At 41.1% G+C, this 57,671-nt stretch carries 53 protein-coding genes and 1 tRNA gene (1 of these 54 only partly in view); 21 read left to right on the forward strand and 33 right to left on the reverse strand.

The annotated features are described in order from the left end of the window. The 3 genes in view from B9T36_RS15885 to B9T36_RS15895 are tightly spaced (at most 40 nt apart) and all read right to left on the reverse strand, a layout consistent with a single transcriptional unit that may run on beyond the window. A protein-coding gene (locus tag B9T36_RS15885) for a glycosyltransferase family 25 protein (RefSeq protein WP_086210491.1) crosses the window boundary here: on the reverse strand, positions 1 to 411 show its 5' portion. 348 nt of this gene lie to the left of the window's left edge; only the first 411 of its 759 coding nucleotides appear in the window; its start codon is at positions 409 to 411; the stop codon falls past the left edge of the window. A 9-nt stretch (positions 412 to 420) separates the two neighbouring features. After that, a complete protein-coding gene (locus tag B9T36_RS15890) occupies positions 421 to 1,392 on the reverse strand; it encodes a stealth family protein (RefSeq protein ID WP_086210435.1) in 972 nt (323 codons plus the stop codon). 40 nt (positions 1,393 to 1,432) lie between these two features. After that, entirely contained in the window at positions 1,433 to 2,206 is a 774-nt protein-coding gene (locus tag B9T36_RS15895) for a glycosyltransferase (RefSeq protein WP_086210436.1), read from the reverse strand. A gap of 183 nt (positions 2,207 to 2,389) precedes the next feature. On the opposite strand from B9T36_RS15895, the gene B9T36_RS15900 reads away from it, so the two are divergent. Beyond that, the gene (locus B9T36_RS15900) at positions 2,390 to 3,559 is read left to right on the forward strand and encodes a nucleotide sugar dehydrogenase (RefSeq protein ID WP_086210437.1); all 1,170 of its coding nucleotides are present in this window, start codon (positions 2,390 to 2,392) and stop codon (positions 3,557 to 3,559) included. Then, positions 3,556 to 4,578: an NAD-dependent epimerase gene (locus tag B9T36_RS15905; RefSeq protein WP_086210438.1), complete on the forward strand. Its 1,023-nt coding sequence runs from the start codon at positions 3,556 to 3,558 to the stop codon at positions 4,576 to 4,578. The genes B9T36_RS15900 and B9T36_RS15905 overlap by 4 nt, the downstream gene beginning before the upstream one ends. A 230-nt stretch (positions 4,579 to 4,808) precedes the next feature. Here the strand turns inward: B9T36_RS15905 and B9T36_RS15910 are convergent, their stop codons facing one another. The 5 genes from B9T36_RS15910 to B9T36_RS15930 all read right to left on the reverse strand — a co-directional run bounded on the left by B9T36_RS15910 (position 4,809) and on the right by B9T36_RS15930 (position 11,305). Then, entirely contained in the window at positions 4,809 to 5,684 is an 876-nt protein-coding gene (locus tag B9T36_RS15910; protein WP_086210439.1) for an ATP-grasp fold amidoligase family protein, read from the reverse strand. 198 nt (positions 5,685 to 5,882) lie between these two features. Further along, the gene (locus B9T36_RS15915) at positions 5,883 to 6,809 is read right to left on the reverse strand and encodes a branched-chain amino acid transaminase (RefSeq protein WP_086210440.1); all 927 of its coding nucleotides are present in this window, start codon (positions 6,807 to 6,809) and stop codon (positions 5,883 to 5,885) included. Positions 6,810 to 6,842: 33 nt separating this feature from the next. After that, positions 6,843 to 9,587, reverse strand: coding sequence for a bifunctional [glutamate--ammonia ligase]-adenylyl-L-tyrosine phosphorylase/[glutamate--ammonia-ligase] adenylyltransferase (gene glnE / locus B9T36_RS15920; RefSeq protein ID WP_086210441.1), 2,745 nt, complete (start codon positions 9,585 to 9,587; stop codon positions 6,843 to 6,845). A gap of 82 nt (positions 9,588 to 9,669) precedes the next feature. Then, positions 9,670 to 10,938, reverse strand: a complete 1,269-nt coding sequence (locus tag B9T36_RS15925) for a sensor histidine kinase (RefSeq protein WP_086210442.1) — start codon at positions 10,936 to 10,938, stop codon at positions 9,670 to 9,672. A 280-nt stretch (positions 10,939 to 11,218) separates the two neighbouring features. Further along, a tRNA-Leu gene (locus B9T36_RS15930) sits at positions 11,219 to 11,305 on the reverse strand. Positions 11,306 to 11,488: 183 nt separating this feature from the next. Here B9T36_RS15930 and queA point away from each other — a divergent pair. The 7 genes from queA to secF all read left to right on the forward strand — a co-directional run bounded on the left by queA (position 11,489) and on the right by secF (position 18,968). Then, positions 11,489 to 12,529 carry a tRNA preQ1(34) S-adenosylmethionine ribosyltransferase-isomerase QueA gene (queA, locus tag B9T36_RS15935; RefSeq protein WP_086210443.1) on the forward strand — a complete coding sequence of 347 codons (1,041 nt, stop codon included), beginning with the start codon at positions 11,489 to 11,491 and terminating at the stop codon, positions 12,527 to 12,529. An 8-nt stretch (positions 12,530 to 12,537) separates the two neighbouring features. Then, positions 12,538 to 13,566, forward strand: coding sequence for a hypothetical protein (locus B9T36_RS15940; RefSeq protein ID WP_086210444.1), 1,029 nt, complete (start codon positions 12,538 to 12,540; stop codon positions 13,564 to 13,566). 25 nt (positions 13,567 to 13,591) lie between these two features. Beyond that, positions 13,592 to 14,161: a LemA family protein gene (locus tag B9T36_RS15945; protein ID WP_086210445.1), complete on the forward strand. Its 570-nt coding sequence runs from the start codon at positions 13,592 to 13,594 to the stop codon at positions 14,159 to 14,161. Positions 14,162 to 14,463: 302 nt separating this feature from the next. After that, a complete protein-coding gene (gene tgt / locus B9T36_RS15950; RefSeq protein ID WP_086210446.1) occupies positions 14,464 to 15,594 on the forward strand; it encodes a tRNA guanosine(34) transglycosylase Tgt in 1,131 nt (376 codons plus the stop codon). A gap of 104 nt (positions 15,595 to 15,698) precedes the next feature. Continuing rightward, positions 15,699 to 16,028 (forward strand): preprotein translocase subunit YajC, encoded by a 330-nt coding sequence (gene yajC / locus B9T36_RS15955; RefSeq protein WP_004697692.1) that lies wholly within the window; start codon positions 15,699 to 15,701, stop codon positions 16,026 to 16,028. Between the two features lie 55 nt (positions 16,029 to 16,083). Further along, positions 16,084 to 17,985: a protein translocase subunit SecD gene (gene secD, locus B9T36_RS15960; RefSeq protein WP_086210447.1), complete on the forward strand. Its 1,902-nt coding sequence runs from the start codon at positions 16,084 to 16,086 to the stop codon at positions 17,983 to 17,985. An 11-nt stretch (positions 17,986 to 17,996) separates the two neighbouring features. Further along, entirely contained in the window at positions 17,997 to 18,968 is a 972-nt protein-coding gene (secF, locus tag B9T36_RS15965) for a protein translocase subunit SecF (RefSeq protein ID WP_086210448.1), read from the forward strand. Positions 18,969 to 18,999: 31 nt separating this feature from the next. Here the strand turns inward: secF and B9T36_RS15970 are convergent, their stop codons facing one another. The 20 genes from B9T36_RS15970 to B9T36_RS16065 all read right to left on the reverse strand — a co-directional run bounded on the left by B9T36_RS15970 (position 19,000) and on the right by B9T36_RS16065 (position 40,040). Continuing rightward, complete coding sequence (locus tag B9T36_RS15970; protein WP_171264491.1) at positions 19,000 to 19,674, reverse strand: 4'-phosphopantetheinyl transferase family protein; 675 nt, start codon at positions 19,672 to 19,674, stop codon at positions 19,000 to 19,002. A gap of 90 nt (positions 19,675 to 19,764) precedes the next feature. Further along, positions 19,765 to 21,174: a ribosome biogenesis GTPase Der gene (gene der / locus B9T36_RS15975; protein WP_086210449.1), complete on the reverse strand. Its 1,410-nt coding sequence runs from the start codon at positions 21,172 to 21,174 to the stop codon at positions 19,765 to 19,767. Between the two features lie 168 nt (positions 21,175 to 21,342). Beyond that, positions 21,343 to 22,488 (reverse strand): outer membrane protein assembly factor BamB, encoded by a 1,146-nt coding sequence (bamB, locus tag B9T36_RS15980; RefSeq protein ID WP_086210450.1) that lies wholly within the window; start codon positions 22,486 to 22,488, stop codon positions 21,343 to 21,345. Further along, positions 22,488 to 23,183: a YfgM family protein gene (locus B9T36_RS15985; protein ID WP_086210451.1), complete on the reverse strand. Its 696-nt coding sequence runs from the start codon at positions 23,181 to 23,183 to the stop codon at positions 22,488 to 22,490. Before B9T36_RS15985 ends, bamB begins: the two co-directional genes overlap by 1 nt. A 27-nt stretch (positions 23,184 to 23,210) precedes the next feature. Beyond that, positions 23,211 to 24,506 carry a histidine--tRNA ligase gene (gene hisS / locus B9T36_RS15990; protein WP_086210452.1) on the reverse strand — a complete coding sequence of 432 codons (1,296 nt, stop codon included), beginning with the start codon at positions 24,504 to 24,506 and terminating at the stop codon, positions 23,211 to 23,213. Positions 24,507 to 24,509: 3 nt separating this feature from the next. Further along, on the reverse strand, positions 24,510 to 25,631 hold the full coding sequence (gene ispG / locus B9T36_RS15995; protein ID WP_086210453.1) for a flavodoxin-dependent (E)-4-hydroxy-3-methylbut-2-enyl-diphosphate synthase: 1,122 nt from the start codon (positions 25,629 to 25,631) through the stop codon (positions 24,510 to 24,512). Positions 25,632 to 25,649: 18 nt separating this feature from the next. Continuing rightward, on the reverse strand, positions 25,650 to 26,426 hold the full coding sequence (locus B9T36_RS16000; RefSeq protein ID WP_086210454.1) for a helix-turn-helix domain-containing protein: 777 nt from the start codon (positions 26,424 to 26,426) through the stop codon (positions 25,650 to 25,652). Continuing rightward, positions 26,417 to 27,217, reverse strand: a complete 801-nt coding sequence (pilW, locus tag B9T36_RS16005; RefSeq protein WP_086210455.1) for a type IV pilus biogenesis/stability protein PilW — start codon at positions 27,215 to 27,217, stop codon at positions 26,417 to 26,419. Before pilW ends, B9T36_RS16000 begins: the two co-directional genes overlap by 10 nt. A gap of 16 nt (positions 27,218 to 27,233) precedes the next feature. After that, positions 27,234 to 28,469: a 23S rRNA (adenine(2503)-C(2))-methyltransferase RlmN gene (gene rlmN, locus B9T36_RS16010; RefSeq protein WP_004697671.1), complete on the reverse strand. Its 1,236-nt coding sequence runs from the start codon at positions 28,467 to 28,469 to the stop codon at positions 27,234 to 27,236. Positions 28,470 to 28,591: 122 nt separating this feature from the next. After that, positions 28,592 to 29,023 (reverse strand): nucleoside-diphosphate kinase, encoded by a 432-nt coding sequence (gene ndk / locus B9T36_RS16015; protein ID WP_004983508.1) that lies wholly within the window; start codon positions 29,021 to 29,023, stop codon positions 28,592 to 28,594. Between the two features lie 110 nt (positions 29,024 to 29,133). Continuing rightward, positions 29,134 to 29,334: a Fe-S cluster assembly protein IscX gene (gene iscX, locus B9T36_RS16020; RefSeq protein WP_086210456.1), complete on the reverse strand. Its 201-nt coding sequence runs from the start codon at positions 29,332 to 29,334 to the stop codon at positions 29,134 to 29,136. 90 nt (positions 29,335 to 29,424) lie between these two features. Next, the gene (locus tag B9T36_RS16025) at positions 29,425 to 29,976 is read right to left on the reverse strand and encodes a phosphatase PAP2 family protein (protein ID WP_086210457.1); all 552 of its coding nucleotides are present in this window, start codon (positions 29,974 to 29,976) and stop codon (positions 29,425 to 29,427) included. Between the two features lie 169 nt (positions 29,977 to 30,145). Then, a complete protein-coding gene (locus B9T36_RS16030) occupies positions 30,146 to 31,438 on the reverse strand; it encodes a glycosyltransferase family 4 protein (RefSeq protein ID WP_086210458.1) in 1,293 nt (430 codons plus the stop codon). A 148-nt stretch (positions 31,439 to 31,586) separates the two neighbouring features. Beyond that, positions 31,587 to 32,003 (reverse strand): hypothetical protein, encoded by a 417-nt coding sequence (locus B9T36_RS16035; protein ID WP_086210459.1) that lies wholly within the window; start codon positions 32,001 to 32,003, stop codon positions 31,587 to 31,589. 16 nt (positions 32,004 to 32,019) lie between these two features. Next, positions 32,020 to 34,323 (reverse strand): fimbria/pilus outer membrane usher protein, encoded by a 2,304-nt coding sequence (locus B9T36_RS16040; RefSeq protein ID WP_086210460.1) that lies wholly within the window; start codon positions 34,321 to 34,323, stop codon positions 32,020 to 32,022. An 18-nt stretch (positions 34,324 to 34,341) separates the two neighbouring features. Next, positions 34,342 to 35,046: a molecular chaperone gene (locus B9T36_RS16045; RefSeq protein WP_086210461.1), complete on the reverse strand. Its 705-nt coding sequence runs from the start codon at positions 35,044 to 35,046 to the stop codon at positions 34,342 to 34,344. Between the two features lie 72 nt (positions 35,047 to 35,118). Then, positions 35,119 to 35,643 (reverse strand): hypothetical protein, encoded by a 525-nt coding sequence (locus B9T36_RS16050; protein WP_086210462.1) that lies wholly within the window; start codon positions 35,641 to 35,643, stop codon positions 35,119 to 35,121. 1,061 nt (positions 35,644 to 36,704) lie between these two features. Continuing rightward, entirely contained in the window at positions 36,705 to 37,721 is a 1,017-nt protein-coding gene (gene ilvC / locus B9T36_RS16055) for a ketol-acid reductoisomerase (protein ID WP_086210463.1), read from the reverse strand. A 103-nt stretch (positions 37,722 to 37,824) separates the two neighbouring features. Then, entirely contained in the window at positions 37,825 to 38,316 is a 492-nt protein-coding gene (gene ilvN, locus B9T36_RS16060) for an acetolactate synthase small subunit (RefSeq protein ID WP_004697653.1), read from the reverse strand. Beyond that, complete coding sequence (locus tag B9T36_RS16065; protein ID WP_086210464.1) at positions 38,313 to 40,040, reverse strand: acetolactate synthase 3 large subunit; 1,728 nt, start codon at positions 40,038 to 40,040, stop codon at positions 38,313 to 38,315. The genes ilvN and B9T36_RS16065 overlap by 4 nt, the downstream gene beginning before the upstream one ends. Positions 40,041 to 40,831: 791 nt before the next feature. Here B9T36_RS16065 and B9T36_RS16070 point away from each other — a divergent pair. From B9T36_RS16070 to B9T36_RS16100, 7 genes are all read left to right on the forward strand, one after another. Then, a complete protein-coding gene (locus B9T36_RS16070; protein WP_086210493.1) occupies positions 40,832 to 41,176 on the forward strand; it encodes a DUF4124 domain-containing protein in 345 nt (114 codons plus the stop codon). Positions 41,177 to 41,314: 138 nt separating this feature from the next. Then, positions 41,315 to 43,951 carry a leucine--tRNA ligase gene (gene leuS / locus B9T36_RS16075; RefSeq protein WP_086210465.1) on the forward strand — a complete coding sequence of 879 codons (2,637 nt, stop codon included), beginning with the start codon at positions 41,315 to 41,317 and terminating at the stop codon, positions 43,949 to 43,951. 217 nt (positions 43,952 to 44,168) lie between these two features. Continuing rightward, entirely contained in the window at positions 44,169 to 44,678 is a 510-nt protein-coding gene (gene lptE, locus B9T36_RS16080) for an LPS assembly lipoprotein LptE (RefSeq protein ID WP_086210466.1), read from the forward strand. A 9-nt stretch (positions 44,679 to 44,687) separates the two neighbouring features. Beyond that, on the forward strand, positions 44,688 to 45,677 hold the full coding sequence (holA, locus tag B9T36_RS16085; protein ID WP_086210467.1) for a DNA polymerase III subunit delta: 990 nt from the start codon (positions 44,688 to 44,690) through the stop codon (positions 45,675 to 45,677). Positions 45,678 to 45,792: 115 nt separating this feature from the next. Further along, positions 45,793 to 47,130: a MacA family efflux pump subunit gene (locus B9T36_RS16090; protein WP_086210468.1), complete on the forward strand. Its 1,338-nt coding sequence runs from the start codon at positions 45,793 to 45,795 to the stop codon at positions 47,128 to 47,130. A gap of 2 nt (positions 47,131 to 47,132) precedes the next feature. Then, positions 47,133 to 49,124, forward strand: coding sequence for a MacB family efflux pump subunit (locus tag B9T36_RS16095; protein WP_086210469.1), 1,992 nt, complete (start codon positions 47,133 to 47,135; stop codon positions 49,122 to 49,124). Between the two features lie 9 nt (positions 49,125 to 49,133). After that, the gene (locus B9T36_RS16100) at positions 49,134 to 50,543 is read left to right on the forward strand and encodes an efflux transporter outer membrane subunit (protein ID WP_086210470.1); all 1,410 of its coding nucleotides are present in this window, start codon (positions 49,134 to 49,136) and stop codon (positions 50,541 to 50,543) included. 24 nt (positions 50,544 to 50,567) lie between these two features. On the opposite strand, the gene B9T36_RS16105 is transcribed toward B9T36_RS16100, so the two are convergent. Beyond that, on the reverse strand, positions 50,568 to 50,984 hold the full coding sequence (locus B9T36_RS16105; RefSeq protein ID WP_005291683.1) for a hypothetical protein: 417 nt from the start codon (positions 50,982 to 50,984) through the stop codon (positions 50,568 to 50,570). A gap of 354 nt (positions 50,985 to 51,338) precedes the next feature. On the opposite strand from B9T36_RS16105, the gene B9T36_RS16110 reads away from it, so the two are divergent. Then, on the forward strand, positions 51,339 to 52,217 hold the full coding sequence (locus B9T36_RS16110; RefSeq protein ID WP_171264492.1) for a hypothetical protein: 879 nt from the start codon (positions 51,339 to 51,341) through the stop codon (positions 52,215 to 52,217). A 151-nt stretch (positions 52,218 to 52,368) separates the two neighbouring features. On the opposite strand, the gene B9T36_RS16115 is transcribed toward B9T36_RS16110, so the two are convergent. From B9T36_RS16115 to orn, 3 genes are all read right to left on the reverse strand, one after another. Beyond that, on the reverse strand, positions 52,369 to 53,172 hold the full coding sequence (locus tag B9T36_RS16115; RefSeq protein WP_086210472.1) for an enoyl-ACP reductase FabI: 804 nt from the start codon (positions 53,170 to 53,172) through the stop codon (positions 52,369 to 52,371). Positions 53,173 to 53,316: 144 nt separating this feature from the next. Next, positions 53,317 to 54,051 (reverse strand): Bax inhibitor-1/YccA family membrane protein, encoded by a 735-nt coding sequence (locus B9T36_RS16120; RefSeq protein WP_010327547.1) that lies wholly within the window; start codon positions 54,049 to 54,051, stop codon positions 53,317 to 53,319. A gap of 158 nt (positions 54,052 to 54,209) precedes the next feature. Then, positions 54,210 to 54,764 (reverse strand): oligoribonuclease, encoded by a 555-nt coding sequence (gene orn, locus B9T36_RS16125; protein ID WP_004697635.1) that lies wholly within the window; start codon positions 54,762 to 54,764, stop codon positions 54,210 to 54,212. Positions 54,765 to 54,888: 124 nt separating this feature from the next. On the opposite strand from orn, the gene rsgA reads away from it, so the two are divergent. The 4 genes from rsgA (at position 54,889) to secB (ending at position 57,203) form a co-directional block, all read left to right on the forward strand. Continuing rightward, the gene (gene rsgA / locus B9T36_RS16130) at positions 54,889 to 55,947 is read left to right on the forward strand and encodes a ribosome small subunit-dependent GTPase A (RefSeq protein ID WP_086210473.1); all 1,059 of its coding nucleotides are present in this window, start codon (positions 54,889 to 54,891) and stop codon (positions 55,945 to 55,947) included. Positions 55,948 to 56,044: 97 nt separating this feature from the next. Next, complete coding sequence (locus B9T36_RS16135; protein WP_086210474.1) at positions 56,045 to 56,452, forward strand: rhodanese-like domain-containing protein; 408 nt, start codon at positions 56,045 to 56,047, stop codon at positions 56,450 to 56,452. A gap of 19 nt (positions 56,453 to 56,471) precedes the next feature. Then, a complete protein-coding gene (gene grxC / locus B9T36_RS16140; protein WP_004697632.1) occupies positions 56,472 to 56,726 on the forward strand; it encodes a glutaredoxin 3 in 255 nt (84 codons plus the stop codon). A 27-nt stretch (positions 56,727 to 56,753) separates the two neighbouring features. Further along, entirely contained in the window at positions 56,754 to 57,203 is a 450-nt protein-coding gene (gene secB / locus B9T36_RS16145; RefSeq protein ID WP_086210475.1) for a protein-export chaperone SecB, read from the forward strand. 60 nt (positions 57,204 to 57,263) lie between these two features. Here the strand turns inward: secB and B9T36_RS16150 are convergent, their stop codons facing one another. Then, on the reverse strand, positions 57,264 to 57,653 hold the full coding sequence (locus B9T36_RS16150; RefSeq protein ID WP_086210476.1) for a cytochrome b562: 390 nt from the start codon (positions 57,651 to 57,653) through the stop codon (positions 57,264 to 57,266). Positions 57,654 to 57,671: the final 18 nt, after the last annotated feature.

A 57,671-nucleotide genomic window follows, 5' to 3' on the forward strand; every position in this document is an offset into this window, starting at 1 on the left:
AACATCTTTGCTTAGTTTTTTCTTTTTGGCCGCAATATTGATCAAATACCAATCTAATTCTTTATGCTGATTTAGATAGGTAAGTACGCCATCAAGCTTGTCTTTAAACTCTTGATTAATCTTCATATCATCTTCAAGCACAACTAAATAATCAGCATCTGTCGTTAGAAACTTCTCCGCACAACCGTAGTGACTCAAATAACACCCCAACTCTGAATTCATCAAACTACGACCCAGTGCTTGATTCGCACCATGATCATCATAGTTTGTAAACTCAGTGAGTGCTTTGCCTCGACCATCGACCGCAGAAAAGCGCTCAAAAGGCCAATTGACTTGATCCAACTGCTGTGTTGCTCGCTCAAGTCGTTCCTGACTGCCGTCCAAATTAATTAAATAAGTAACAACTTTCATCATGAACCTTTAAACCAAAACGGAATGGGGTAAATAGCCTGCTAATTTTTCATGCATTGCATCACTGATCTGCTTTGCAGCATCGCTACTCAGCTGATCCAAACTTTGAATACAACCATATTTAATTTCGGGATTTTGAAGCGCTTGTATAAAACTATTCAAACTGTCCTGATTTTTAAGATACGCCAGTTCAAGATCAGGCTTCAACTCCGCCTGCTGTTTTTGAATCTTAATATGGTTCATCAGTGAAATTGGATTTAGCTGTTCTACACTTCGAAATTTAAACTTGATCTGTGTTTCTAAACGCTGCGGATGCGCAAGCAAATAGTCCTTTAATGCATCACGATCTACAATATGAGGATAATGATGAATTTCAAAGAACTTATTAAAGCCTAAAATATCCGCACCAAGCATCTGCGCAATCATATGCTTAGGCTGTATAGGTTGACCCAATTGACGACTCATAAACTGGCGATATTTCAGCTTGGCTTTAAGCGCAAAGCTACTTTGCCAGTGACCATAGACCACCAAATGATCATCTTTTAAGAAGTCTTCAATTTTTGCTGGCGAATTAAAAAAGAAATCATCATTCAGGTAGATAAAATAATCCGACAACCCCTCAATATTCCAAAGCATCGTTTCAATAGAACGTGTATTGAATGTGGGCAAGTGCTGTTCAAAACCTTTGAAAATTTCGCGGTGATCGACCACCCGAATTTTATCCTTAGCACATAGGCCCTGCGCGACAAACTCATCAATAAATTCAGGACGTTGATTGTCCGCTACAACATAAATATGACGACAAAAAGGAACATATTTTAAAATTGAAGCAATGTTGTAATAAATTTCATTATTGCTGGCGAAACGCGTATCACTGATCGCATCAGAGGCATCTTCACCCGTCAAATATTTATGGCGCTTTTTTTTCAGTTCAATGTCATTACCATCTACCCAGGCAATCACAACATCAATATTTTGCATTCGCTTGATCACTTCAAAACATGAGTCTACTTAGTGGCAATTATTGCCACGCATCCTTAATCCACTGCGATGGCAATACATAGCGATACCATTTCCCACCGCCACCATGAATCGCGTCAGGTGGATTGATCTCACCATGGAAAATAATGATTTTAACGCCTTCAGGTTTCACAGGCGGCTTGAAATACGCCAAAGGAATCTTTTGTAGGCAGTGATATTTATAGCTCTTACACCAACTATCTGGCCAGTAAGACAACTTTTTCTCTTGATCGACATACCATGACAAATAGGCTTGCTCATTACGAAACTTCTGACGAATTTCATCAAAATGTTCACGGAAATAAGGCATTAATCCCGGGAAAGCGCCCAATTTAAAACGGTAAACCGAGCTATTACCTGTAATACGCCACGGGCGTTTCCAATCATGAATAATCAGAAAATCCCCTGGGTGGGTAAAGAAACTGTCAATATTGTCAACAATCACCACATCCAAATCTAGAAATAATGCATTCCCCTTTAAACCATACAAATCTGGTTCAAATGTAGACAGCTTATTCCACCCTCGTTCAGGACTCCCCGGTGGTAATGCCAATGGTGGAATCGGAAAACATTCAACTGCAGGGTCAATTCCTTCAGAACGATCTGTTAGGCAGACCATTTTGAAATCAACCGTGGTATGACGTTTCACCATATTATATAAACGATTGACGTACTCGGCCCCATATTTGGTGCCCCATTTCATGCACAACACAACATTTTGTTCTGCTTGGGTATCAGCCTGTTTTAACAGCGCATCGTTCACGTTTTCCTGCATGTTCTATCATCCACCAGCATTCTGTTTCATATCATAACATCTCTGACAAGAAGTTAGTGTATGGCTTTTTCAAAGCCTTCATAATACTCAAAATAGTTTGTGCTATGATACGAAGTCGCTTTTTACAAATCAGAAATGGTTTGAATCCAAGCTCCCATATGAAGAATATAGAATCAGGTTGATATGAAAATAGCAGTTGCAGGCACCGGTTACGTCGGCCTTTCTAATGCCATGATCTTCTCACAACATCATGAAGTTATTGCACTGGATATCATCGACACAAAAGTCGACATGTTGAATAAAAAAATATCTCCGATTCAGGACGCAGATATATCGACATTTTTAAGCGAGAAACCGCTTAATTTTCGTGCTACAACTGACAAATATGAGGCTTATCGAGGCGCTGATTTTGTCATTATTGCGACACCTACCGACTACGACACAAAAACCAACTATTTCAATACTCAAAGTGTCGAAAGCGTAATCCAAGATGTAGTTGGAATTAATCCTCAAGCAACCATGGTTATTAAATCCACGGTGCCCGTAGGATTTACTCAGAAAGTAAAAGCACAATACAACACCGAGAACATTATTTTTTCTCCAGAGTTTTTACGTGAAGGTAAGGCTTTACATGACAATCTTTATCCTTCACGTATTATTGTCGGTGAAAAATCAGAACGTGCTCAATTGTTTGCAGACATGTTGATTGAAGGTGCCATTAAAAAAGATAGTCCAGTATTATTTACAGACTCTACAGAAGCTGAAGCAATTAAATTATTTGCCAACACTTACCTTGCAATGCGCGTCGCTTATTTTAATGAACTCGATACCTATGCGCAGTCCTTCGGTCTGGATACCCGTCAAATTATTGAAGGCGTATGTTTAGATCAACGTATTGGCAACCATTACAATAACCCATCCTTTGGCTATGGTGGCTATTGTCTACCTAAGGACACCAAGCAACTTCTTGCCAATTACAATCAAGTGCCAAGCAACCTAATTCAAGCGATTGTCGATTCCAACAGTACACGTAAAGACTTTATTGCAGATTCCATTATTGCCAAAAACCCAAACACTGTTGGCATCTACCGTTTAGTGATGAAAAGTGGCTCAGATAACTTTAGGGCTTCAGCTATCCAAGGCATTATGAAACGCATTAAAGCCAAAGGGATTAATGTGATTGTCTATGAACCAACTTTAAATGAAGAAGAATTCTTTAAATCAAAAGTAGTCAATAATTTAGATCAATTTAAGCAGCAAAGTGATGTCATCATTGCCAATCGCAAGTCTCAGGACTTAAGTGATGTTGAAGATAAAATTTATACTCGTGATATTTTTGGAGGTGATGAATGAAAGTTTTAGTCACAGGTGCAGCAGGTTTTATTGGTTTTCATGTTGCTAAAAAGTTGCTTGAACGTGGTGATAGCGTTGTCGGCTTTGACAACATGAATGATTATTATGATCCTACGCTCAAACAAGCACGTGTTGATTTATTAAATCAAACAGCCACCCAAAATGCAGGACAATTCGAGTTCATTCTAGCCAATCTTGCCGATAAAATAGCAGTTGATCAATGCTTTCAACAGCATCAGTTTGATCGCGTCATTCACTTGGCCGCACAAGCAGGCGTGCGCTACTCACTTGAAAACCCAATGAGTTATGTCGAAAGCAATATTATTGGCTTTACCAATATTATTGAAGCATGTCGTTATGCGAAAACACCACATCTCACTTATGCCAGCACAAGTAGCGTCTACGGTGCCAATACCACCATGCCATTTAGTGAAAAACATGGGGTCAACCATCCGGTGCAATTTTACGCTGCCACCAAACGTGCGAATGAGTTAATGGCTCATAGTTATAGTCATTTATTCCAACTGCCAACCACTAGCTTACGCTTCTTTACGGTCTATGGCCCGTGGGGTCGCCCAGACATGGCTTTATTCAAATTCACTAAAAATATCATTGAAAACAAGCCAATTCCTGTGTTCAATCATGGTAACCATACCCGTGATTTTACGTTTATTGCAGATATTGTCGAAGGTGTGATTCGCTCAAGCGATCAAATTGCACAAGCCAATCCAAACTGGGATAGCAACCATCCAGATCCATCGACCAGCAATGCGCCTTTCCGTATCTTTAATATCGGCAATAATAATCCTGTTAAATTGATTGAATATATTCATGCAATTGAAAAAGCATTAGATAAAGAAGCCATTTTGGACTTATTACCTTTACAAGCAGGTGATGTACCCGACACTTTTGCTTACAGTACAGCCTTGGAACAAAGTGTAGGCTATAAGCCTTCAGTTTCAGTTGAAGACGGCGTCCAACAGTTTGTACAGTGGTATCGAAATTTCTACCAAGTTTAAAGACGAATGTGGTCATTAAACTGTACAAAATAAAACCCCTAATTTTTTTATGATTAGGGGTTCTATTTTCCATGATATTTAAATCGACAATCTTAGATATAATCAATTTTAATTGTCAGGCTTTTTAATCATTAAAGAGCATCTGCACAGTATTCAAATAATATCCTATTTCAGAATATCGAATAATCAAATCTTTTTTAAATTAATCCAATAATACTCTGTAGGCCACATTAAGAGCGCCATAAGGCTCCCAGTTTGATATCCCACTCAGCAGGAGAAATAACCATACGCCCTGCGTTTGGTGTTAATGTAATTTCGCTAAACAGTATTGCATCTTGCGACAATAAAAAATCTATTCGGCTATAGCCATATTCCAAACAAAGTTTTTCAGATAACTCCATCATCTTCTTCATCCTGCAAGGCTCAATAACTGGTTGCGGTGTATTTTCTTTCAAGTCAACGGTGAACGGCTGTAATGACCAAGAGGTATCATAAATATTTGAATATTCAGTACCATCATGCCCACGAACATCAACCTCAACATACATCGGTTGCCCTTCAAAACAGTGAACTCGGCAGGTCGTAATAGTCGCAAGTGTTTCAGCATCACGATATAAATCAACATAATGCTCCGCCAAAATAAGCGGCGAAATATTTTTATAGTGCCACTCGCGTTTGCGGTAGTACATATTCATCTTTAAACTATTTTTGAGCTTAATTTCTGTCCGATTAAAATCAAATGAATCTTTATCATGACAAATCGTAGCACTTCCACTATCGTGCGTGCATTTTAAAACAAACCTGTTTGGAAATTGATCAAAATTAATATCATTAAAATCACAATATGTCCCAATCAATGGAACCATATATTCTTCACCAATTCGATCTATCACCAGCTCTCTGACAGCGAATTTATCTGCTAATTTAGTGTGTAGTGCGCTTCTTTCAAAAATCATTCGCGCAGTCACTTTCTCATTAAAACTTTCTGGTTGATTAAAATTTGGAGTATATCCCAATTTATTAATAAACCTTTTTGTTAGATATTTTTCATCCGAAACAAACATCGTTCTAATTACTTTTGCTTGATATATAAGATTGTTAATCATTGGTTAAATTTTAAATACATCTCATTTTTACCAAATAATAACAAATTTATTCAATTGTGTATGCTTTGTGAATATTATATTTTTTCAGAAACTAATAGATAATGTTGTATTGATCATTTTAAAATCAAAATTAGTCAATAAAAATAAAATAGAGAAAATAAAAAAGGGCTCCGAAGAGCCCTTTTCACATCAAATTACTTATTTTACATAAGTCAACCAATGTGCATATTTCGGATCTTTACCTTTAACCGCATTAAAGAATGTGGTTTGAATTTGTTCAGTAATTGGGCCACGCGTACCTGAACCGATTTCACGGTCATCATATTCACGAATTGGCGTCACTTCAGCAGCCGTTCCTGTAAAGAATGCTTCATCTGCAATATAGAACTCATCACGGGTAATACGACGCTCAACCACGTCATATCCTAAATCTTTTGCAATGGTAATAATGGTTTGACGTGTAATACCATCCAGTGCACCACCTGCGATGTCTGGCGTATGTAATACACCATCTTTGACCAAGAATACGTTTTCACCAGAACCTTGACATACATAACCTTGTGGGTCGAGCAACATTGCTTCGTCATAACCAGAATGTGCCACTTCTTGGTGAGCCAAAATCGACAAAGTGTAATTACCTGACGCTTTTGCTTTACACATCGTCACGTTTGGATGGTGGTGAGTAAACGATGAAGTTTTCACACGAATACCTTTCGCCATCGCTTCATCACCGAGGTAGGCACCCCAACTCCATGCAGCAACAACAGCATGAATAGTATTATCTGTAGCAGCAATACCCAGCTTTTCCGAACCAATAAAGATAATTGGACGCAAGTAACAAGATGCTAATTTATTTTCACGAACCACATCAATTTGAGCTTGCTCTAGTGCTGCTTGATCAAATGGAACTTTCATTTGATAAATTTTTGCAGAGTTCAATAAACGCTTAGTGTGTTCTTTTAAACGGAAAATAGCCGTGCCATTCGGTGTTTCATAGGCACGGACACCTTCAAACACACCCATGCTGTAATGCAAGGTATGTGTTAAGACGTGAGTTTTCGCTTCACGCCAGTCAACCAATTGTCCATCTTGCCAAATAAAACCATCACGATCAGCCAAATTCATGACACACACTCCAAATTTATATACACAGTCATGTTACCCAATGCTCACAATTGAGCTTGGATCAATTAATCTTTGCCATAATTTGCAAACGATCACTCGGGTATCGCGCCAGTCCGCAGCATTTACTTGCATGGATTGATTCGCAAGGGCTAAGCGGTGGCTCTCGGCTCGTTCACTGAGATAAGCTTGAATCAATGCGGTCGCATCGTCGCTGGATAAGCAACTGGCTTTTGCGGCGTCTTCAAGGATTCGTACATTGTCGGAATAATGGGCAAGATCTGGATGAGACCCACTCCACGCCAACACAGCATACTGTGCCATAAATTCGATATCGACGATACCACCTGCGTCTTGTTTTAAATGAAAAATTCCATCTTTTTGTTGTTCTTTAGAAGAACCCAAATGGTCTTTCATTTTCTGACGCATGTTCAACACTTCTGCACGTACATTTTCTTCATCACGCGGTTGCGTCAAAATTTGGCAACGCAGTGCTTCAAACTTATCACGTAGGCTGGCCTCACCTGCAATCGAACGAGCACGCACCAATGCTTGATGCTCCCACATCCATGCACTTTTCAATTGATATTGCTCAAAAGCCTTTAAACTCGTCACCAATACCCCAGCTTCCCCTGATGGACGTAAGCGGGTATCAATTTCATAAACCCGACCATCAAGCGTTTGAGTCGTCATTAGTGACATAAATTTCTGAGCTACCCGCATGGCAAATTCAAATCCACTGATGGCCTTTAACCCATCAGTATCAGCCTGCTCATCCATATAATGAATAAAGACCAAATCTAAGTCTGAGCCATAACCCAGTTCGATCCCGCCAACTTTACCGTAGCCCACGACTGCAAATGCCAAATGATCAATCGAACAACGTTGACCGTCCGTATCAAGCGGATAACCATGTTTCTTTGCGGTGATTTGGTAAGCCAAATTCAAAGTTGTACTGACCGAAACCTCTGCAATATCCGTCAAAGCATCAGATACTTTCATCAATGGGCTTTCTGCCAAGACATCGCTAGCCGCGACTGCCAACACATTGGATTTTTTGAATAGGCGCAGTACACGCATCAAGTCTTCAACATCATCCAGCTCAATGCGGAGTAACTGTTGACGTAGCGAATCTTCCAAATCTTGACGGCGAGGCAGCTCAAAATCCATTGACAAAAATTCATCCAACAAGACTGGATAGTGAGTTAATTCTTCACAAATCCATGGGCTCACTGTTGCCATTTTGACTAAGCGTTGTAAAGCCCCTTTGCTCTCAATCAACATGACCAAATATACGGTGCGTCGCATCACTGACTCCACCAAGGGCATGAGACGTAGCAATGCGGCTTGTGGTTTATCTGACTGTAAAATCGCTTCAATCAAATGTGGCCAAAACATCTTTAAACGTTGTACCGCTTTGGCAGGCAGCTTTTTCAACGCATGACCATGCCAAAACTCGTGTATAAGATTTTTCGCCCCCTCATCCAAGACTTCATTTAAACGCGTCTCAAGTTGACTAAAACTTTCCACAAAAGGGTCATGTTCTTTTTCTTTAATTAAATGCTCAAACTGGTAAATGACTTTGGCGCGCTTTTGGTTTAAATACTCAATAAATGTATCCCAACTTGCGAAGCCCAAAGTATCAATCATACGCTGACGCAGTTCAGGTTCTGTTGGTAAAGACTGGGTTTGTTGATCATTCAAGGCTTGAATCGCATGCTCTACACGGCGCAAAAACAAATAAGCATCTTCTAGCTCATTGACTGCTTGCCCATCCAGTAGACCCACTTCACCCAAATGATGCAAGCTGACTAAACATTGACGGTCTTGTAACTCTAATTTTGCCCCGCCATAAATTAATTGGAACACTTGTACAATAAATTCGACTTCACGAATACCGCCCGCACCTAACTTAATATCGTCTTCAATATTACGGCGTAGCACCTCACGCTCAATCATGGCTTTCATTTCGCGCATGGCTTCAAAAGCAGTGTAATCGACATACTTACGGAATACGAAAGGACGAGTCATGCCCAATAACGCATTCCCCTCTTTTCCACCCGTAACAATTCGCGCCTTGATCCACGCATAGCGCTCCCACTCGCGCCCATGCTGACTTAAATATTTTTCCAGAGCGGCATGACTAATCGCCAGTGCTGAACCGTCACCCCAAGGACGCAAACGCATATCTACACGGAAAACAAAACCATCCGCAGTGATATGGTCCAGCAAATAAATCAGCTTCTGTCCCCACAAAATACAAAACTGTTGTACATCAATACACTTGCGCCCATCTGTTTCACCCTGCTCGTCAAAGGCAAAAATCAGATCAATATCACTGGACAAATTCAGCTCTTGTGCACCGAGTTTCCCCATCGCAACCACGATTAAATCTTGAAGTTTATGGTTATAGCCTACAGGTTGCCCATATTTAGCAATCAAGGGTACTAATGCAAATTCTTTAGCAACGCATATCGCCGCATCAGCAAAATCAGAGAGCTCGCGCGTCAAGGTCATCACATCAATCAACTGATTGGCATCTTGCCAAATCCAACGAAACATGAGGCGTGCCCGTAAAACACGGAGTGCGCGCATCCATGTATTTTCATCACTTATATCTTGTAAAGTCTGCTGAACTACAGCAAAAATTTGTTCGGTCGTCAGTGGCTGAGAAAACTGATCAATAGCATAATCTTTTTCGATATCAATATGATGTATAGATAGGACTTGTTCAGCATATTGACTTGCGCGCAATGTCTTTTGCAATTGCTCAGCATTCATGATCGACCCTTTCACATTATTTTGGTTATTTATAACAGCAGATCATGATATTAAGCGAATTATTTTTATAAAGAAAACATGATTATTCAATAAATTCTTGTTGGGGCGAAACCAAAGACAAAGCTTGGTGTGCGCTGTTTGAGCGCGGTAAGCTGACGATGAAGGTTGACCCAACGCCCTCTTTAGACGTTACAGAAATTTCGCCTTTATTTAAGTCAACGAAACGTTTGCAGAGTACTAATCCTAGACCCGTACCTTTTTCCCCCGCTGTACCTTTAAAGCTAATCGTCAACTTCGGTTCAAATAATGATTCAATTTGCCCATGCGTCATGCCTAAACCTGTGTCTTGAATATAAATATCAATAAAGTCATCGCGCTGTTTGGCATCAATCGTTACCACACCATTGCCATGCATATGGGTGAATTTGAGTGCATTTGAGACCAAGTTCTGAATGACAGAAGTCACCATATTGATATCGGCAAAAATTCTTAAATCATCAGGGACACGGTCGATCAGTTGAATATTTTTATTGACCGCTAGACCATTTAGTACATCAAAGACAATTTGTGAAGACTGTTTAAGTTTATAATGAATCGGATGGTAGAAAGAACGCCCTCCCTCCGCCATAGCCCAATTCAGCAAGCTTTCTAACAAGCTATAAGTCGATTGGGCAGTATCATGTAAATAGTCTGCAATACTTTGTATACCCAACTCATCCAAACTCTCACGCTCATCTGCCAAAACTTCTGAGAAACCGATTAAACCATGAAATGGTGCCCTTAAATCATGTGCAATAATTTGAAAGAATTTGGTTTTACTTACATTCATTGCAACTTGCTGCTCATATAACTCCTTAAGTTCTGCATTTTCCATACGCAAATACAGAATATTAAGAAAACTCATTGCAAGCTCTTTCACACTGTCAATCGCATCTCGATCAAAAGCATCCTGTTGCTCATCAAACAAAATCAACTGACCAATCGACTTTGCATCCTCTTTTAAGTCTATTGCGACCATTCGATGATGCACAAAGCCCAAATCGGAGAGAGATTGCGACATTTTTTTATAATTTGGATGTTGTACATCTATAAAGAAATGGTCATCAAAATAAACTGAAAAATTGCTTTCAGCGGGTCGATGAACAGCGTTAAAGGAATTTTGAGCAACATACCAAATATAAGGCTCATCTATAAATGTTAAAATCGCTGTTCTTGCTCGCAAAATTTTTCTTGCAAACTTAAGGAAGCTTTGAATTTTGTTATCTTGAGTATTTACACCCAATAATAAAGATAAGTGACAAGCACTCAATTGTTCTGTATCAGACCCGATTTCCAGTAAATGAATACTCATTTCTGCCTCATCTTTTGTGATTTTATCGGCACAAACCCATTATTTATTCTATGTATTAGCAAACTTTCACTATTAAAACAATATAAAAATACAACAATACGATGATGGCATTTAACAAAAAAATCAACTATGGCGAGACTTTATCTTTGGATTTATTTTACTATTTGAAAAAACATGATTTATCTGTACTTTTATAACTTCAAGTCATCAACAGCCTCAGCCATAAATTTCCGGCAATAAAAAACCCCAAGACTGAATATGCTTGGGGTTTTTAATATCTTGGTCCCGAGGGTCGGACTCGAACCGACACGTCATCTCTGACAGCGGATTTTGAGTCCGCCGCGTCTACCAATTTCACCACCTCGGGAAGGTGTTGATGCGTATATTAAACTTTTTGAAAAACTTGTCAACGTAAGTTGATGACAATTGTCTATTTTTAAGTCACATGTGCTTTTTTAGCTTTATATTTGTGCAATATCAGCGTTCATGTCCAAAAAAGCATATACTAGCGCCAATTTTATATCCTCTATTTTGACGCTGCTTTTCCATCATGCAACTTTCTGATTTTAATTTTGACCTCCCCGATGAACTCATTGCTCGTTATCCTTTAAACACGCGCAGTGCTTCTCGTCTTTTACACCTCGATGCACAAGGTCGATACCACGACCACCAATTTACCGATATTCTCGAATTACTCAATGAAGGCGATTTATTGGTGCTCAATGACACCAAAGTGATGAAAGCACGTCTCAAAGGTAAGCGTGCTAGTGGTGGTGCAGTCGAAGTTCTGGTCGAACGCATGCAAGATGCATTTATTGCACACTGTCACATAAAAGCCAGCAACACACCCAAAGCGGGAGCTGAACTTTTTATTGGCCCAGATGCTGTTAAAGTCACGGTGCTAGGTCGTCATGAAAATTTATTTATTGTGAAGTTTTCGCAGCCAATTCTCAATGTTTTGGATTTATACGGCCAACTACCCATTCCGCCGTACTTTAACCGCGAAGCCGAAGCGATTGATACCGAGCGCTATCAAACAGTATTTAATGATCCAACCAAGTTAGCCAGTGTCGCGGCACCGACCGCAAGTCTACACTTCGATCAAAAACTGTTAGATCAGCTTGCAGCTAAAGGCATTCAAAAAACGTTTGTCACTTTACACGTGGGTGCAGGCACCTTTCTGCCTGTACGTACCGATGACATTGCCAATCACATTATGCATAGTGAATGGTGTGATGTTCCTGAGCATTCAGTTGAGCTTATTCGTCAAACCAAAGCGCGTGGTAATAAAGTCATTTCTGTCGGAACGACAGCGACACGTGCGGTTGAAAGTGCAGCGCAGGCACATGATGGTGAACTGAAAGCTTGGACTGGAGATACCCAAATTTTTATCTACCCAGGTTATGAGTTCAAAGTGGTGGATCGTCTTATCACCAACTTCCATCTGCCTGAATCGACTCTCTTGATGTTGGTTTCAGCGCTGTCAAATCGTGATAATATTTTGATGGCTTATCAACATGCAGTTGCAAACCAGTACCGCTTCTTTAGTTATGGCGATGCCATGTTAGTCGACCAACTTCAACCCAAATAAGAAGAACCATGCCTCTCGATACGATCAAACATTCTATTCATATTCGACGTAAAAAGAATCAGGTCGTGTTTGATAATATCGACAGGCTTTGGGACATTGCTCGGAGTGCGGACACTGCCCAAGAAATCTTGGATCGGTTGCATCCATGGAAAGCACCGATTACCCTTAAATTTGAAAATGTGTTGCCCATTCTACTGGGAATAATCGGCATTTTTTTTATTGTGCCTGTGTTTTTTGCAGGACAACATATTTGGACATTATTTAGCTTTTTATTTGGCTTAGCTTGCTTGCTTTGGGCCTATTTAAGTTATGAACAGGATGATGCCCTTGAGGAAGTCATAGACCACCTCGAAAAGCAAATTATTCATAAAAAATATCAGCTCAATGAGTTCACACCACCGCAGTACATTGGTGTTCCGCTACAACCTGCGTATTTTATCCCACAACTCAAACAATTGTTTCCGATCTTTAACCAAGGAACCATCAGTAATGATATTCCCTACTATGCCAGCACGATTTGGCAGGATGAGGACGGACAACAACATCAGGTCTTATTATTTCAATATCACTTTGTCGATGAAATTCGGGTGCGAGACAAAGATGGCAATGAAATGAAAGTCAAAGAAGTGCACAAAGACCTATGGGGATGTTTTGTGTTTGATGTACCGACTCAAGGGATTGCCATCACAGCATACAATAAAAAATTTTATTATCCTTATAGCTTTCCGTGGCATAGCAGTGACATTCAAATCAACCAAAAGCTCAAATTTTTTGGTGCCGACCAAATGCACATGGCTAAACTGCTATCACCTGCTTTTGTATTACGTGTCGCTGACTTCTTCCAATCACGTGAAGGTGATTTACTCTTTCATCCTGAAAAAAATATTTTGTGCTATATCAGCCCGCAAGACCTGTTTGAAATATCCAGTAAAGCAAAAAAAATCAATGACATTTCGACATTGCGTGGACACTTACGTACTTTTAAATTACCTTATCTAGAGCGTTTAGAATCCGATCTAACGCAATTTTTAAAATAATGATATTTTGCCGTTAGAGGGTCGTATGGGGCTATTGATTTTCTTCTTGATTATTATTGCAATCGTGTTTGGCGTGATTGTCATTCGTAATAATATTGTCAGACACCACAATGCAACCATTCGCGCATGGTCAGATGTGGCTACTTATGAACGTCAAAAGATCAAAATTTTAGATGGGCTAGAACCTTTGGTCGAACAATATTCCAGTTTTGAAAAAGGCACCTTGGAAAAAGTCACTGAACTCCGTCAGAACATTCTTAACCTGAACTTGAACAATACGGATGTCAATCAATTACAGCGTATTGAAGCTTTAAACCAAGAACTAATGCGTAGCCTTAATGTCGTGGTCGAAAATTATCCTGAGCTCAAAGCCAATGATATTTATCTCAAAATGATGAATGAAATTGAGGAACAAAACGAAAATGTCGGTGCTGCGATCAGCATCTTTAACCGCAATGTCGAGCTGTTTAACAATCATATTCAAATTTTTCCAAACAACATTGTTAACACCATGACTGTCGGCAAAAAAGCGGTCCGTCCGTTCCGCGACTCAGTTGCGCTACAAAATTTTGATTACCGCCCAAACTTTAATTAGCAGGGTGATTAGACCGATATTTGCTTAAAGGCACTTTAAATGAGTGCCTTTTTTAACCTCTACGCTGACTGCACTGCTGACAACCACCGCTTGATACAATCTATCTCCACCCCGACAACACATTCAAATTAAAACCGTTGTCACCGCATACTATTTCGTACAGAAAAGCTTTGCTTTAAAAGTGTTACAACACTGGTGTTTATTTGCATAATCAAGGAAAATAGCCTCCTTTTAGCGGCGAACTGTTTTTTCGCTCTTGCACTGCAAGTCAAGCGGTGCTTTGCTCTTGTTTAGGATTTTTTATGAAGTTTGAAAAATTAGGTCAGTCGGGTCGCGCCCGTCGTGGTCGTTTAACTTTAGAGCATGGTGTGGTGGAAACCCCTGTGTTCATGCCTGTCGGTACTTATGGTACAGTCAAAGGCATGCTCCCACGTGATATTGAAGACATCAAAGCGCAAATTATTTTAGGCAACACCTTCCATCTTTACCTGCGCCCTGGCCTTGAAGTGATTAAAGAACACGGCGGTCTGCATCAATTTATGAAGTGGGATAAACCCATTTTGACCGATTCAGGTGGCTTCCAAGTTTTCAGCCTCGGTGCAATGCGTAAAATTAAAGAAGACGGTGTGACTTTCCGCTCTCCAATTGATGGCTCTAAAGTGTTTTTGTCTCCTGAAATCTCAATGGACATCCAACACACACTGAACTCAGACATCGTAATGATTTTTGACGAGTGCACCCCATATCCTGCAACGCATGAAGAAGCACAAAAGTCGCTACAACTGTCATTGCGTTGGGCAAAGCGTTGTAAGACTCAACATCATGATGTGCTTGAAAATAAAAATGCGCTGTTTGGTATCATTCAAGGTGGCATGTATGAAGACTTACGTGATGAGTCATTAAAAGGCTTACTTGAAGTTGGTTTTGACGGCTATGCCATTGGTGGCCTATCTGTCGGTGAACCAAAAGAAGAAATGATCAAAGTACTAGATTATCTTCCTGCGAAAATGCCAGCAGACAAACCGCGCTACCTGATGGGTGTCGGTAAACCTGAAGACATCGTGGAAGGCATCCGCCGTGGTGTCGACATGTTTGACTGTGTCATGCCTACCCGTAATGCCCGAAATGGACATTATTTTGTGACCGACGGTTTAGTCCGTATCCGTAACAGTAAATACCGTCATGATCAAAGTCCGCTAGATCCACACTGTGACTGTTATACCTGTACCAACTTTACCCGTGCTTATTTATTCCATTTGGAAAAATGTGGTGAGATGCTAGGTTCAATGCTGGGTACTATTCACAACTTACGTTATTACCAACGTTTCACTCAAGACATTCGTGACGCATTGGATAATGATCGCTTTGATGCCTTTGTTGAAGATTTTTATGCACGTCGTGGTTTAGAAGTTCCACCTTGCCCCCAAGATTAATTGTTGTGAGCATTTGCGCTTGGTAAAAAGACAAGGTAAATTGCAGAACAAGTCTATTTATGATCAATTCGTTGATCACCGTTTTTTTAGTTTAGGAATTTGAAATGAGCCTTTTTATTTCTACAGCTCACGCAGCGGGTGAAGCTGCACAACAACCAAGTATGGTCGCAAACTTGTTGATGATTGCTGTTTTTATTGCCATCTTCTACTTTTTAATTTGGCGCCCTCAAGCTAAACGTGCAAAAGAGCACCGTTCTTTGGTTGAAAGTCTTGGTGTAGGCAGTGAAGTTGTTTTTGCTGGTGGCCTCATGGGTAAAATCACTAAACTCGAAGGCGACTTCGCTGTGGTTGAACTGAGCCGTGGTGTAGACGTAAAAATCCAACGCGCAAGTGTGATTTCAGTTCTTCCTGAAGGCACATTAAATAACCTTTAATCAAAAAAATTAGTCGTGCATCCGCACGACTTTTTTCATTTTAAGAAGAAAACGAATGCGTTACCCAGCATGGAAATATCTACTGATTATCGTGGTTTTGATTATCAGTACATTATATGCCCTGCCTAGTTTGTATCCGGATGAACCTGCGGTTCAAATTTCTGGTGCCAAAGCTGGTACCCAAATTGACCAAAGCATCGTACAAAAAGCAGAGCAGATTTTAAAATCTGAAAGTATCTCAAGCCATGACAACAGCTTTAGTAATAATGCTGCCCTGTTACGTCTTGACTCTAGCGAAGCACAATTAAAAGCCAAAGAGGCGCTACGTCGTGGGCTTGGTGATGACTATGTTGTCGCACTAAACTTGGCACCAACAACACCAGAGTGGCTACAAAAAATTGGTGCAAAACCAATGAAGCTCGGTCTGGATTTACGTGGTGGTGTTCACTTCTTGTTAGAAGTGGATATGGATAAAGCAATTTCTCAGCGCATGGAAACCTCTGCGACAGACTTACGTCGACAGTTCCGTGACAACAAGATTAAATTTAACAGTCTTGGATTAAACAACAACACGATTACCATTCAGTTTGCGAACAACGATGATCGTACGACTGCTCAAGACTACTTACGTAGCAATGGCAATGAGTTTAATCAGCAAGCGGTCGCAACTGCGACAGGTTCAACCTTACGTTTAACCTATACCGACGTTCGTCGCCAAGAAATTCAGTCTTATGCGGTAAACCAGAACTTAACCACCTTACGTAACCGTATTAATGAGTTAGGTGTGGCAGAAGCCTTGGTACAAACCCAAGGCAATAACCGTATCGTGGTTGAACTCCCGGGTGTACAAGACACAGCCGAAGCAAAACGTGTTTTAGGGCGTACTGCAAACTTAGAATTCCGTTTGGTCTCTGACCAGAATGATCAAGTCATTGACCAATATACTGGCAAGAGTAATGGGCAACCGCTTCCACCAGGCACTGAACTTTTTGCCTATCAGTCTTTGGACAGCGGACGTGAATTACTGTTAAACCGTAATCGTATTTTAACGGGTGAACGCGTTCAAAATGCATCAAGTGGCTTTAGCCAAGACACGGGCGGTGCTGAGGTAAACATTACCTTAGACACAGCTGGTGGTAAACTGATGTCCGATGCAACCCGTAATGCGGTAGGTAAGCGTATGGCCGTGTTGTTCATTGAAAATAAACAACGTATTAGCTATATCACCGATCCTACCACTGGTGCGCAAACAGAAGTCCGTACCCCGTATGCAGAATCTGTAGTGATTAACGCTGCAACCATTCAAGCAGTACTCGGCTCACAATTCCGTATCACCGGTTTAGATTCTCCTCAAGAGGCGTCTGAGCTAGCATTGATGCTGCGTGCAGGTGCACTTGCTGCACCAATGTACTTTGTAGAAGAACGTGTCGTTGGTCCAAGTCTCGGTCAAGAAAACATTGATAAAGGGGTTCTATCAACTCAAATCGGTTTCTTACTCGTCGCGATTTGGATGGTGGTCTTCTTCCGTCTATTTGGTTTAATTGCAAACTTTGCTTTGGTCTTCAACTTAGCCATGATTTTAACCGTCATGTCTTGGATTGGCGCTTCTCTTACCCTACCGGGTATTGCAGGTATCGTGATTACCATTGGTATGGCCGTCGATGCCAACGTCCTCATCTGTGAGCGAATACGTGAAGAAATGAAATGGGGAGCATCGCCCAAACAAGCTATTGTGGCGGGTTATGATCGTGCCTATAACACCATTCTCGACTCAAACTTAACCACATTCTTGGTTGCGTTTATCTTATTTGCTATCGGCACAGGCCCAATTAAAGGCTTCGCTGTAACCTTAATGATCGGTATTGTCTGCTCAATGTTTACTGCAATCACAGTAACACGTGCAATTGTACAGCTCATCTATGGCAAAAAACGAAACTTGAAAAAGTTGAGCATATAAGGAGATCGACGATGACTGATGTGACTCAACAAACTTCAAAAAAATACGGCCGTCCTGATGACGATCGCGTGATTAATTTTATGAAGATTGCGCTGCCTGCAGCTGTTCTTTCTATTATTTTAACGATTGGCAGCCTATTTTTCATTTTCACCAAGGGTCTTAACTTAGGTTTGGACTTTACTGGTGGTATTTCAGCCGAATTGAACTATAGTAAGGCAGTAAAGTCAGCCGATGTCTCTGCTGCACTAACCAAAGCTGGCTTTCATGATCCCGTGGTACAAACCATTGGTTCGGATCGTGACTTAATTGTACGTATGCCTGTACAAGAAGACACAGCAGCAGAAGACTTAACCAAAACCATTACCCAAGCGGTACAGCTTCCAGATAACTCGGCTTCTGTCAACAAAGTTGATGTCGTCGGTGGGCAAGTGGGTAATGAGCTCTACATTCGCTCAGCAGGTGCTGTGGGTTTAGCTCTATTACTGATGCTGGTTTATGTCACCATTCGCTTTGAGTTCAAACTGGCAATGGGTGCAGTACTATCATTGTTCCATGACGTTGTAGTAACCATCGGTATTTTTGCCATGATGCAATGGCCGTTTGACTTAACGGTTTTAGCTGCTGTTTTGGCCCTGATTGGCTTCTCGCTGAATGACAACATTGTTGTATCGGATCGTATTCGTGAAAACTTCCGTAAGATTCGTGGTGCAACGCCTTTAGAAATCGTTAACATTGCATTGACTGAAACATTACGTCGTACCATTCACACCTCAATGACTTTATTACTGGTGGTGATCTCGATGATGTTACTCGGTGGTGATGGTCTGAAATGGTTCTCTGTAGCGATGTTTGTCGGGGTTTTTGTGGGTACCTATTCTTCAATCTATATCGGTACAGCCTTTGCCTTATGGCGTGGTCTAAACCGTCAAGACTTCATTGTACAAGTGAAGCCTGAGTTTGAAGAAGAAAATGAAATTCCATAAACTCATATAGCTACGTCAAAAGAAAAGCCTCTCAATCGAGAGGCTTTTTTATATCGGTATGAAGCTGTTGTATCAACTCAATCTGAGGCAACGCATAGCCACGGCAGGACTGCTCTGCCCGCCATGCCACAGTCAACATCACATCTCCCAACTCAAAATTTTGATAGGCGAAACTACCAATGAGAGGATGGTTACACATGCCACCATTATGCATTGGATGTGCTTGGGTATTCAGTTCATTTAAGTTTAAACGAATACCCAAACCTGATGCTTTAAGCACCGCTTCTTTGGTGGTCCAAACTTTAAACCAGTAGGATTTTTCCTGCTCAATCTGTTGCCATAGCTCAAGTTCATCAACATGAAAAGCGTGTTGAGCCAAAGCACCAAAACGTACTTTTCGACTTAACTCTTCAACATCCACGCCCAAATCAGCCACTTTTTCACTCATGGCTAAAGCATAGTAATTTTGACTGTGACTATGATTGAAATGAAAAGAAGGCTGATCAACCCAATAGGGTTTGCCTGTCTCGCTCAGTGCAATGGCATGATCATCGACGATCATCTGTCGTTGTTCAGATAAGCATTGATTGCGATATTGATAAATGGCTTGTTTTCGCTGTGCAATTTGCTCGACACGTGACAGATTGTAATCCACCTGTACAATGTCCTTAATCTTTTTCAGCTCAACACGTATTGTCCTTGCCACGTTGCCTTCCTATCATCATTTCATGCATCATAAAATAAAAAAGCCCAAAGATCACTTTGGGCTTTTCAGCATCAGAACCTTAATACCTGATTAACGTTTGAATTTCTTCTCTGCTTTCTTAAACTTCTGAACATAACGACGCTTACGCGCTGCTGTACGCTCATCCACTTGCGACCTACGTCCTTCAAATGGGTTTTCAGAGGTTTTAAACTCAATACGCACTGGCGTACCCTCAAGCTTATACACTTTACGGAATACGTTTTCCAAATAACGGCGGTAGTCATGTGGAGTCTTGTCGACTTTGTTGCCGTGAATCACGATGGTTGGTGGATTTTGTCCACCCATATGTGCATAACGCATCTTGATACGACGACCTTGTACCATAGGTGGTTGATGCGCATCGGTTGCATCATTTAAAATTTGTGTAATTTTCGCAGGCGAGACTTTCAAATGCGATGAGTCATAAGCACGGTGAATTGATGGATACATTTCACCAACACCCGTACCATGCAAAGCAGAAATCAGGTGGATCTTCGCCCAAGGAATAAAGTCAAAACGGCGCTCTACATCCAACTTACATTGCTTACGATCATACTCGGACATATTGTCCCATTTGTTAATCGCAATCACCATCGCTCGGCCTGCTTCAAGCGCATAGCCAATTAAGTGTAAGTCTTGTTCTACAATACCTTCACGCGCATCAACCACTATGACCACCACATGGGCATCTTTCATGGCTTGTAAGGTTTTCACGATTGAGAATTTCTCAATCATTTCATCAACCTTACCTTTACGACGAACACCTGCTGTGTCAATTAAGGTGTACTGACGGCCATCACGCTCAAACGGAATATAGATTGAATCACGGGTGGTTCCCGGTTGGTCAAATGCCACCACACGCTCTTCACCCAATAAACGGTTGACTAACGTTGATTTACCCACATTCGGACGACCAATAATCGCTAAGCGTAAACCTGTGTGCTTATCATGTTCGTCTGGGTTTTCATCTTCAGGCACATCATGTAGAACTTCTTCCAGCATTTGCTGAACACCGCGACCATGGCTTGCTGCCACTTGCAGAGGTTCACCCATACCGAGTTTGTAAAACTCAACCAAAGCTGCTTCAGCGTGTACACCATCGACTTTATTGGCAACCAAAAAAACTTTTTTGCCTAATGTACGCAGTTCGCGAGCAATTTGTTCATCTGAGGCTAACAAGCCTGCGCGAGCATCGACCACAAAAACAATAATATCAGCCTCATTAATGGCTGTTTTAGACTGTTCTGCCATGTAAGAGTCGATACCCCCCTCATTTTCGCCGATACCGCCTGTATCAACCACAATGAAAGACTTATTTTGATATACAGCGTCACCATATTTACGGTCACGCGTCAGGCCAGCAAAGTCAGCAACAAGCGCGTCACGACTCTTGGTGATCTGATTGAATAGCGTTGATTTTCCGACGTTCGGACGGCCAATGAGCGCAATTACGGGTTTCATAGATTAACCTTTATTCAAGATCAGCCAGTAAGACTGGTCTGAACATCAGAAACTGGAAGAAAAATAAGGTGAAAAACCTGAATAAAAACTCGGGGTCTTGTCTAAACAAATACCCCGAGGAAATTTAAAAATACGAATTTCGACTAGTTTAACATAAGTCGAACAGAATTAACGATTCTGCCAAATGCTTAATGCACCCTTTCGTGTTGCAACATAAAGTTGATCATCAATCACACGTAAAGTACGCACTTCACCAGAAGTCTTAGCACGACCAATCAATTCACCTGTTGCAGGGTTAATCATGTGCAATACACCATCTAGATCACCCACAATCAGGTCTTGACCTAACATCACAGGATTACTCAATTGGCGATTCAGCAGACTGTCATTTTCCCACAGTTTTTGACCCGTCGTAATTTCATAAGCCACTAATTTACCATCGGCCTGTGCAACAAACACGCCATTGCCAACCACTTCAGGGCGTTGTGTACTACTCGAATCTTCACTCCATACCACTTGCTGTGAAGCCAAATCCGTCATAGTGACTTGACCTTGATAACTGGTAGTAATCAAATACTGACCTGCAACTACTGGGTCACCGTCGATATCATTTAAACGCTGAATATCCGAACGACCATCCGACACGGCTACACGACGCTGCATTCGTGGCACACCCGTAACTACATCTAAAGCATAGACATAGGCATTTGCAGTAGAAATGAGTACTGTGCGCGAATCAACAGGCACTGGTGCCGCATTACCACGAAGGCTAAGTTGAACATTTGGTAAGTTATAGGTCCACACTTGTTGACCTGTCGCCAAATCATGTGCAAAAACGGTTCCATCATTACTGACAGAAATCACACGCCCCGCTTGAACCAACGATGGCGCAAGTAGTGCCCCTGTTAGTTGTGCTGTCCATTTTTGCTCGCCTGTCGCTTGGTCTAAAGCAAACAATTGGCCTTTAGCATTACCCACTATGACATAACCATCAGCCGCTTCCACACCTGAGCTTAAGCCAGCCTTAGACACTTCTTTCTGCCAAAGTTTTTGTTTGCCTTTATAAGCCGTCACTTCACCTTTTGGATCAAGCGCAAAAACCACACCATTGTCTGCATCTAGACGTAACCGTAAAGGGTCCGCTGTCGAAGTTGAAGACACACTTTGAGAAAATACAGGGGTCAGCGTTTTCGCTTGAGTCAGTTTTGGAAGTGGATTCGGCTTAACTTCTTCTACTTTGCCACTACTTGCACAACCCGCAAGAGCCAAAGTCAATACGGTTAATGCGCACGAAATTTTGTATTTTCTATTCATTAAGATTCTTCCGCAACGGTTTCTATGATTGGACGTTCGATTTCAGGATCATCAACTAAAATACCAACACTTTCGAGTTTAATTTGTAAAATTTGGCGTTCTTGTTTACGTTCAACCAACTGATCCCATGCACTTTGGTAGGCTTTTTTGGCATTGTCGATATCATTTTTAGCCACATAGACATCACCCAAAGCTTCATCAGCCGTTGCTTTAAAAGCAGGATCAGTCACTTGCGCTAATGTTTTAATTGAATCATCAAATTTCTTTTGTGCCAATTGAGCATACGCCAAGCGTAGTTTTACAATTTGCACTAAACCATCGTCATCGACTTTCGAGTTTTCAACTTTTTTCAACGCTTTTTCAGCACTTGCATAATCTGCTTTGTCATAAGCTAATTTTGCCATCAACAATTGCGTTTGAATGGCCTGAGCCGAATCTGGTGCATCTTTTACGATTTTATCCGCAGTTGCTGACAAGGCAGTAAATGCATCACCTTGCGTTGCACGTGCTTCATCCATCAATTGCTGAACTTTAGCCGTGTTCATTTGGTTCTCGGCCAAAGTCTTCTTCTGCCAGTATTGCCATCCAAAAAAGGCAATCAGCGCAATTAAAATCCCACTAATAATGGCTGAACCATATTTCTTAGTAAAAGACTTTAAACTATCAAGTTGTTCTTCATCACTTAATGCGCTCATGTGACTACCCTTTCCTTATATTTTGGCTTATTTTGAAGAAAATTTTTCAATCATAAATGGCACGATGTCATCCACCGCAACCAAAGTTTGTTCAGCTGTTGCCAACTCTTTTACGGCAAACTGCGCAGCTTCCACCTCACGCTCACCCAAAATGAGGGCAAACAATGCGCCAGATTGATCCGCTTTTTTCATCTGTGACTTCATTGAACCCTGAGAGCCTACTTTCAAACGAATCGTGCTCGATGCTGCATCCAACTGATTGCGAATTTGCTCTGCAAGGACTAAAGCTTTGCCTTGAGACGCTGGATCTGCCAACAAAAACATTTCGCAGTCACGTACAGGTGTAGCATCTTCAACTTGCTCAAGAAGCAATAATAAACGCTCTATACCCATTGCAAAACCAACGGCTGGCACAGACTGATCTGCTTTGCCTTTGAGCTGTCCAACTAGACCATCATAACGACCACCGGCACAGACCGTGCCTTGTGAACCCAAATGCGTAGTGGTCCATTCAAAAACGGTTTTGTTGTAATAATCCAAGCCACGCACCAATTTCTGGTTAATGACAAAGCTTACACCTGCATCCGTTAAATATTGCTGCAAGGTTGCAAAGTGATTCAACGTTTCCTCACCCATAAAGTCATGCAACTTCGGTGCATTTTCCAAAATGGCTTGAGTTTTTGCATCTTTAGAGTCAAGAATGCGCAGTGGATTGGTGGTTAAACGACGCTGTGAGTCTTCATCCAAATCACCCTTGTGTGATTCTAAGAACTCCACCAATGCCGCACGATAAGCAGCACGCTCATCAGACTCACCTAAAGTATTCAATTCAAGTTGAACTTTGTCTGCCACACCCATGCGTTTCCACAGACGTGCGGTCATCAAAATCAGCTCAGCATCCATATCTGGGGTTGCTACACCAAAGGTTTCCACGCCAAATTGGTGGAACTGACGGTAACGGCCCTTTTGTGGCTTTTCATAACGAAACATCGGGCCAATATACCAAACCCGAGGAGTGGCACCACGAAGCAAGTTATGCTCAAGCATGGCGCGTACACAGCCTGCTGTTCCTTCAGGACGCAAAGTCAAAGACTCAGGCGGATTACCTTTATCCAAGAAGGTGTACATTTCTTTTTCAACGATATCCGTTGCATCCCCAATTGAACGTTTGAACAAATTGGTCTGTTCAACAATAGGTAAACGAATTTGTTGGTAGCCATAAGCATCCATCAATGATGCGAGATGCTGTTCAAGACGTCTCCATGCAGAGGTTTGCGTAGGAAGAATGTCATTAAAACCTTTGATTGCGACTATTGAACTCATGATCTACTCAGAAAAACTTGTGCGAATAATCTCTTTAGCTTTAGCGTCTTCAAGATCGCTAACACGTTGACGAACCATCGCTTCGATTTCGTCAACCAACTGATTTGTGTCAATTAAATGGCTCTTTTCGCCATTACGATACACCAGTGAACGTGGACTTGCACCAACTACACCAATATCGGCTTCTTTGGCTTCACCCGGACCATTCACTTTACACCCAATCACCGACACATCCATTGGGGTACGAATATCTTCTAAACGTTCTTCTAAAGCCTGCATCACTGAAATCACGTTAAACTCTTGACGTGAACAGCTCGGACAAGCAATAAAGTTAATACCATTTGAGCGAAGACTAAGTGATTTTAAAATATCAAAGCCAATCTTAATCTCTTCTTCAGGTTCCGCTGCCAAGGAAATACGCATGGTGTCACCAATGCCATCCAACAGCAAACCGCCCAATGCAATCGCAGACTTCACCGAACCTGTTCGATAAATCCCCGCTTCTGTTACACCAAGGTGTAAAGGATTATCAATTTGCTGTGAAAGTAGGCGATAAGCGTCCATGGTTAAAAACACATTGGATGCTTTCACTGAAACTTTGAACTCATGGAAATCTAAACGATCCAGAATATCAATATGGCGCATCGCCGACTCTAGCAATGCCTGACCAGTCGGCTCACCATATTTCTTTTGAATATCTTTCTCTAGTGAACCCGCATTCACCCCAATACGCATAGAAATATCGTTATGACGCGCCGCGGCTACCACTTCACGGATTTTGGCTTCAGAGCCAATATTTCCCGGGTTAATCCGTAAACAGTCAGCTCCTAAGTCTGCAACACGCAGTGCAATCTTGTAATCAAAGTGAATGTCTGCAACCAAAGGCACCGATGAACGCTTACGAATCTCACCAAAAGCTTCTGCCGCTTCCATCGTTGGCACAGAAACACGCATAATGTCTGCACCTACATCTGCACAACGCTGAATTTGTGCCAATGTTGCCTCAACATCACAAGTTTCGGTATTGGTCATACTTTGAATGCTGATCGGTGCATCACCACCGACATAGACTGAACCCACACGAATTTTGCGAGTAGGCTTGCGTTTAATTGGATTTACAATCATGGCTTTTCCTTGATCCCATTAACGTGACAAGCGGAAATCTGCTTTTCCACCGACGGTATATGGTGACAATGAAATACTTTCATTATTTAAGCTGAGTGACACAGCAGCCGCATCATCAATACGAATTTGAAAAGGGGTCTCTCCAGACAACTCAAGTGTTGAAGCCTGACGACCTGTTGCCAAAACTTTACCTGTTGAATCAACAATATGCACAGATGTTGGGCGATTGAACTCAAGTTTCAACTGATCCCCTGTGGTTGCAGCAGCGCCATTCATATTAATAATTTGAACATCTGATTCTGCTTGTTGAGCTGTCGTCTCATCAGCACCACCTGACCAATTTTGAATGACACCAAATAATGCTGCCAAAATGGCAATAACAACAATTGCAACTAGTCCGCGTTTCAACCACTTACGATTGCGGTCGCGATTAGAACCTGGCAATTTGCCCATAATTTTAATTGGCGAATTATTCAAAGCATGATTCGGCAGAAGTCCCGTATCATTGGCATAGATGTCATCGAAACGTTGGATAATCGTAGTTGCATCCACTTTCAGGTACTTCGCATAGGTACGATAGTAACCTTTAATAAACGTAGCTTCTGGAAGTGCCGTATATTCGTCCTGCTCAAGTGCAGTTAATGTCTTGAGTGGAATATTGAGCTCTTTCGAAACGTCGCTTAATTCACGTTTTTGTGCAATACGAATTTGACGAAGATAATCACCTGGACGCTGGATATTTCCTAAAGCATTGCTAGAACCATTCGATTGTGGTGAATTAGGATTTACTTCCATACGGCCTCAGTAGTGTACTGTAATTGCAAATAACGTTTGTATTCTTGACTATCTGGGTACAAGGCACGTAGCTGATTGACCAGTACTTGCGACCCCAAAGTGTCATGGTTTGCACGCGCAATTCGGATACCGATCCAAAGCGCACGCGCATCTAAGTTTTTCTCGCCAACGGCTCGCACAAATTGTTCATAATATTGTGTCGCTTCAGCGTATTGTTGGCGTAAATATAAAATTTCCGCCATTTCGATCATGGCAAGATAGGCATTTGAACTCACCTGTAGGGCTTGTTTAAAAGCAGCTTCTGCTTCGGCTACTCGACCTACCTGAATATACGCACGACCTAAATTTTCGAATGCTCGATAACGTTGATCATAGCCCAAAGTTGAAGCAGCAACTTGAAGTTGATCAATCGCGTCATTATAACGCCCAATTTGATATAAATACGTACCGTAGTTGTTACGAGCCTGTGCATTTTTTGGCTCAGTCGCAATGGCATGCTTGAAATAACGCTCAGCTTTTGCCACATTTTGCGGACTACCTTCGCGTTGTAACAGCACACCCATCATCATATTTGCAGATGCATCACGTGAGTCGATGTCTAAGGCCTGATCTAATGTACGTTTCGCCGTATCATAATCGTTTGACTTAATATATTCAGCTGCCAACTGAGTTCTAACTTGTACTGCTTTCGTCGGATCACCTTTCGTATTCACGGTTTGGCAACCCACTAAGTACCACACAGACACACCCAATGTCAGTGCAAGGTAAAGTTTAGAAACGGGTTTTTTCAATTGGCATCCCCTTATATTATCCTTGTGAACGTAGAATTTCGTTTTTCTCTGCTACTTTCTTTTTCCACTGCTCTGCACGACGAGTTCGATCCGCTACTTGGCCCACCAACTGTCCGCAGGCAGCATCAATATCATCGCCACGCGTTTGACGAATCGTACACACAAATCCCGCATCAGACAAAGTTTTTTGGAAAGAAATAATGCGGTTGCGACTTGAACGACCATAAGGCGCATGTGGAAATGGATTAAATGGAATTAAATTAATTTTACTTGGTAAGTTCTTCAACAATTTAATCATCTGCTGCGCATGCTCAGGATGATCATTCACCCCATCCAACATCACATATTCAATCGTGACATGCTTACGTGCACTTTCATTGCCATCTTTGGCGATATACCGCTGACATGCTGCAATCAATTGTGCCAATGGATATTTTTTATTGATTGGAACCAACTCATTCCGCAGTTCATCATTTGGCGCGTGTAAGGAGATTGCCAATGCAACATCAATATCTTGTGCCAATTGATCAATTTTCGGGACCACACCTGAAGTCGATAAGGTCACACGGCGTTTAGACATACCATAAGCAAAATCGTCTAGCATGATACGCATTGAGCTCAATACGGCATCATAGTTGAGTAATGGCTCGCCCATGCCCATCATCACCACGTTGGTTACCGAACGCTCACGCTCAGCTACAGGCACATCTTCCATATAAGAATAGTTTGCAACCCACAACTGACCAATAATTTCATCTGGGTTTAAGTCGCGCTGAAAACCTTGTTTACCCGTTGAACAAAATGAACAATCCAGTGCACAGCCGACTTGAGATGAGATACATAAAGTACGGCGTAAACCACTACGATGTTCAGCAGGAATCAATACAGTTTCAACTAAAGAGCCTTCGCCCTCACCGACACGAAAAACCCATTTACGGGTACCATCTTTAGAATAATTCTTATGTACCACTTCAGGTGCTTTAATTTCACACAACTTTTCAAGTTTTTCACGTAATTTGCCTGAGATATTGGTCATCTCAGCAAAATCAGTCACAAAAAATTGGTGAATCCATTTCATCACCTGTCCTGCACGAAATTTTTTCTCTCCCATATCTTCGAAGAATTTTTCAAGCTGCGGACGTGACATGCCAAGTAAGTTCACTTTCGCAACAGAATTTTGCTGTGCAGGAGCGGATGGAGATTGTTGCTGTTCAGCCGAAACTGTAGAGACAGCGACCACTTCAGTACTCATGTGTATTACCTAAACCATGTCTAACGATGAAAGGAGAAGCTCAATAAACGAGCAGAAATATATTCAGGGAATAAAAAAACCAGATAAGTATAATAACACTTATCTGGTTTGAATACTTCGAATTAACGAGTACGCGGAGCAATCTCAGTTTGAGCGAAGAAGTAGTTCACTTCACGATCAGCAGATGCTACAGAGTCAGAACCGTGAGCAGCGTTTTCGTCGATGCTTACAGCGAAGTCAGCGCGGATAGTGCCTGGAGCTGCTTCTTTAGGATTCGTTGCGCCAAGGATTTCGCGGTGAGCAAGAACTGCGTTTTCGCCTTCAAGCACTGAAACAACAACTGGACCAGAAGTCATGAACGCAACTAGGTCAGCAAAGAAACCACGTTCTTTGTGCTCTGCGTAGAAACCTTCAGCTTCAGTTTGAGTCAAGTGTTTCATTTTAGTTGCAACGATTTGAAGACCAGCTTTTTCAAAACGAGCAAAAATGTCACCGATGTGGTTTTTAGCAACTGCGTCTGGTTTTACGATAGATAAAGTACGTTCAATAGCCATGATTGGCTCCTTAAGTCAATGTAGACATGAAAATTTTGGCGCATTATACCGAGATAATGCACAATTATCTGCTTTTACTCTGTAAAAAGTTGCTTTTTTCGATGCACGGATTATCGTGCTTCGTCAATCCATGCCATCTGAATTGCCTCAAGCAACCCTTCAGTTGACTTGTTAGGATCATCACTAAAGTCTGGTAAGGCACACACCCACGCATGTAAATCTGTAAAACGAATCCACTGCGGATCGACATCTGGATGAGCTTCATAGAGCTCAATAGCAATATCAATAGTGTCCGACCAACGTAAGCCCATAGTGGCGTCTCATCACAATATAGAAGATGCTGTACTGTAGCAAACTCTGAAATTTAAGCGTTAGTCTGTTTTGTGCAAAACTGCACTTTTTTACAACACGATATTTAAAAGTGGTGCACTACAAATTAAAGCCACTGCTACAACCGCGCCAATTGCAGCCCCGACCAAAACATCACTTGGATAATGTAGCCCCAAAATCATCCGAGATGCAGCGACCAAAACAGTAAAAGGCAACATAAGGATCAATAAAATTGGCTGTACGAAACCTAGCAATGTACTCACCATCACCGCATGTAAGGTATGACCTGAAGGGAAACTAAAATGATCAAGCGGTCGCTCACCCATTCGAATCACCTGATGCACTTGATAAGGTCGTGGACGAATCGTTTTTATTTTTAGAACCTTATAAATCAAAGTACCGCATAGTGAACCCAAAACCAAATACACAATTTGCAGACTATAGACCAGACCTTGCAACAGCCAAGTTAAAGCCAACATGGTGTACCAAAAAACACCATCGCCCAATCGGCTGATTCGTTTGAAAAAATTGGCTACTGTCTGTGAATGGGAAAAATGATTAAGATAAACACAGCCCTTTAGATCTAAATCTAATATTCTTATTTTTGCAGTTTTAAGATTCATACCACTTCTCCTTAACAACAACGTTGAAAGTTCAGCTGGAAAATCATTGTTATGCCGACGATTTTAGCCCGTCTAAGGGATTTTATTACGCTTCATTTTAAAGGATATTTTTGACAGTTTGATGATCTTCACTAAACTCATCCATAAATACCCGCACTCATTTACAATTTTAACCACGAAGCGATGATGATGCTTTTAGACTCGCCACCTGATATAAAGCTTGCTCAAACTGTTTCACAGGATATTGCCAACCAACACTTTCAATATCTTGACGCGCTTGAGCTCCCATGGTTTTAAGTACAGTTTGCGCTGGCAACTGTATAATCGTTTGCATAAAATGTGCCACCTGTCCAAAAGGACTCAGCCAACCTGTTTTTCCATGTTGGACATATCGCTGCGGGCTTGCATAATTATACGCCACCACAGGTAAACCACTTGCCATCGCTTCAAGTACCACATTGCCAAAAGTTTCTATTTGGCTAGCAAAAACAAAAACATCCGCACTGGCATAGGCCTGAGCGAGTGACTGTCCTGTTAAGCTGCCTGTAAAAATCACATCTGAACCATTGGCCATCTCCGTTAAACGCTTACGATCCGGCCCATCCCCCACAATCACCATTTTAAATTTGCGTGATGACTGCTTCTTGATATTCAAATAACTTTGAATGAGCACATCCACCTCTTTTTCAGGAGATAAACGCCCTACATATAAAAGCACAGTGGTATTTGCATCTGCTTGCCAATACAGACGCATTTGTTCCGAGCGATGTTCTGGCTGAAAACGTATGGTATCTACCCCTCGTCCAACCTCAACCAAAGGACAGGTCACTCCAAAATCCTGAAGTTGATTTAAGGTGGTTTGACTCGGCACACAAGTGAGTACCGTATGGTTATGAAACCAACGAAGATAGCTTTCAATCGGCTTTACCAGCAAAGCTAAATCAAAAAAGCGACTAAAATCATGAAAAGTTGAATGAAAGCCACTAGATACTGGAATTTGATGCGCTTGAGCGGCATACAGTGCAGTCAATCCCAAAGGGCCTTCCGTTACAATATGCACGACATCTGGACTGAAACGCTCAATCGCCTTGCTGACTTTGACATACTGAGGCATGCCAAATTGCATCTCCGTATATTTTGGAATACTTTTCGCCCAGACCAAACACTCGTGTTCGGCCTGAAACTCTGTGCATATATTTTTTTGCATTGGGCGGATCAACTGAATGCGGTGCCCCTGTTTTTGCAAGCCTTTACATAATTGTAACAGTGAATTTGCGACACCATTGATTTCTGGTGACCATGTTTCAGTCACGATAGTAATTTTTAATTTAGGCTTAAGAGTTTCTTGAAGCAGGGAAAGCTCTTGCTGAAAATTTTGTTGATGTTGTTGTTTTAAATAAAACCGCTGTGGTTCGGGGAAATTGTGCTGTTTGAATAATTTTGTTGTCATTGAACCGATCATACTACACCAAACTTTTCTTATTTTAAGTAAAGCTTAACTGAACTATTTGACAGTTTGATGATTGAATGATGAAACTAATTTAACACTCCCCACGCAAAAAGATAGGCCACTGGGCCATATCTTTTATATATGAAGCATTACACTTCGTTTAAAACATTAAGTTAATATAAAGGTTATCTCGATAAACTCCAGCCGGCGTCAATGCCGTTGGTCGCTCCATCAATTGCACCAATACCACAAACTTACTTTGTGCAGTTGCAGGTTGTGAGATAGGACTATTCCAACGCGAAGCACTCGCACCCGAAATATTCATTTGCGTTCTTAGTTTATGATTTTTCTCATTCACTAAATAACTGCTACCCGTTGCATTCATTAAATTACGAGAATTAAACTTAATCGCATAATTACTATCGCATGCGACTGAAAAAGAAGTCGCAGCCTGACTTAGATAGGAAGAACTCAAATTCAGCTGGCTTGAGGTTAAGCGCTCAATTTGACACTGTTTTGCATAGGTCAAAGCTGATGCTCCTACACAAAACACGAATAAAACAACTCTCAGTTTCATGGCACTACTACTCCATCTATTTACAATGAAGATCCATTGCTGGTTGATTCTCTTCATTTACTGTATCTGTAATATTGAGTTCTGCTGAACAACTGCGCGCATCTTTGGTTTTAATCTGTATATTATATGTACCAGGGATCAAACCATAAAGCATGACACTACCATCAGTAGAAATCGGATAAACTTCCCCTTCACCATTATTATTAATATAAAGTTCAGAGCCTGGTGCAAAAGTATTATTATTACTGTCTAATGGTCTTATATTGACTTGTTTTGCATGAAAAACAGGAAAATCTATAATATAACCACGTTGATTCAATGCTGTTAATTGTTTATTTGAATATTGTATTTTATCTTCCACAGGTAATTGATTTTGATCAAATGCAATATCATATTTTACATATGGAATAATATCATGAATAAACGCATAGCCTTTTTTATTGGTTTTATCAACATAAGTCAGTGACCTCAAAATATCAATATCCTGATAATCACCCACTTTAACCAATGTAAATGCATTGTCGACCATTTTAGTGAAACTGAGTTTATTACCTAACCAGACTACTGCACCTCGGTAGTTTAGCTGTGTTTCACGATCATCACGACCTTGAATATGATAGAAGTCCAAATCACCCACGTCAGTTTTTACTACACCATTTGCATTAAACATCGTTTCATCATTACGACGATTGACCCCAACTGAATAGTCGAAACCAACCTGATTAGAGTCATATTTAACCAATTGAAGGTTGGTATTCTGATCTGCTGACTGACTAAAATAAACCGACTTATCATCAAAACTATAACTAAGTGACAAAATCCCCCCAGAATCCTTACGATCACCAAAAGCATTGAAATAACTTAAACCAAAGGAGACTCTACGTCCGAAATTTCGGTTAAAGCCAATATTAATGACTTTCTGATCACTATTCGGAAAATCTGGGTCATCATAATATTTTTGTTCGGCATAATTAATATTAACATTCTGTAAATACGGCACATTACTCATACCAAAGTAAGCAAGATTTTCAAATTTTGGGTAATTAGAAGAAATCCCTAATTCATCTCCAAGAAATTTAAAATTCCTCTCTGTATATTTAGAACTTGCTCCCATTGAGAAACGGCCAAAGTCTTTACTTGCAGATAATCCATAAGAATAATTAAACTGGTTATCATCATCATGAGATGCAAGGACTACACTATCCAAAACAAAAATATTGCTAACAGCCTGCGTCCACATAAAGCCTACATTTTGTATATCTTTACTGTATGACAAGTTTGTTCCAAGCGTTGTAGAGTTTGTCAGTCCTTTTCGATAATAAGTATTTACAAAGAAATCACGATAATCACTACTGTCCATATTATAGTTATAACGTAATTTACCAACAGCAATACTATATTCATTCAAACCTGAGCGTAGCAGCCGATTGGTTACCATGATCGGAAAACTCTGCACACTTCGATTTCCAAGTACATCTTCAACGACAATTTGAGCATTACCTGCTTGTTGAATTTGCGCACCCATTAATAAATTATAATCACCAGGACTGACTTTCTGGCTGTATATATTTACTCCATTGATATACAAATCAACTGTGGAAGGAACCCGCGCACTGCCTTGTAAACTTGGCATATTCCAATAAATAAAGTTTGGTCTCTCGGTATAATTTGTTCCCCAATTCAATCCCGCAAAGCGTAGAGAATTAATCAAGGGATTATAGGTTGTAGTGGTATCACCGATGGTTAACCGAGTCATATTTTTGGGAAATTCAAAATCAACACTACTACTGAGTCGCACCACCCGTTCATCTGTAGGAGTGTTCTGGTATAGCATGGAGTTTTTCATGATCCAGTAATCTTTAAAAACCCCTAACTCCATCAAGCCACTATAAGAGTCATTATTATTGCTATTGGCATATACGAAATCATAATTAATAAAGCCACCAAAACTGGCCTTTTCAGGAATGATGTTATTGTTTAATGCATTAAAGTCCGTTTCAAAAAGTTCTGTTGGAATCGTGAGCTTAATGGATTGCGATGAATCATCAAAAGTTGACTGAACACCACTTGATGACACCAAGCAGAATTCTGGTCGCGAAGCTAAGGTTTTTAATTGCGCAGTTGAAATTTGACGTTCTGCCAGTACCTGACATTCAAGATAATATTGATCGCCCTGCTTTAATAAGGCGACATCTGTATGATGATCTAGATCATTAATCCAAAGGTTCGCAATATTTTCTTCCAGCACACCCTCACTGGCATTTACATTGAGTGCTAAAAAAAAATGAATAACGATCAGTATTTTTATTTTCGTATTCATTACACCCCCCACCTTGGACTAATCCGAGAATTTGAGTTCCACCATTTTATCGTTCTTATCCGTAAACAATTGAACGTAATAATTTTTAGGGTTTGTTATTCGTGTATTGTTTAGATCATAAGACATACTTTTATTTGCAAGCAAATAATTCATGGTTTCCGTTTTAAAAACTTCTTTTTTATTTGCATCTACAATTTTCAAATTTGCGATTTGAATATGCGATTTTGCATTATTTTTAACAATCAACTTATTATTTTCAACGTTGAAATTTAGTTTAACATCTTCCTGCTTACCAACAAAGAGGGGTAAATTAAAGCTGACCAGAAAATTTACTGAAGATTCTTTTACAGCCTGTGGAATTTCATCAACAATCACACGCCATGTCCCTTCTTGTTGCCCTTCTAAAACCGACTCTACCGGGCGATTAAAACCGACGCGAATGGTTTGCTTGCCATTGGCTTGTAAAATAAAATTCTTAGGGTTAATAATTAAACTATTGTCAGGCTCAAGCACATTTTCGCCATTGTCTTTTTGAGTCCACTTAAATGCTTTAACTTCAAAAATTCGCTTTTCTGTCTCATCTTTAGATTCTAGGGTTAATGTTGTTGTTCTTTGCTTTGCGGGATTTTGAATATACATTTGGACTGGGTCAACTGAAACACCAGCATGTGTTCCCGACATATACAGCATCGAAGACACCAGAATTGCTATTATTCTTTTCATGTTACACCCCTTATTATAATTTTAAAAAACCTAACCTGATACTGTGATCAAGTTAGGCTTAGTTTGACCAGATTAGTAGTAAACTTTAATTTTATAAGTATCGTTGTATGTACCCGCACGTTGGAAGGCACTTACTGCTGCATTTGTAACAGATACAGAGTATACATCATCAGCTAGACCATTGTGATTTGAGTTACCAAATGGAATCACACCACCGCCTGTTTTATTTGTAACAATTGTTGTTGGTACACGAACACTACCATCATCTTCATGTTTCACATAAGTGCTGGCACTTGTACCAGTGTTTGCTGTTTGAATGTTAAGCGTATAGTGGGTATTACTACGCACAGTGTAGGTTGAACTCTGAGTTCCGCCATTTTTATTCAACGTAATGGCACTACCACCGAGCACTTCACATTTTTTAGGAATTTCCAATTTAATTGGAATATCTTTTTCACAACCAAGTGAAGTACAGTTACCCCAATTATATCCGCCACCACCACGTGCTGCTTCGCCACCTTCATCATCAGCAAAAACTGCTGTTGAGCCAAGACCTAATGCAACTGCCATTAAAGATGTTTGAACTAACTTATTCATAGCCATTCTCCGGGACGTTTATTTTTAAAACCTGATTAATTGTTATGGTTACCCTTAATCAAAACTGGGCCTTTCTTGGCTACCAAGCTTTTTGTTAAGCGTGTTTTAATTGTAGTTATTCTGAACAAAAAACCACCTATACGCCCCTTTTCACTCAAAAAGACAACAAGTACGCATTTTTTAAAAAAGTAAATTTAAATAACTATTTTTATTTATATTTTTATATATCCTATATTTTTGAAGTCCCAAAAAATAGTTACACAACTTTCAGGGATGCACTTTTTTTGTGCATTTTAATATTTAAAATAGTTCCCTGTTTTATATTGGAAATTTATGACATTTTAGTTTTACATTTCATTACATCTTCGATTGAATAATTTCTTATTTTGCTGAAAATTTCATTTTTCATTCTTTTTTTAGTTGAATTTTCAACTATTTTATACATTTATAGCGATTACTTCATGAAAACCGAAAGTTTATTCACATCCTATTTACCCAGTTCTAGGGATTGAATAAGATGACCAAAACCTCACTTTCAAACTTAAAAATTACATGAATGTGCGTTTTAGAAAACTTAAACCGACACTTCAAACCTAAATGTAATCTCAAGTACTCTTTTCTAGGATTTTCTTTATGAAAAATAAAATCCACAAAAACATTATTAATCCAATAATTTTATAAAGAATATTAAACTAAGATATAGCCACAAAAACAGATCATTCATTTGTGTTTTTTCTATTGGAACTCCCCCCTAAGCACCCTCTTTTAGTGCTAAAACCACAGTGACGGCTCTATTTTTAGCATTGTGAGCTACTGCGGCACCGTCACTAGAACAACCAACACTCAACGCATAGCAGAAAAAAATCTTGTAAAAACAAGGATTCTTTAAAGATTAAACTAGAATTTAGTTTAATCTTTATCTACGATTTTGTTCCTTGAATCCAAGGTACAAAAAAAGATAAAAGCACTGCTTTTATCTTGTTGAGGTACCTAAGCTTAAACATAAAAAAACCCACTCAAATAGAGTGGGTCTTCGCATTCAAATCAATTGATTCAAGAAATTAGTTCTTTTCTTTATCTACGATTTTGTTTGCTTGAATCCAAGGCATCATCGCACGTAACTTACCACCAGTTACTTCAATACCATGTGCTGCATTTTGACGACGACGAGCAGTCATAGATGGGTAGTTCAACGCACCTTCTTGAATGAACATCTTCGCATATTCACCAGATTGGATACGTTTAAGTGCATTACGCATCGCTTCACGAGACTGTTCGTTGATCACTTCAACACCAGTTACGTATTCGCCATATTCAGCATTGTTCGATACTGAATAGTTCATGTCTGCAATACCACCTTCGAACATCAAGTCAACAATCAACTTAAGTTCGTGTAAGCATTCGAAGTAAGCCATTTCAGGTGCATAACCTGCTTCAACTAAAGTTTCGAAGCCCATTTTAACAAGCTCTACTGCACCACCACAAAGAACTGCTTGCTCACCAAATAGGTCAGTTTCAGTTTCTTCACGGAATGAAGTTTCGATGATACCTGTACGACCACCACCTACGCCTGAAGCATAAGAAAGTGCTACGTTGCGTGCATTACCAGATGCATCCTGGTGAATCGCGATTAAGTCAGGAACACCTGAACCACGTTGGTATTCAGAACGTACTGTATGACCTGGTGCTTTTGGCGCAACCATGATCACGTCTAAATCAGCACGTGGAACAACTTGGTTATAAAGAACAGAGAAACCATGAGCAAATGCTAATGTTGCACCTTCTTTGATATTTGGCTCGATCACGTCACGATAAAGTTGTGATTGGAACTCATCTGGAGTCAAGATCATCACTACATCAGCTTGCGCTACAGCAGCAGGAACTTCAGCAACTTTAAGACCTGAATTTTCAGCTTTTTTCCAAGAAGTAGAACCAGCACGTAAACCTACAGTTACGTCTACACCAGAATCTTTAAGGTTAAGCGCATGCGCGTGACCTTGCGAACCGTAACCAATGATCGCTACTTTCTTAGATTGGATGATAGATAAGTCGCAGTCTTTATCGTAAAAAATTTGCATTGCTGTCTCCGCTAAAATGCTTTGTATTCTGTAATTTCACCAAGAGTTTATTTTTTGATGAAATCCTCCTTTTATCAAAAGGAGGTTGAATCGTGTTAATTAATTAAATGGTTAAAACTTTTTCGCCACGCGCGATGCCTGAAACACCAGAACGTACAACTTCAAGAATGGTATTCTCTGCTAATGCATCAATAAAACCATCAATTTTTTCAGTCGTACCCGCGATTTGAATGGTATAAGTCGTTGGGGTAACATCCACGATTTGCGCACGGAAAATGTCCGCAGTTCGTTTAATTTCAGCACGTGCCGAGCCAAGTGATTTGACCTTAATCAACATCAATTCACGCTCAATATGCGCACCTTCAGACAGATCAACCACTTTTACAACTTCAACTAATTTGTTGAGCTGCTTCGTGATTTGTTCAATTTTATGGTCATCACCATAAGTCGTTAGAGTCAAACGAGATAAAGTCGGATCTTCGGTTGGCGCAACGTTTAAGGTCTCGATGTTATAACCACGTTGAGAAAATAAACCCACCAAACGAGAAAGCGCACCAGCTTCGTTTTCTACAAGTACAGAGATAATGTGTCTCATGACGTGCGCTCCCCTTTACCTAACCACATATCTTGCATTGACTGACCTGCAATAAGCATTGGATAAACATGCTCGGTACGGTCAACCATAACGTTGATGAATACACATTTATCGTTGATTGCCATTGCTTCTGCAAGCTTAGACTCAAGCTCATCGGCATGGTTAATCTGAATACCTACATGACCATACGCTTCCATCAATTTAGGGAAGTCAGGCAATGAATCTACATAAGAACTCGAATGACGTCCTTCATAGTTCATATCTTGCCACTGCTTTACCATCCCTAAAGCTTGGTTATTCAAGCAGAGGATTTTTACGTTAAGGTCATATTGCTTACACGTCGAAAGCTCTTGGATACACATCTGGATGGATGCTTCACCTGTGATACATACTACTTGTTGGTCTGGGAAAGCTAATTTCGCAGCCATCGCGTAAGGTAAGCCCACACCCATGGTGCCAAGACCACCTGAATTAATCCATTGACGTGGACGCTTATACTTGTAGTAGTTTGCACCAAACATTTGGTGCTGACCTACGTCAGAAGTAATGATTGCTTCACCATTGGTGATTTTATCCAACGCTTCGACCACTTGCTGTGGCTTCATTGAACCATCAGTCGGTTTGTCATATTTCAAACCATGAACTTTACGCCATTCATTGATTTGTGCCCACCACGCGGCAATGTCTTCAGGATTTGGTTTAGACACATTCATCTGCTTGAGCTGTGTCAACATTTCTTGAAGAACAGGTTCTACCGCACCCACGATTGGGATATGCGCCATGATGGTTTTTGAAATCGTCGCAGGGTCGATATCAATATGAATCACTTTTGCATTTGGACAGAATTTTGCAGGATTGTTGGTTACACGGTCATCGAAACGCGCGCCAATACACAAAATCACATCGGCATTGTGCATGGTCATATTGGCTTCATACGTACCATGCATACCCAACATACCAATGAACTGTGGATCATTGCCTGGAAAGGCACCCAGACCCATCAAAGTATTGGTCACTGGGTAGCCTAGAATATGCGCCAACTCAGTCAACTGTTCTGATGCATTACCTTGTACAACACCACCACCTGTATAAATTACAGGGCGTTTTGCGTGAATTAGCTCTTCAATGGCTTTACGAATTTGACCTGAGTGACCACGATGCGGTGGTTGATACGAACGCATCTTCACTTTTTCTGGGTATTCGTAAGCAAACTTTTCAGCAGGATTAGTTGCATCTTTAGGAATATCAACCACCACAGGACCTGGACGGCCTGAAGATGCGATATAAAAAGCCTTCTTAATAATCGAAGGAATTTCGCTGGCATGGCGCACTTGGAAACTATGTTTTACGATCGGGCGAGAAATACCGACCATATCTGTTTCTTGGAATGCATCTTCACCAATTAAATGTGACGCAACCTGACCTGACAAAATCACCATTGGGATTGAGTCCATATAAGCCGTTGCAATTGGAGTCACAGTATTGGTTGCACCCGGACCTGAAGTCACGAGCACCACACCCGTCTTACCTGTTACGCGCGAGTAAGCATCGGCCATATGACCAGCAGCTTGTTCATGGCGCACGAGGTAATGATTGATTTTGTCTTGTTGAAAGAACGCGTCGTAGATATGTAAAACTGCGCCGCCTGGGTATCCAAATACATGTTCAACGCCTTCGTCCGCCAATGCGCGAACGAGCATTTCACCACCAGATAAAAGTTCCAACGTGATTCACCCTAATCTTTATCACTGCAATGGTGGGAGGCACCAGCAGTGTTTCATTCATTGATTGTCTGCACTGTTATAGCACACATATTTCTTAGTTTTCATAGCAATAGGAAAAAATTCTGATCTGTATGCTGTTTGAGCACTATGAGATCTAAAATGTGTTGGGATAAACACATTTTTTTTACTTTGTTCACGGTCTCGGCTAGAAAGCGTGTCCATTGCATGAAATGACACTTTATCGAAGGGTGATCGAGTAAAGGCATATAAAACTAAAGACAGCATTTTTAGGAGTTTCGTGACTAATGTCAAGTTTAAAAATTAGCTTTTTTTTGTTTATTTACAGACCGTTTATTTTTTATGCACCTTGATCAAAGAAACGAGGAAAGTTTTTCTTTATTTTTTAAAGTTCAAACCCATGATTTTCTATTGCTCTGAATTTATTAATAAAAAAAGGTCATGAAATCCATAAATAAGTTTAATAATACCTTTGCTTTAAAACTATTTCGGCACTTTGCATATTAAGTTTTTAGGCTTAAACCCATTTTTATATACAGATTTTTATAAGTTTATTCTTCTTTCTAACTGCCTAACTGTGCCAGAACACATATATTGTGATGTCAATTGAGTATTACAGCTAAAAAACACAAAAAAACTTAGATGAAAAGACAGGCCAAACAATTTTTATTGTTCAAAAATAAGCATAAAATAGCCATAACGATAAACCCAATCAAATCGAATGATTAGGGATATAAAAAGGACAATCGCAGATGAGTTTTCCGTTTACAAAAATGCTTTTAGGTTTGGCTTGCATGGGGCTAACCGTGGTGACTACACAAAGCTTTGCCAAAACCTATTATAAGTGGGTGGACAGCCAAGGTTCGACACATTACACCACCACGCCACCACCCAAAACAGCAAAGAAGCAAGGTAAAATAGATACTTATGGTTGGAAGAACTCGCCTCAACAGACGACAACAGAAGCACCGACCCCAAGCAATGTCCCGAGTCCTACACCAGCAATACCAGATGCTGTACCCACTGTAACCCCCGCAGCACCCGTGGAATTCGAAAACCAACAACGCGACGCCAATAAAGCATTACAAAAAGGGCAACGGGCTCAACCTGCGATTTAAACAACTCATACAGTTTCAGCTATATTTTCAACTTCTTTAATTTCCTGCACAAATCATGGTGCAAAATTCACTTTTAGGTGCATTTTGCGCTATGCTGTGCAACAAACTTTTTTTAATCATTGTTCTTAACATACGTATATGACTACTCACATTGACCCCGAATATCAAGCGAGCGCGATTGAACCTACCGTCCAACAAGACTGGGAAGCTCGTAAAGCCTTTAAAGTTGCAGACACTGTAGAAGGTCCACGTCGTTATATCCTCTCGATGTTCCCTTACCCAAGTGGCAAACTGCATATGGGTCATGTGCGTAACTATACCATTGGCGATGTGATTAGCCGTTTCCACCGTCTCAAAGGGGAAACTGTACTGCAACCTATGGGTTGGGATGCATTTGGTCTACCTGCTGAAAACGCTGCGATTGCCCATCAAGTTGCGCCAGCAAAATGGACTTTTGAAAACATCGCATATATGCGTGATCAGTTAAAAAAATTGGGGCTTTCTGTCGATTGGGATCGTGAGTTTGCGACCTGTACCCCTGAATATTACCGCTGGGAACAGTGGTTGTTCGTACAACTGTACAAAAAAGGCTTGATCTATCGTAAGCTTTCAACTGTGAACTGGGACCCTGTAGACCAGACAGTTTTAGCCAATGAACAAGTTGAAAATGGTCGTGGTTGGCGTTCAGGTGCATTGGTTGAAAAACGTGATATTCCAATGTACTACTTCCGCATCACCGACTATGCACAAGAATTATTAGACGATTTAGATACCTTAAAAGACGGTTGGCCACAGCAAGTCTTGACCATGCAACGTAACTGGATTGGTCGTTCAACGGGGATGGAAATCACCTTCCCTTCTGCCAATACTGAAATCTACGCAGATGGTTTAACCGTTTACACCACGCGTGCTGATACCTTAATGGGTGTGACTTATGTTGCCGTTGCAGCAGAACACCCTATGGCACTGAAAGCGGCTGCCGTCCAATCAGAAGCGGGCAATCCTGAACTTGCTGCATTTATTGAAGAATGCCGTATGGGTTCAGTCGCAGAAGCTGATTTAGCTACTGCTGAAAAGAAAGGGATGGCAACAGGTCTGTCTGTGAAGCACCCTGTGACAGGTGAAGACTTACCTGTTTGGATTGCGAACTATGTGTTGATGTCATACGGCTCAGGTGCTGTGATGGCAGTGCCTGCACATGACGAACGCGACTTTGAATTTGCCAATAAATTTAACTTGCCAATCAAGCAAGTGATTGATGCCAAAGGCGCTGATGATGCTGAATACTCAGCAACTGAATGGCAAGAATGGTACGGTTCTAAAGATGGCAAATTGGTGAATTCTGGCGAGTTTGATGGTTTGGAATTCCAAGCTGCGTTTGATGCTTTCCTTGCAAAATTAGAACCACAAACTTTAGCGAATGCTAAGGTTCAATTCCGTTTACGTGACTGGGGTGTATCTCGTCAACGTTACTGGGGTTGCCCAATTCCAATGATCAACTGTGAAAAGTGTGGTCAAGTCACCGTACCAGAAGATCAATTGCCAGTGGTATTACCAACTGACGTCGTACCAGATGGTTCTGGTAATCCATTGAACAAGATGCCAGAGTTCTACGAAACCAAGTGCCCTAACTGTGGTGGCGATGCGCGTCGTGAAACCGATACTTTAGATACCTTTGTAGAATCATCTTGGTACTATGCACGTTATGCCTCTCCAGACTTTACTGGCGGTATGGTTGATCCTGCTGCGAGTCAAACATGGCTTCCTGTAAACCAATATATCGGTGGTGTTGAACACGCGATTCTGCACTTACTTTATGCACGCTTCTTCCACAAATTGATGCGTGATGAAGGTGTAGTACAAGGCAATGAACCATTTACCAACCTGTTGACTCAAGGTATGGTTTTGGCAGACACGTATTACCGTGAAGCTGAATCAGGCAAGAAAACTTGGTTTAACCCTGCGGATATCGACCTCGAACGTGATGAAAAAGGTCGTATTCTGTCTGCGAAATACCAAGGTGACGGTCAAGAAGTCATTGTTGGTGGCCAAGAGAAAATGTCGAAATCGAAAAATAACGGTATCGACCCACAAGCTATTATTGATCAGTACGGTGCAGATACAGCACGTGTCTTCATGATGTTCGCTGCCCCACCAGATCAATCATTAGAATGGTCAGATGCAGGTGTGGAAGGTGCAAACCGTTTCTTGAAACGTGTCTGGCGTTTGGTTGCAAACTTCCTTGAGAAAGACAATACCGCATCTAGCATTGATACAACGCAATTATCTACCGAAGCCCAAGATTTACGTCGTAAAACGCATGAAACCATCCAAAAAGTGGGTGATGACATTGAACGCCGCCATGCCTTTAACACAGCCATTGCAGCAATGATGGAACTGTTAAATGCCAACAACAAGTTTGAAGCGAAAACTGATAACGATGTTGCTGTTGCACGTGAATCAATCACGACTCTATTAACCTTACTTGCGCCATTTGCACCGCACTTGAGTCAAACGCTATTGGCTGAATTCGGGTTGGATTTAACCACTGTATTATTCCCGACTGCAGATGAATCTGCACTGGTACGAAATACACAAACGATCGTGGTTCAGGTCAACGGTAAACTTCGTGGTAAATTAGAAGTGTCTGTCGATGTATCGAAAGATGATTTACTTGCTTTAGCTAAAGCCTTGCCAGAAGTTCAACAATTTTTGACGGGTCCAACCAAGAAAGAAATTGTGGTACCCAATAAATTAGTAAATTTGGTGGTTTAAAGCCTTTGAGCCTCCCTTTTATAAAGGGAGGCTTGGTGGGATTTTATTAGAAAATCTCCCTTGCGAAGCATTGCTTCTCACCTCTTTCAAAAGAGGCGGAAATGAAAAGGAATAAACAATTCCCAAACAAAGCCCGTTGCCAGTCAACGGGCTTTGCACATACAATCACGACATATTATTTTTCTTTTATCAAAAAGAGCAAAACAGAGGACAACACATGCATTTAGGCAAACGTTTGGCAGCCATTGTTTTAACTTGTGGCCTAGGTGCAAGCTTAGTCGGTTGTGGCTTTCATTTAAAAGGAACCAACCCAAGTACAACACCGATTGCTTATTCAAAAATAAATCTAGTTCTGCCAAAAGACACTGATGAGTTACATGAAAAATTAGCCATCTACCTTGGTGCATCTGGGGTTCAGTTGAGCAATGGTTCAGATGCCTATGTACTCCATGTTTTAGACTATAAACCACAGCGTTTAGAACTCAATGGTAAACTGATTGAAGTCATTTTACGACTAAACGTCACCTTCCGTATTGAAGATGCGCAAGGTCGCCCGATTACGGAGCCACGAACAGTTGTCGCGACACGTACATACCAATATAACGTTGAAACCGTCAACACCGATGATCAAGAAAAGACTTACTTGAACCAAGTCATCGTCGATGATATTGCTCAACAAATTGTTCGTCAGATTTCTTTGAATCGTTTACCCCCTGCCCAACAATAAGGTTATTGAATGAAACTTGACTATCTGCAAGCCTTAAAACGTGTCGATGAAGCCCGTGGTGCGTGGGTGATGCAAGGTCAAGAGCCATTACTTGAACAAAACTTACTAGATGCATTTCGGATCAGCTGGCAAAAACAAGAGATCGAACGGCAACGTCATGACATTAATAATGTTAATGATTGGAAAAATGTCTTTAATGCACTCAACAGCTTATCCTTATTTTCCAGCCAGTTAGCCATTGAAGTTCATGGCAATATTAAGCCTGATGCCAACGGCCTTAAGCTGCTAAAAAGTTATATCCAAAACAATGAACAGAATTTGCTTTTGGTCGTGATGCCCAAGCAAGACAGTGCTAGCCTAAAAACTGGCTTTTTTCAAACTGTTGAAGCCAATGGTGTGCATGTGGCCCTGACCGCGAATTATCCGCGGGATCGTCAGCAGATTTTAGGCATTGAAGCAGATAAACTGGGGATAAAACTCAGTCAGGATGCATGGCAATGGTTAGAACAGCATCATGAACATAACCTACTTGCAGCAAAAAACAGCTTGATGCGTGTCAGCGATACTTTTGCTGAAGTTGAACTGATTCAAATTGATCACTTACAAGCTTGTTTGCAAGACCAGTCCCGTTATAGCACCTTCGATTTAAGCGATGCCCTACTCGAAGGAAATTTAGCGCAATCCATTAAAATTTATCAATATCTGATTGCTTCAGGCGAACCTCTCAGTCTGATTTTGTGGAGTATCAGCAAAGAAATGCGTTTATTGATGCAACTATTTGAACAACCACAAAATGCGCTACAACTCGGCATTTGGAAAAATAAAGTTAGCGTCTATCAACACGCTTTACGTCGACTAAATCCGCACTGTTTTTTGACATGGCCCCATTTATTACTACGGATTGATGCTTCAATTAAGGGTTTACAACATGAAAATGCAGAACATGTCGTGATGCAAGCGATTGCCTCACTCTGTGGAAAATCACTTTTTCCAGCTTAAATTCACGGTATCTTCATTTTTAAAATAATAATCATTTCTATTTGTTCAAAAAATTCACGATTTATCCGTATTTCGCTTCTATAATGTTCCTAATTTTGTTTACTCCCTGATTCCAATGCAAAAAATAAAAGCTTTTAAAATGATCATAGCAGTACTCTGTATTGCTGTAGTTGCTTATGTCGCATGGACATACTTCAAGCCAAAACAAGAACAACCTCAATATATTACCGAAAGTGTTAGTCGTGGCGACCTCGAAAACACGGTATTAGCTACAGGTACTTTAGATGCGACCAAACTGGTAAGTGTCGGTGCACAGGTATCAGGCCAAGTACAAAAAATGTATGTGCAATTAGGGGACGAAGTCAAACAAGGACAATTAATCGCTCAAATTGATTCAACGACCCAAGAAAACAGCTTTAAAACAGCAGAAGCAAATATTAAGAATCTAGAAGCGCAGCGCCTACAACAAGAAGCCAACTTAAATGAAATGCAGTTGGCCTATAAACGTCAACAACAAATGTATGCCCAAGATGCAACATCTAAAGCAGAATTAGAATCTGCCGAAGCAAGCTATAAAACAGCCCAAGCCCAAATAAAAGCGATTGATGCACAAATTGAATCTGCAAAAGTGACCAAATCAACAGCTCAAACCAATATTGGTTATACCCGTATTGTGGCACCGACTGACGGTACCGTTGTTGCGATTGTGACTGAAGAAGGTCAAACGGTGAATGCTAATCAAAGTACACCAACCATTGTCAAAATTGCAAAACTACAGAATATGACCATTAAGGCACAGGTCAGTGAAGCGGACATTATGAAAGTGCAAAAAGGACAAGCTGTGTACTTTACAACTTTAGGGGATGACAGCAAACGTTATGCAAGTTTGCGTCAGGTTGAGCCTGCGCCAGACTCAATTACAGATGATGACACCAGTACCAGTACATCTACAAGTACAGCTATTTATTATAATGCGCTATTTGATGTGCCAAATCACGATGGCAAACTTCGTATTGATATGACAGCACAAGTATATATCGTACTTGACTCTGCAAAAAATGCCTTGCTTGTCCCTTCTTCTGCGCTTTCTACCCGCACTACAAATGCAAATCGTAGTAGTAACTCTAATACAGAGGCTGCATCTTCTGCACAAAATAAATCTGATGCAGATCATCCACAAGCTCCTCGCTTAGAGCGTCTCAAATTAAATGCTGCACAGCAACAATTGGTCAAAGACGGCAAAGCAACGGTGAGTGTCGTTCGTGTTTTACAGGCAGATGGTTCTGCTCAACCTAAACAAGTCTTGGTTGGTATTAATAACCGTGTCAATGCACAAGTTATTGCAGGCTTAAAAGAAGGTGATCAAGTGGTCATTGCTGACAGCTCTGATACTGCTGCTGCAACCGCAAACAGCAGCAACCGTCGTCGTAACGGCCCACCGATGGGAATGTAAGCATGACAAAAAGAGCCTTGCTTGAAGTCAGCAATTTGGTGCGAGAGTTTCCAGCTGGCGAAAGTACTGTACAAATTCTCAAAGGGATTGATCTGACCATTTATGAGGGTGAACTGGTTGCCATTGTCGGGCAATCGGGTTCAGGTAAATCGACCCTCATGAATATCTTAGGTTGTCTTGATCGACCAACTTCGGGTAGTTATCAGGTCAATGGACGAGAAACTGGCAAACTTGAACCAGACCAACTGGCTGAGTTGCGTCGTGAGTATTTTGGTTTCATTTTCCAGCGTTATCATCTCTTGGGTGATCTCTCAGCCGAGGGAAATGTCGAAGTTCCTGCCGTTTATGCTGGAGTGAGCCCTTATCAAAGAAAGCAGAGAGCCACTGCGCTACTGACGGAACTAGGTTTAGGTAACAAAACTCAAAACCGTCCAAGTCAACTTTCTGGGGGGCAACAACAACGTGTCTCAATTGCACGTGCGCTAATGAATGGTGGAGATGTTATTCTCGCTGATGAACCAACAGGCGCATTAGACTCGCATAGCGGTATCGAAGTAATGCGAATTTTACGCGAACTGAATGCCGCAGGCCATACCATTATTTTGGTCACTCATGACATGCAAGTGGCAAAAAATGCCTCGCGTATTATTGAAATCAGTGATGGCCTAATCATTGCCGACCGAGTTAATCAACCCGAATACGACACAGAACTACATAGAGATCCAGATGCAGAAACTGCGATTTCTGCCCAGCAAGAAAAAAATAAAAGCGTCTCAGCATGGCGCTCCTTGCTCGACCGTCTAGGTGAAGCTTTCCGCATGGCACTATTGTCCATGAATGCTCACCGCATGCGAACTTTTTTGACCATGCTCGGTATTATTATCGGGATTGCGTCTGTCGTAACTGTAGTGGCATTAGGAAATGGCTCGCAGAAGCAGATTTTGAATAATATTAGTAGCCTAGGAACCAATACCATTACCGTATTTCAGGGACGTGGCTTCGGTGACAACTCTAAAACGGCTAATTTCAAAACGCTTGTTCCAGGCGATGCCGACGCTTTAGCAACTCAACCCTATGTGAGTGCTGTCAGCCCCATGGTGAGTTCATCCAAAACGATTCGTTATCAAGAAAATGAAGCCAGTGCCACGATCAATGGAATTGGTGCCGACTACTTTACAGTCAAAGGTCTCACCTTTAAAAGTGGACAAACCTTTGATCAGCGTAGTGTACGTGATCGTACCCAAGACGTAATCATTGATACCAACACCCAAAAACAATTCTTTAGTGACGGATCTGATCCTGTCGGTCAAGTGGTCTTACTTGGCAGCGTGCCTGCGCGCATTATTGGAATCGTGGAACCACAAAACAGTGCTATGGGCTCTGATGATACATTAAATGTCTATATGCCTTACACGACAGTAATGAGCCGTATGCTCGGTCAGAGCAATGTGCGCAATATTATTGTGCAAATCAATGATAAATATTCAACCAGTGCTGCTGAAAATGCGATTGTAAACTTACTCACCCTACGTCATGGTCAACAAGACGTATTTACCATGAACAGTGACAGTATTCGCCAAACCATTGAAAAAACCACCAGTACCATGACCCTATTGGTTTCTGCTATTGCGGTGATTTCATTGGTAGTTGGTGGTATTGGTGTGATGAATATTATGCTGGTATCGGTCACAGAACGGACGCAAGAAATTGGTGTTCGGATGGCCGTAGGTGCACGTCAGAGTGATATTTTACAGCAGTTCTTGATTGAAGCCATTCTAGTCTGCCTAATTGGTGGTGTTTTGGGTGTACTACTCTCCCTTGGACTAGGGCAAATCATTGAGAAGTTTGCAGGGGATAATTTTGCTGTGGCTTATTCCACCACGTCCATTATTGCCGCATTTGTCTGTTCAACTTTAATTGGTGTGGTGTTTGGTTTCTTACCTGCAAAAAATGCAGCCAAACTTGATCCTGTTGCAGCACTCGCTCGAGAATAAGGAAAAAATATGCCTTTTTTATTTACACGCCTTTGTACTGCAATGCTGCTTGGGAGCACATTGGTTGGTTGTGCAGCCGTGGTTAAAACCCCTTATCAAACGCCAGTCGTACAAACGCCGACTCAGTTTCAGTATGACAAAGCGACTGCACAACAACGCCAACAAGCGATTTATACCGACCAATGGTGGACGTTGTTTGGCGATACACAGCTTAATCAACTGGTCGATGCCGTGCTCGCAAAAAATGCCGATCTGGCCGTTGCAGGGATGACCTTAAAGCAAGCACGCTTACAAGCAGAACTTGCAGAAAATCAGCAAAAGCCACGTGTCAGCTCTACGGTATCTACAGGTCATCAGTTCGACTTAAACTCAGGCAATGACAGCTCAAGCGGTCTGTCTTTAGGTGCAGGTTTAAGTTATGAAGTCGATTTATTTGGTAAATTGGCCCGTCAAACTGAAGCAAAAAGATGGGAAGCTCTTGCCACCGAGCAAGATTTACAAGCCACTGCTCAAAGCTTAATTGGCACCACGGCGAAGCTATATTGGCAATTGGCCTATTATAATGAAAGCCGTATAACAGCTGAGCAAAGCCTTGCCACCTCACAAAAACTCTATGACTTGGTTAAAGTTCAGTATCAAGCTGGGGCTGTATCAGGACTGGACTTAACCCAAGCGGAACAGTCCGTACAAAGTCAAAAAGCCAGTCTAAGTCAAATTCAGCAAAGTTTGGTCGAGACCCGTACCGCAATTGCAGTGTTACTGCATATACCTGTGCAGCAGTTAAGTGTTGATGAACCACAGCGTTTACCACGTTTAGCTTTGCCAAGTATTGCAGCGGGCTTACCTGCCGACATTTTGTCACGCCGTCCAGACTTAAAAGCGGCTGAGCTACGTTTACGTGAGAGTTTAGCCACTAAAGATGCTACCACGGCGAGCTATTATCCTTCGATCAGTTTGACAGGGAATCTAGGATCAACGAGCACTTCACTAACGCAGCTGCTCAAGAACCCTGCACTAACATTAGGCGCAAGTTTAAGTCTGCCGTTCTTGCAATATAACGACATGAAACGTGACCTTGCGATTAGTCAATTAGACTATGAAAAAGCCATTGTGCAATATCGTCAGACCTTGTACCAAGCCTTTGCCGATGTGGAAAATGCACTGTCTGCACGAACTGAGTTGAGTCAACAAGTACAATTGCAACAGCAGAATTTGGAACTGGCTGAAAAAGTGGAACGTTTGACCCAAGTCCGCTATCGCTATGGTGCCGTGGCTTTAAAAACCTTATTGGACCAACAAGAAACCACTCGCACTGCGCGCTTAACATTGGTCAATACCAAACAAAGCCAATACAACGCTTATGTCACGCTGATGCAAGCTTTGGGCGGAAGTCCTGTAAAAGAACTAGTAAAACAATAGTCCTAGCGCTATGGCTTTGTTCTCTTATTCTTTCACCAGATCTGGATTATTCTGGATCTGGTGAATACGTTTAATCTTGTCCTGATCATCAAAAACAACTTCATACGAAAGTTGCTGACCATTGAAATACATCTCTGTTGGAGAGCCAATCACTTCCCAAAGACCAATGGTGGCAATATCCGCAGTCGTGTGCCATAGCGTTCGGCTGATTCTGGCTGCTTTTGAGTAGCCTTGCTGGAAGGTATAAATCTCTTTACGTTCACCATTTACAGTTTCTGAAGTGACGGGTGCACCCAATTCGGAAATCACATAATTTCGATGTTTCCCCACCTCCAAAACTGCCATATTCTTTTTATGTGGCTGGTTACTTGCCATCACTGCAGCACAACCTTGAAGTGAAAGAAGAGTGACTAATCCCAAAACAACAGCTATTTTCTTCACGCTTTTTGACCTACCCCTAAAGCTAAAAAATAATATGTTTATCGACATTCTATTTAGAATTTTCGATTAAACAAAAAACCAGCCTTAATTAGCATATAAAGAATAGGATGACAAACAAATGATTAGTTATATTTGTTGATATATTTTAAATGATCGCTATTTTTTGAATTAAACCTTACATCAAAACTTATAAGACTATGTTCACCAGAGTTTTTTATATTGACGTAAATCTTGCTGTTTTATATGCTGATCAAAATATAATTACATTATATAGCTACAAAATTGATTTTATGGCATTTTCATTTTGGTTAAGCGGTAAGTCTACCGTGTAACTGTAGTTAAGCAGGAAAAGTGTTGGCAGAAGCGAAGGTAAATAAGCGTGAGTGGCACGGCACTCATCATTCTTGGAGCTACCATCCCCAAGCATTCCGTTGGTCGGGCGAGATGATATCTGGAATCAATATCTTGCCTATTGCAACGGAAATGCGCGCATGGATGATGCAACGTGGGCTGCTATCTCTTATGCCCCCTGAAGAACCAAGCAATAAAGGCGGATTTACAAATCCATACACAACTAGTGGTATTACCTTATCTCTTCTGATGAGCAGAATAATAAATTGCTCACATGACTTTACAAGTAACCCAGATTGTAATCTTGATGAGGTGGACTCAGAAATTGAAAGGCTAAGACTTAATAACGAAATACTATTGTACTCTGCACGATTATGCGAAGTTGCAATTAAACAGCTTTTATACTGCACGCAAATACCGGAAAAAAGATATAAAAAAATGGCATTGGGTCAACTACTTGAATCTCCATGCCCATCGTGCAAAAGGGCTAATGGAAAAGAGCCTCATCTGGTTTCTTTGGTCGGCACTCTGGCACATCCTTATCACTTGTGTTTTGAATTTGAGCACTGTGCGATGGACCATATGAATATAGTTAACAAGCTGAGAAACTCTAACTCAGCTCATTCTGATATTGAAGGTCTGAATATAAGAACCCCTAGCATCTCTAGATCTCAGCATTTTCAGCAAAGTACTGAAATCTTGAGTGATGTTGCGCATATGCTGTCACATATCGAACATTTAGAGCAAAAGATGATTAGCGACTTACAAGCAAAAGGCAACGCCATAAATCGTCTTAAACTAGACGGATTAAAGGCAGAAGACTGTAACTTTAACTTGGTTCCATGTGTGGATTTTAATTTTCACTCGCCAAAACATGCCTAACAATGCCATTAACTCGGACGGATTTTTCGCTCCCGTTGGTCGCGAAAAACCGCTGGTGATGGCTGACGTTATATTTTTGAACTTCCTTATCTCACTTCAAAAACAAAGCCGCTCTAAAAGCGGCTTTATCAAATAATTTAGAGCAATCTAATTATTCATCATCCATCATGCTTTGGCTCATACCAACCGTATTAAAGCCACCATCAACATACATGATTTCGCCTGTAATACCTGAAGCCCACGGTGAGCAAAGGAACAATGCAGCATTGCCCACTTCTTCAATGGTCACATTACGTTTTAGTGGTGCAATCTTTTCATTGGCATCTAACATTTTACGGAAAGACTTGATGCCTGATGCTGCCAAAGTACGGATTGGGCCCGCAGAAATTGCATTCACACGAATCCCTTCTGCACCCAAGCTTGAAGCCAAATAACGTACACCCGCTTCTAATGATGCCTTCGCCATACCCATCACGTTGTAGTTTGGCATCACGCGCTCAGAACCTTGGTAAGTCAAGGTCAATAAGCACCCTTGACGTGCAACCAATAATGGCTTCGCTGCACGTGCCATCGCAATGAAACTATATGCACTGATGTCATGCGCCACTTTAAAGCCATCACGATCCGTTACATCAGTAAAGTCACCATCTAAGGTATGTGCAGGTGCAAAACCAATCGAATGCACTACACCATCTAAACCATCCCAATGTTTTGCCAATTCAACAAAAGTCTGTTCAATTTCAGTATCAATAGCCACATCACACGGTAGAACAATCGTTGAACCAAATTGTGCTGCAAATTCATCCACACGTTTTTTCAGTTTTTCATTTGGATAAGTAAACGCAAGTTCCGCACCTTCGCGGTGAAGCGCTTGAGCAATACCAAATGCAATTGATAATTTACTTGCAATACCTGCGATTAAAAAACGCTTTCCAGCCAATAGTCCTTGTGCCATGTGACTCTCACTCAAAATAATTTATCTGCATAATGCCAAGTTTAAGTTGAAACCGAAATTGCATAATGCGCCTTTTTTCAATTCATCAACATTCAATAACACATACGACCCGATGAAGGGGCGTATGTGTTAAGACTCGATAGATTAGTCATCGCCACGTAGCATGCTGAGTAGACGCAAGAATGAATAGTACATCCACACCAAAGTCGCTAGTAGTGCAATACCACACAGCCACTCCATCGCTTTCGGCGCGTGTTGTGCCGCAGCACTTTCAATCAAATCAAAATCTAAAATTAAGTTCAGTGATGCAATCACTGCAACAAAAGCAGCAAAACCTAGACCTAATAAGTTATTTTCAAATAAAAATGGAATGCTTGAACCAAAAGCCAAACGCATGACCATCTGCACCACAAAGACAATTGCGATGGCAATTGAAGCCGACATCACCACAGATTTGAATTTTTCTGTGGCACGAATAATTTGAAAACGATACAAACCAAACATCACCAAAGTGGTGACAAAAGTTGCCAATAGTGCTTGTAAAGGCACACCCGGATATTTCAATTGGAAAATGACCGATACCCCTCCCAAAAAAGCACCTTCAAACAAGGCATAAGGAATAGCAAGAGTTCGAGCGGTATTCGGTTTAAAGGTTGCAATGAGGCCTAAAATTAGACCACCAATCGCGCCGACTAAGGTTGCAGCATAAGCCAGCGAAATATTTAGGGTCATGAAACAGTAGAAAAACAGCGCCATACCGACCACAGCCGCAATCACTGTAAGTAATACAGACTTCTGAATAGCACCTTGAACAGTCATCGGTTGACTATAATCCGCATGTGTTTCCACGCGGTTCAAAATAGGGTTATTACTTTGCATAACTCAACTCTTTGTTATAATTTAATTAATTTACTTTATCATAAAGCTTGTTTTAAACTTGTATAGCAAAAAAGTGTTTCTTTTTTCTACACAAACACCCTCAGCTTTATTCTATTCGATTTCAATAAAAAAGAGGCTAACGCCTCTTTCTTTAGTACTTATTTATTCATAATAAAAAAGTATTCGCGATAATACTTCAGTTCTGCAATCGAATCACGAATGTCATCCATCGCTAAGTGTGAAGCATTCTTTTTCAAGCCACTCATAATTTCTGGACGCCAGCGTTTAGCCAACTCTTTAACCGAAGACACATCTAAATTACGATAATGGAAATATTGTTCCATTTCAGGCATTAAACGGTGTAAAAAACGACGGTCTTGGCAGATTGAATTGCCACACATTGGTGAGCTTTTTGGATTGACCCATTTCTTTAGAAATTCTAAAGTTTGCTGCTCAGCATCTTGCGCAGTCAATTTACTGCGACGTACACGTTCAATTAAGCCTGATTGACCATGTTGGCGAGTGTTCCACTCATCCATTGCATTTAGTACGCGATCTGGCTGATGTACAGCAAGCACAGGCCCTTCAGCTAAAATATTTAAGTTATCATCCGTCACAATTGTAGCAACTTCAATAATTTGGTCGTTATCAGTATCGAGACCTGTCATTTCAAGGTCAATCCAAATCAAACGCGTATCAGCGGTGCTGCTCATAAATGTGCAATCTTATTCGGCTTAAAAACGATGATAGTAGCAAATTAATTGCTTCGATGCTGTAACTGCTACCCTGCTTCGTGCTATTTTTGCCATCTTGAATTCATGGTTTTTTAGGATATGAATGGCTTTAATTCGTAAACGTCGTTTAACTGAACAGCAACAACGTCGCATTCAGAAACAACAGCAAACACGTCAAGAAGATATCGACACTTCAAATGATTTAGAAGGCTTGGTGGTACAACACTATGGCCGTCAGCTTGAAGTGCAAGCCCTTACGACCCCAGATCCACATCCCATCAAACCAACGGTACAAGCAGGCGAACCTGAACCGTTTTGGAAACCGATTGAACTCGGCAGTATTTGGCGCTGTCATACACGTACCAACCTCGAACTATTGGTCACAGGTGATCGTGTCAAATGGCAAGCCGACCCAAATACAGGACTGGGAATCATCAATGCCATACAGCCACGTCAGTCCCTACTGACTCGTCCAGACCGTTACCATAAAGTGAAACCTGTCGCTGCCAATATCAGATTGATTGTAATTGTGTTTGCGCCACTGCCTGAGCCTGCACCAGGTCTAATTGACCGTTATTTGGTGGCCTGTGCCGATGCCAATATTCCAGCACTGTTGGTGCTGAATAAAACCGATTTACTCAAAGACAATGACCCAATTTTAGCGTTGATTGCGGAATATCAAGCCTTAGGCTATGAAGTGATGCAAACACAAGCCGATGGTGACTTAACGGCTCTGACCCAGCGTTTAAAAAATGAAACGGTAGCCTTTGTCGGTCAGTCTGGTGTTGGCAAAAGCACCCTGATTAATGCCATCGTGCCTGACGCTGCACAAAAAACCAATGTGATTTCTGAAAACTCAGCCTTAGGGCAGCACACCACGACCTCTACCCGTTTGATTGGTTTTGGCGAAGGTGCCTCGCTGATTGACTCACCGGGAATTCGTGAGTTCGGTTTATGGCATTTAGATGCCGACAAAGTGCAACATGGTTTTCCTGAAATTGAAAACTTATTGGGCTACTGTCAGTTCCGTAACTGTACCCATAAACATGAAAAACAATGCGCTTTACGCTTAGCTGCGGCAAATGGTGAAATTTTAACGCGCCGTTTAGACAGCTATTTACGTCTGATTGATGAAATTGCTGAAGCTCAGCAAAAAAATTAATTTTTATTCAACCTTAGCCCTTGAAGCGGTGATTTTGATCACCATATTTTATGAGCTATACTCTCTAGCAATTTTTGAATTGTAATTTAGGTGACTTGTGGAACGTTGGTTGGAGTTTATGGGGAATCACCCCTTCTTATTTGGAACACTTGCGGTATTGGTTGTTTTGTTTTTCGTACTTGAAGGACAACGCAATGGTCGCAAAATTTCACCACAATCTTTAGGTATTTTAGTGAAAGCTAAAAATGCCATGTTGATTGACTTACGTGATGCCAAAGATTTCCGTGAAGGTCATATCAGTGGAAGTCGCAACATTCCCTACAGCCAAATTACCAAACATGTTGAAGAGTTAAAAGCTGCAGATCGTCCACTCGTGTTCATCTGTAACTTAGGTCAAGTGGCAGGCACTGCTTTACAACAAGTTGCGCATACTGACAGCTATCGTTTAGATGGCGGGATTAGCAACTGGAAAGCTCAAGGCTTACCACTGGTCAAAGCTAAATAATTCGCACAAGGAGAAACTCATGGCTCAAGTCACTATTTACTCAACGACTGTATGTCCATATTGCGTTCGCGCAAAACAGCTTCTTGAGCGTAAAGGCGTTGAATATAAAGAAATTAATTTATCTAAAGAAGCGCCTGAAGTCCGCATTGAATTGATGCAACGTACCAATCACCGTACGGTCCCACAAATTTTTATTGATGACCAATTTATTGGTGGTTTTGATCAACTTTATGCTTTAGAGCGTGAAGGCAAACTCGACCAACTATTGGCATAATTAGCTCAGCATATTAAGGATTAGAAAATGAGTGAAGCTCAACCACAACTTGCTTTAGAACGTATTTACACAAAAGATATTTCTTTTGAAGTCCCTGGGGCGCAAGTTTTTACCAAAGAATGGCAACCAGAGTTGAACATCAACTTGTCATCTTCTGCTGAAAAAGTTGATCCAACTCACTACGAAGTTTCACTTAAAGTGGTTGTACAAGCAAACAATGCAGGCGACACGGCGTTTATCGTCGATGTCACTCAAGCGGGTATTTTCCTTGTAGATGCTGTTGAAGAAGAACGTCTTCCATACATCTTAGGTGCATATTGTCCAAACATTTTATTCCCGTTCCTTCGTGAAGCGGTGAATGACATGGTGACTAAAGGTAGCTTCCCACAATTGTTACTTACACCAATTAACTTTGATGCTGAGTTCGAAGCAAATATGCAGCGTGCTCAAGCCGCTGCTGTTGAAGGTCAAGCTTAAACTTTTAAGCCCTTCAAACATAAAAAAGACCGCTTTTGCGGTCTTTTTTATTGTACTGAATTATTTAAACGTTTTATGACCTTGCTGCTTAATGGCTTCAAACTTGGCTGAACTTTGTTTGGCTTCAGTCAACTTTCCTGCATGTACGAGATGTTGAGCATGTTCAATCTCTTGAGATAATACATCAAAACTTTGCTCATATTGCTTCACTTGAGCACTGTCTTTTGCTTGTTTCGCTAATTTTCCGGGCTTATTTTGTTTGGCAGTTACTGCGGCTTTTTGCATTTCAGTTAATGCGTTATTTGCCTCTGTGGCAGTCTGGGCTTGAGCAAAAGCCTTTGAGTTCTTCGCCAAAGATTTCATCGCGCCTTCTAGCACTTCCGATGCTTGTGCAAATCCTGCCAAACATATACCACTGCTCAACAGCATGACCTTTAATAGTGTTTTCATTCTTATTCCTATGAGTTT

The organism is Acinetobacter sp. ANC 4204, from assembly GCF_002135205.1.
GTDB lineage: Bacteria > Pseudomonadota > Gammaproteobacteria > Pseudomonadales > Moraxellaceae > Acinetobacter.

Bases quoted from the DNA above. Each gene is read 5' to 3' on its own strand.
- B9T36_RS15890 (WP_086210435.1), bottom strand. From the start codon at position 1,392: ATGCAAAATATTGATGTTGTGATTGCCTGGGTAGATGGTAATGACATT.
- B9T36_RS15895 (WP_086210436.1), bottom strand. From the start codon at position 2,206: ATGCAGGAAAACGTGAACGATGCGCTGTTAAAACAGGCTGATACCCAA.
- B9T36_RS15900 (WP_086210437.1), top strand. From the start codon at position 2,390: ATGAAAATAGCAGTTGCAGGCACCGGTTACGTCGGCCTTTCTAATGCC.
- B9T36_RS15905 (WP_086210438.1), top strand. From the start codon at position 3,556: ATGAAAGTTTTAGTCACAGGTGCAGCAGGTTTTATTGGTTTTCATGTT.
- B9T36_RS15910 (WP_086210439.1), bottom strand. From the start codon at position 5,684: ATGATTAACAATCTTATATATCAAGCAAAAGTAATTAGAACGATGTTT.
- B9T36_RS15915 (WP_086210440.1), bottom strand. From the start codon at position 6,809: ATGAATTTGGCTGATCGTGATGGTTTTATTTGGCAAGATGGACAATTG.
- glnE (WP_086210441.1), bottom strand. From the start codon at position 9,587: ATGAATGCTGAGCAATTGCAAAAGACATTGCGCGCAAGTCAATATGCT.
- B9T36_RS15925 (WP_086210442.1), bottom strand. From the start codon at position 10,938: ATGAGTATTCATTTACTGGAAATCGGGTCTGATACAGAACAATTGAGT.
- queA (WP_086210443.1), top strand. From the start codon at position 11,489: ATGCAACTTTCTGATTTTAATTTTGACCTCCCCGATGAACTCATTGCT.
- B9T36_RS15940 (WP_086210444.1), top strand. From the start codon at position 12,538: ATGCCTCTCGATACGATCAAACATTCTATTCATATTCGACGTAAAAAG.
- B9T36_RS15945 (WP_086210445.1), top strand. From the start codon at position 13,592: ATGGGGCTATTGATTTTCTTCTTGATTATTATTGCAATCGTGTTTGGC.
- tgt (WP_086210446.1), top strand. From the start codon at position 14,464: ATGAAGTTTGAAAAATTAGGTCAGTCGGGTCGCGCCCGTCGTGGTCGT.
- yajC (WP_004697692.1), top strand. From the start codon at position 15,699: ATGAGCCTTTTTATTTCTACAGCTCACGCAGCGGGTGAAGCTGCACAA.
- secD (WP_086210447.1), top strand. From the start codon at position 16,084: ATGCGTTACCCAGCATGGAAATATCTACTGATTATCGTGGTTTTGATT.
- secF (WP_086210448.1), top strand. From the start codon at position 17,997: ATGACTGATGTGACTCAACAAACTTCAAAAAAATACGGCCGTCCTGAT.
- der (WP_086210449.1), bottom strand. From the start codon at position 21,174: ATGAAACCCGTAATTGCGCTCATTGGCCGTCCGAACGTCGGAAAATCA.
- bamB (WP_086210450.1), bottom strand. From the start codon at position 22,488: ATGAATAGAAAATACAAAATTTCGTGCGCATTAACCGTATTGACTTTG.
- B9T36_RS15985 (WP_086210451.1), bottom strand. From the start codon at position 23,183: ATGAGCGCATTAAGTGATGAAGAACAACTTGATAGTTTAAAGTCTTTT.
- hisS (WP_086210452.1), bottom strand. From the start codon at position 24,506: ATGAGTTCAATAGTCGCAATCAAAGGTTTTAATGACATTCTTCCTACG.
- ispG (WP_086210453.1), bottom strand. From the start codon at position 25,631: ATGATTGTAAATCCAATTAAACGCAAGCCTACTCGCAAAATTCGTGTG.
- B9T36_RS16000 (WP_086210454.1), bottom strand. From the start codon at position 26,426: ATGGAAGTAAATCCTAATTCACCACAATCGAATGGTTCTAGCAATGCT.
- rlmN (WP_004697671.1), bottom strand. From the start codon at position 28,469: ATGAGTACTGAAGTGGTCGCTGTCTCTACAGTTTCGGCTGAACAGCAA.
- ndk (WP_004983508.1), bottom strand. From the start codon at position 29,023: ATGGCTATTGAACGTACTTTATCTATCGTAAAACCAGACGCAGTTGCT.
- iscX (WP_086210456.1), bottom strand. From the start codon at position 29,334: ATGGGCTTACGTTGGTCGGACACTATTGATATTGCTATTGAGCTCTAT.
- B9T36_RS16025 (WP_086210457.1), bottom strand. From the start codon at position 29,976: ATGAATCTTAAAACTGCAAAAATAAGAATATTAGATTTAGATCTAAAG.
- B9T36_RS16030 (WP_086210458.1), bottom strand. From the start codon at position 31,438: ATGATCGGTTCAATGACAACAAAATTATTCAAACAGCACAATTTCCCC.
- B9T36_RS16035 (WP_086210459.1), bottom strand. From the start codon at position 32,003: ATGAAACTGAGAGTTGTTTTATTCGTGTTTTGTGTAGGAGCATCAGCT.
- B9T36_RS16040 (WP_086210460.1), bottom strand. From the start codon at position 34,323: ATGAATACGAAAATAAAAATACTGATCGTTATTCATTTTTTTTTAGCA.
- B9T36_RS16045 (WP_086210461.1), bottom strand. From the start codon at position 35,046: ATGAAAAGAATAATAGCAATTCTGGTGTCTTCGATGCTGTATATGTCG.
- B9T36_RS16050 (WP_086210462.1), bottom strand. From the start codon at position 35,643: ATGAATAAGTTAGTTCAAACATCTTTAATGGCAGTTGCATTAGGTCTT.
- ilvC (WP_086210463.1), bottom strand. From the start codon at position 37,721: ATGCAAATTTTTTACGATAAAGACTGCGACTTATCTATCATCCAATCT.
- ilvN (WP_004697653.1), bottom strand. From the start codon at position 38,316: ATGAGACACATTATCTCTGTACTTGTAGAAAACGAAGCTGGTGCGCTT.
- B9T36_RS16070 (WP_086210493.1), top strand. From the start codon at position 40,832: ATGCTTTTAGGTTTGGCTTGCATGGGGCTAACCGTGGTGACTACACAA.
- leuS (WP_086210465.1), top strand. From the start codon at position 41,315: ATGACTACTCACATTGACCCCGAATATCAAGCGAGCGCGATTGAACCT.
- lptE (WP_086210466.1), top strand. From the start codon at position 44,169: ATGCATTTAGGCAAACGTTTGGCAGCCATTGTTTTAACTTGTGGCCTA.
- holA (WP_086210467.1), top strand. From the start codon at position 44,688: ATGAAACTTGACTATCTGCAAGCCTTAAAACGTGTCGATGAAGCCCGT.
- B9T36_RS16090 (WP_086210468.1), top strand. From the start codon at position 45,793: ATGCAAAAAATAAAAGCTTTTAAAATGATCATAGCAGTACTCTGTATT.
- B9T36_RS16095 (WP_086210469.1), top strand. From the start codon at position 47,133: ATGACAAAAAGAGCCTTGCTTGAAGTCAGCAATTTGGTGCGAGAGTTT.
- B9T36_RS16100 (WP_086210470.1), top strand. From the start codon at position 49,134: ATGCCTTTTTTATTTACACGCCTTTGTACTGCAATGCTGCTTGGGAGC.
- B9T36_RS16115 (WP_086210472.1), bottom strand. From the start codon at position 53,172: ATGGCACAAGGACTATTGGCTGGAAAGCGTTTTTTAATCGCAGGTATT.
- B9T36_RS16120 (WP_010327547.1), bottom strand. From the start codon at position 54,051: ATGCAAAGTAATAACCCTATTTTGAACCGCGTGGAAACACATGCGGAT.
- orn (WP_004697635.1), bottom strand. From the start codon at position 54,764: ATGAGCAGCACCGCTGATACGCGTTTGATTTGGATTGACCTTGAAATG.
- rsgA (WP_086210473.1), top strand. From the start codon at position 54,889: ATGGCTTTAATTCGTAAACGTCGTTTAACTGAACAGCAACAACGTCGC.
- grxC (WP_004697632.1), top strand. From the start codon at position 56,472: ATGGCTCAAGTCACTATTTACTCAACGACTGTATGTCCATATTGCGTT.
- secB (WP_086210475.1), top strand. From the start codon at position 56,754: ATGAGTGAAGCTCAACCACAACTTGCTTTAGAACGTATTTACACAAAA.
- B9T36_RS16150 (WP_086210476.1), bottom strand. From the start codon at position 57,653: ATGAAAACACTATTAAAGGTCATGCTGTTGAGCAGTGGTATATGTTTG.